Origin of the sequence: Nonomuraea sp. NPDC050783, assembly GCF_040802095.1 — a bacterium.
Taxonomy (GTDB): domain Bacteria; phylum Actinomycetota; class Actinomycetes; order Streptosporangiales; family Streptosporangiaceae; genus Nonomuraea.
In genome coordinates this window covers 587733-643856 of the sequence record NZ_JBFAHK010000003.1, presented here as the reverse complement: position 1 = coordinate 643856, position 56124 = coordinate 587733, and the positions used below count along the sequence as shown (strand labels likewise).

Sequence of the window (56124 nt, the reverse complement as noted above, 5' to 3'; positions counted from 1 at the left end):
CCCCACCAGCGCTCCCACCGGTGTTCAGCCGCCGGGCACGGGGAACACGCAGCCCGGCACGGGGAACACTCAGCCGGGCACCGGCAGCACGCAGCCCGGCACGGGGAACACGCAGCCCGGCACGGGGAACACGCAGCCCGGCACCGGGAACACGCCGCCCGGCACGGGCACGACGAACACCCAGCCGGGCACCACCAACCCCGCCTCCGGCACCGGCCGCAGCGGCACCGACCCCCGCTACGGCTCCTGCAAGGAGGCCGTCGCGCACGGCTACGGCCCGTACTCGCGCGGCGTCCACGAGGAATACTCCTGGTACACCGACACCGACGGCAACGGCGTCGCCTGCAACAGCGGCGACATGAGCTGACGCACCGGCCGCCCGCCCGCTCACCCGAACAGCTGCTCCAGCCAGTCGATCCCGAAGTACGCCAGGAACACCAGCGACACCACCCACAGCAGCCACGGGATCTCGGCGAACCTCCCGCGGGCCGCCTTGATCAGCGTGTAGACGATCACCCCGGCCCCCACGCCGTTGGTGATCGAGTACGTGAACGGCATCAGCGCGATCGTCAGGAACGCCGGCACCGCCAGCTCGGGATCGTCCCAGGGCACGTTCTTGCACTGCGTCATCATCAGCGCCCCGACCAGCACCAGCGCGGGCGCGGCGGCCGCGGCGGGCACCACGGCGGCCAGCGGCGTGAACAGCAGCGTCAGCGCCAGCAGCGCCCCGGTCACCACGCTGGCCAGGCCGGTGCGCGCGCCCTCGCCAACGCCCGCCGCCGACTCCACGAACACGGTGTTCGCCGAGGCGCTGACCGAGCCGCCCACCATGCCGGCCACGCCGTCCACGGTCAGGACGCGGCCCAGCCGCGGCACCCGCCCGTCGCGGTCCACCAGCCCGGCCTCGTCGCTGACGCCGATGATGGTGCCCATCGCGTCGAAGAACCCCGACAGCACCAGCGTGAACAGCACCACGGCCGCCGTCAGCGCCCCCGCCCGGGCGAACCCGCCGAACAGGTCGAACTGCCCGACCAGCCCGAAGTCGGGCGCGGCGATCAGCGACTCGGGCATCCGCGGCGCCACCACGCCCCACGACCGGGGATCGACCGTGGCCACCGAGTTCACCAGCACCGACAGGGCGGCGGTCACCGCGATGCTGATGAGGATGGCGGCCGGGGTGCGGCGCGCGTACAGCAGGATCATCAGCAGCAGGCCGAAGCAGAACATCGTGACCGGCCAGCCCGTCAGGTGCCCGGTGGCGCCGAGCTGCACGGGCGTGCCCGAGCCCGCCGCCACGAATCCCGCGTCCACCAGCCCGATGAGCGCGATGAACAGCCCGATGCCGACGCTGATGGCGTGCTTGAGCGCCAGCGGGATGGCGTTCATGATCAGCATGCGCAGGCCGGTGACGGCCAGCAGGATGATCACGAGACCTTCGAGCACCACCAGGCCCATCGCCTGGGCCCACGTCATGTGCGGGGCGGCCTGGTAGGCCACCACCGCGTTCAGCCCCAGCCCGGCGGCCAGGGCGAGGGGCGCGTTGCCGACGAACGCCATGAGCAGCGTCGAGACCGCCGCCGCCAGCGCGGTCGAGGTGGTCAGCTCGGCGATGGACAGGCGGGCCCCGGTGACGTCCTTCGCCCCGCCCAGGATGATCGGGTTGAGCAGGATGATGTACGCCATCGCCACGAAGGTGGTGAGCCCGCCACGCACCTCCCGGCCGACGGTCGTCCCGCGCCGGGTCAGCTCGAAGAGCCGGTCGAGCACCTCGTCCCCCTTCATGATCAGGGGGAGTGCCGGTTGCCTACCCGGCGTGGGACATGATCACGCTTTCTCGTGCCGCCCGTGGCCGACGAGCCCGATGAACTCCTCCAGGCCGATCGTGCCGTCGCCGTCGCGGTCGGCGGACTTGATGAACGCCTCGATCTCGCTCTCGGACACGCCCTGGCCGCCCAGCGCCTCGTTGGCGCGGCGGATCTCCTCGGCGGTCAGCAGGCCGTCGCCGTCGGTGTCGAAGCGGCGGAACTCCGCCTCGGCCGCCTCGCGTCCGCTGGTCATCAGGTACCTCCCCGTTGTTTCGCCCGTCACTCGGGCAAGGCGATATCTTCCGGCCTGATCGGAACGCGCGTCAACTTGAGCCCGGTCGCGGCCCGCACCGCCGCCGCGATCGCCGGGGTCGAGGACAGCGTCGGCGGCTCGCCCGCGCCGCGCAGCCCGTACGGGGCCGCCGGATCCGGATTTTCCAGGATCTTCAGCCGCATGGGCGGCATGTCGAGGATCGTGGGGATGAGGTAGTCGGTGAACGACGGGTTGACCACCTTGCCGTCGAGGACCCGCACCTCCTCCATCAGCGCCAGCCCCAGACCCTGCGCGGTGCCGCCGTGGATCTGGCCCTCCAGCGCCAGCGGGTTGAGCACCCGGCCGACGTCCTGCACCGCCGCCAGCTCCACCACCTTGACCAGGCCCAGCTCCACGTCCACGTCCACCACGGCCCGGTGCACGCACAGCGCGAGCTGGGTGTGCGAGTCGCCCTGCCCGGTCACCGGGTCCATCGGGAACGTCGGCCGGTGCCGGTACTCGCGCGTCTCCTCGATCGGCCCGAACCGCTCCAGCGCCTCCCGCGCCGGCAGCCCGCCGAAGCGCGCGCGCACCGCCTCGCAGGCGGCCTTCACCGCGCCGCCGGTCACGTACGACTGCCGCGACGCCGACGACGACCCCGCCGAGCCCACCGAGGTGTCGGCCGTGGCCACGGTGACCTCGTCGATGCCCAGCTCGGTGCGGGCGATCTGGGCCTGGACCGTCACCAGCCCCTGCCCCACCTCGGCGGCGGCGGTGTGCACGGTGACGTGCGGCTCGCCGTTGACCAGCTCGGCCCGCACCCGGGCGGTGGAGTAGTCGTCGAAGCCCTCGGAGAAGCAGATGTTCTTGATGCCGACGCCGTAGCCGACGCCGCGCCGCACCGACTCGCCATGCGTGGTCTGCGAGACCCCGCCGGGCAACGCCCGCAGGTCGTCCCCGGCCGCCCCGGCGGGCAGCGGCATGGCCGCCAGCTCGCGCAGCATGTCCGCCAGCGGGGCGGGGGAGTCGATGAGCTGGCCGGTGATCAGCCGCGAGCCCTGGGAGACCGCGTTGCGCGCCCGGATCTCCACCGGCGACAACCCGCACGCCTCGGCCAGCAGGTCCATCTGCGACTCGTAGGCGTAGCACGCCTGCACTGCGCCGAAGCCGCGCATCGCCCCGCACGGCGGGTTGTTGGTGTAGACGCCGGTCGCCACGACGTCCACGTTCGGCACCTCGTACGGGCCCACCCCCAGCGAGGCCGCGTTGCCCACCACGGCGGGCGAGGAGGAGCAGTACGCGCCCCCGTCCAGCAGGATGTCGGCCTTGACGTAGACGAGCCTGCCGTCGCGGGTGGCGCCGTGCTCGTACCGCATGCGGGCCGGATGCCGGTGCACGTGCCCGAAGAACGACTCCTCGCGGCCGTAGCTCATCTTGACCGGGCGGCCCAGCCGCAGCGCCAGCATGCAGGCGTGCACCTGCATCGACAGGTCCTCGCGGGCGCCGAACGCGCCGCCCACGCCGGACAGCGTCAGCCGCACCTTCTCCGGCGGCAGGCCCAGGCAGGGGGCGAGCTGGTCGCGGTCCACGTGCAGCCACTGGGTGGCGATGTACAGGTCCACGCCGCCGTCCTCGGCCGGCACCGCCAGGCCCGCCTCCGGTCCCAGGAACGCCTGGTCCTGCATGCCGACCTCGTACTCGCCGGTGACCACGACCTCGGCCTCGAACGTGCTCCCCACGCGGACCGGCTGGCGGCGCACCACCTCGACCGCGTCGCGCGGGTCGGTGACCGGCTCGCGCACCTCGTAGCCGACCACGATCGCGGCGACCGCCCGGCGGGCCGTCTCCGGATGGTCGGCCGCCACCAGCGCCACCGGCTCGCCCTGGTGGCGCACCTGGTCGATGGCGAGCACCGGCTGGTCCTTGTGCTCCAGGCCGTAGAACTTCTCGCCGGGGACGTCCTCGTGGGTCAGCACGGCGTACACGCCGGGGATGCGCAGCGCGGGCCCGATGTCGATCGAGCGGATCCACGCCGACGGGTGCGGGCTGCGCAGCGTCGCGCCCCACGCCATGCCGTCGATCCACAGGTCGGAGGCGTAGGCGAACTCGCCGGTCACCTTCAGCGTGGCGTCCGGGCGGCGGGCGCTCTCGCCCACGCCGTTCGACGTCGTGTACGCCGTGCCCGCCGTCCCCGTGCCCGCCGTCCCCGTGCCCGCCGTCCCCGTGCCCGCCGTCCGTGTGTCCGCCGTCCCCGTGTCCGTCATCCTCCGAGTGAAGCACCGGCCCCCGGCCGCGTCCTATGCACGGCGGTGAAATCCCGGTCAAAGCCTGTGACGCGGGGCTTGTATATTCCTCCAAGTGCGCATCCGCGACCTGCTGGACCTCGCCGAGCCGCGGTTGCGGCTGCTGACCGGCGACCCCGACCGGGAGTTCGGCACGGTCCACATCACCGACCTGCCCGAGCCGGGCCGCTACCTGTCGGGCGGCGAGCTGGTGCTGACCGGGCTCATGTGGCGGCACGGCCCCGAGGACTCCACCCGGTTCGTGGCCGCGCTGGCCGAGGCCGGGGTCGCCGCCGTCGGCGCGGGCGCCGCGCTGCTCGGGCACGTGCCCGGCGACCTCGTGGCCGCCTGCGCGGCCGCCGGCCTGCCGCTGGTGGAGGTGCCGACCGAGGTCTCCTTCCGCACGCTCACCGAGCTGGCCGCGCCCCGCCTGTCCGGCGAGGCGCGCGCCGCGCTCGGCCGGCACCGCAGGCTCGTCGCGGCCGTCGCCGAGGGCGCCGGGCTGCGCGAGCTGTTCGAGGCGGCCGCCGCCGAGCTGGGCGTCACCGGCGCCGTCCTGACCGCGTCCGGGCAGGTCCTCGTGGGGACGGCGGCCGAGCCCGAGCGGCTGGCGCGGGCGTACCTGGCCGCGCCGCGGCTGCCCGCCCGCGCCGGCGGCAGCACGCTGTTCGCCGTGGGGCGCGGGCACCGGGCGGCCGGCTGGGTGCTGGCCTGCGACGGCGACCTGCTCGGCCGCGCCGACCTGGGCTACGAGCTGGCCGCCTGCGTCGGGCTGGAGCGCGTCCGCAGGGAGGAGGGCCGCCGGGTGGAGCGGCGGCTGGCCGAGCAGCTCGTGGTGGCCGCGCTGGCCGAGGCGGACCCGGCCGAGCTCAACGCCCGGCTGCGCACCTGCGGGGTCGGCGCGGCCGAGCCGTACGCGGTGGTCAGCGCCGCCGCGCCCCGCCCCGGCGCCACCCGTGGCCCCGACCCCGCCACGCTCGGCGGGCAGATCGTGGAGGAGCTGCTCGGCGGCGAGGTCGTCGCCGCGGCCGGGGCCGACGCCGCGCTGGCCGTGGTGCCGCTGCGCGGGACCGGTGCGGACGAGCTGGCCGCCCGGCTGCGTGCCGGGGCCGAGGTGCTGTCCGCGCTGCCCGGCACCCGCCTCTGCGCCGGGCTGAGCGGCGCGCTCACCGGGGCCGCGGCGCTGAAGGGCGGCGTGGAGGAGGCCGGGCACGCCCGGCGGCTGGCCGAGGCGCGCGGCGGCGGCGTGGTGACCAGCGACGAGATCTACACCCACGCGCTGCTGCTGGCCACGGTGCCGGGGGACGTGCGCCGCTCGTTCGCCGACCGGCTGCTGTCGCCGCTGCTCGACTACGACCGCCGCCACCAGTCGGAGCTGGTGCGCACGCTCGGCGTCTTCCTCGACTGCGCCGGCTCCTGGAACGCCTGCGCCGAGCGGCTCCACGTCCACGTCAACACCGTCCGCTACCGGGTACGCCGGATCGAGGAGCTGACCGGCAGGAACCTGGCGACGATGGCCGATCGGGTGGACTTCTTCCTGGCCCTGCGCGACACCGGCCCGCCCCGGTAGCCCGCTCACGCCTCCCGGCACGCCGCCAGCACCGCGGCCCGCTCCTCCACCAGCCGCCGGTTCCAGCGGGAGTTGTCCAGCCCGGCGTCCGCCTCCTCGGCCAGCGTCACGCACTCCAGCGCCCGGGCCGGCTCGCCCAGCAGCCGGTACGTGCGCGACAGGTCGAGCAGCGCGCGCAGCACGCCGATCCGGTAGCCGCTCGCCCTGCACAGCTCCAGCGACCGCCGCAGCTCGACCTCGGCGCCCCGCGGGTCGCCCAGCGCCAGCAGGGTCTCGCCCAGGCCGAAGCGCATCTGCCCCTCCTGCATGACGTCCCCGGCCGCCGCGGCGTCGGCCACCGCCCTGCTCAGCGGCTCGCGCGCCAGCTCGGGCCGCCCCGCGCCGAGGTGCGCGTGGCCGAGCATGGTCAGCGCGTAGCGCACGCCCACCCGGGCGCCGATCCGGGTGGCCGCTTCGAGCTGGCGCTCCGCCCAGGGGATCGCCTCCTCGAAACGCTCGCCGATGATGTAGGTGTTGGCGAGGTTGCCCAGCGTGCTCATCTCGGTGAAGGCGATACCGAGCCGCCGGGCCAGCGCCAGCTCGGCCTGGAAGTGCGCGGCGGCCTCGTCCGTGCGGCCCATCGAGGACAGCGCGCCGGCGATGTGCCCGTGGGCCAGCATGGCGCTCGGCTCGTCGCCCAGCCGCTCGCTGACCTGGAGCGCCAGCGTGTTCAGGGCGTGGATCTCCCCGAGGCGGTGGTCGCGCGAGAGCGACCAGTACAGGCCGAAGGCGAGGTTGACGCCCAGCCGGGCCAGCTCGGGAACGGGCGAGGCGAGCGCCTGGCGCGCGGCGGCCGTCAGCACCGGCTCCTCCTCCCGCAGCCACGCCCCGGCCTCCGCCGGGCCGGCCAGAGAGTGCGGCTCCGTCCCGACCGGGGACGCCGGCTGCGTGCGGTGCGGATCGACCAGCTCGTTGGCGTGGCGGGCGGAGGCGGCGTAGTACGACAACACGCGCACCAGCGCCTCATCCGCCTCCCGCGGCCGCAGCTCGCCCGCGAACAGCCGGACGAGGTCGTGCGGCTGGTAGCGGCCGGGACCCGAGGATTCGAGCAGGTGGGCGTCCACCAGCCGCTCCAGGGCCGCGTCCGCCTGCGGCACGGGCACGCCGAGCAGCCTGGCCGCCGCCTGGGCGGTCACGTCCGGCACGTGCAGCGCCCCGAGGAGCGCCAGGGCGCGCGCCGCCAGCCGGTCCACCGGGCGGGCGCCGCGCTCCAGCGCCGTGTGGCTGGAGGCCAGGCTGGAGCGGACGGCCAGGTCGCCCGCGGACAGCTCGTTCAGCCGCCGCCGCTCGTCGCCCAGCCGGTCCGCCAGCGCCGCCACGCTCCAGCCGGGGCGGCCGGCCAGGCGCGCCCCGGCGATGCGCAGGGCCAGCGGCAGGCCGTCGCACAGGCGGATCAGCCTGGCGGTGGCGTCCTCGTCAGCGGAGATGCGCGGCGCGCCGGCCAGCCCCGCCAGCATCGCGGCGGCCTGCGGGCCGGGCAGGCGGCCGAGCTCCACCTGGAACGCGTCCTCGCCCCACGCCATGCTCTCCCTGCTGGTCACCAGCAGCGAGCTGCCGAACGGCACCCCGAGAAGGGGGCGGACCTGGGCCAGGTCGGCCGCGTCGTCCAGCACCGTCAGCACCGGGCGGCCGTGCAGGCGGCTGCGCCAGACGGCGGCGGCCTCGTCCAGGTCGGCGGGGACGGCCTGGGCCGGCACGCCCAGGCCGCGCAGGAAGCGGCCGATCAGGTCGAGCGGCGACAGGGCAGGCAGGTCGGGGGTGGCGCCGCGGCAGTTCACGTAGAGCCGGCCGCCGGGGTAGCGGGCGGCGGCCAGGTGGGCGGCGTGGGCGGCGAGGGCGGACTTGCCGACGCCCGGCGGGCCGGTGACGACCACCAGCGGGGCCGGCCGGGAGCCGTCCTGGGGAGCCAGCCGCGCCACCAGGAGCTCCAGCTCCCGCTCCCGCCCGACGAACCCGTCCAGGGGCCGGGGAAGCTGGTGCGGAACGCCCTCCTCGCCGCCCCAGCCCCCGTCGGCGGGGGTGGCGGCGGTTGCGTGGGTGCCGGCGGCCGGGGCGCCGACAGGGGTGGCGGCCACTTGGGCCCCGGCGGCTTGGGTGCCGGTGGCCGGGGTGCCGGTGGTGTGGGGGCCGGTGGCGTGAGGGCCGGTGGTCTGGAGGTCGGTGGTCTGGAGGTCGGTGGTCTGGAATCCGGTGGCTGGGGTGTCGGTGGTCTGGCTGTCGGCGTGCAGGATCATGGCGTGGCAGCGGCGCAGGCCCTCACCCGGCGACAGCCCCAGCTCCTCGGCGAGCACCGCCCGCCCCTCCGCGTAGACCTCCAGGGCCTCCGCGCGCCGCCCCGAGCGGAACAGCGCCGTCATGAGCAGCTCCCGCGCCCGCTCGCGCAGCGGCTGCCGCCGCACGAGGTCGCGCAGCTCGTCGGCGGCCTCCGGATGCCGCCCCAGCTCCATCAGGCACTCCGCGCGCCCCTCCAGGGCCGCGAGGCGTAAGTCCGACAGCCGGGCGCGCTCGGACTCGGCGAACGGCCCCGGCAGGCCGCTCAGCGCCGTGCCCCGCCACATGCCCAGGGCCTGCTCGAACAGCCGCAGCGCCAGCCGGCCCTCGCCGCCCTCGCGCGCCCGGCGGGCCTCGGCGAGCCGCCCGGCGAAGGCCAGCGCGTCGATCCGCGAGGGCTCCAGGCACAGGACGTAGCCGGCGGAGGTGCCGGCGATCAGCCGCGACGGCGCGCGGCGCCCGCGGCCCGGCTCGAAGGCGCGCCGCAGCCCGGCGATGTAGGTGTAGACGCTCTGCTCGGCCGTGCGCGGCGGGTCGTCCCCCCAGACGCCGGAGACGAGCCGCCCCATCGGAACGGGGCGCGAGACGGAGGCGGCCAGGATGGCGAGCGCGGCCCGCTGCCGGCCGGGACCGAGGTCCACGGCGCGGGAACCGTCGGCGGCGGTCACCTCGCCCAGCAGCCGAATGACGATCCCCTCGCTCACGTCCGTCCTCCGCGGTGTGCCGGCAGCCGTCAGTCAGGCAGCGTAATCCTCCGGCGTCCGCGGTGCGGAAGGCGAGATGTAGACCGAATGTAGAGGCTCCCCGCTAGGCTGGGGGAACCTCTGGCAGGAGGGGACGCCACGACGTGGCGCCTTCCCTTCGGGAGGCCCGGCCTGCCCGGCACGGTGCGGTCTTCGTGTCCGGGAGGGCTCGCGCGCCCCCTCATGCCGGGCCTCAGGTCAGCAGCAGTGGATCTCCGAAGCGATCGAGCTGACGGAAGAGGTCGCGCCAGGGGCAGACGTCTCGGCACTTGCGGCCGTAACATTGCTTCCGATGGTTACCGCGGTCAGGATCGCGGCAGCCAGGGCGGACAGGGCAATGCGCATACGCATGGGGGTTCTCCCTCGCCTATGTAGTTGCTCGGACTTATCTTCTCAGGGAGCGACGGCTGTGACCACATCTGACCTGGTCGGACTCCGTATTAAGACGGTTAGGCGACAACGCGGCCTGTCACAGGCCCAGCTGGCGCATCCCGAGTTGTCGGACAGTTACGTCTCGTTGATCGAGAGTGGCAAGCGTACCCCGACACCCGCCGTCCTGGAGCTACTGGCCCAGAAACTGGACTGCTCGCTTTCCTATCTGATCAACGGCGTGACCGCCGAGCAGATGGAGGACATCGAGCTGGCCCTGGGTTACGCGCGGCTGGCGCTCGAGAACGGCGAGGTCGTCGAAGCCCGCAACCGCTTCGCGGAGCTGCTGGTCAACAACAACCTGACAGGGTTGACAGCTCTACGTCAAGAGACCGAGTTCGGTCTCGCGCTGGCCAACGAGGCCTGCGGCGACCTCGCCGAGGCCACCTCCATCCTGCTCAGGCTGCGGGAGGAGGAGCTGCCCCCCGACCGGCGCATCGAGGTCGCGATGGTGCTGTGCCGCGTCTACCGCGAGAGCGAGCGGCTCACCGAGGCCGTCGAGGTCGGCGAGCGGATGCTCATGGGCAACGCCCGCCTGCCGTGGACCGACGCGCTGGTGGAGCTGGCCGCCACCCTGCTGGCGGCCTACATGGAGCGCGGCGACCTGCTGCGCGCCCGCCAGTTCGCGGCCGAGCTGCTCAACGCCGCCGACGCGCTCGGCACGCCGCGCTCGATCGTGGCCGCCAACTGGAACGCCTCCAACGTGGCCTACACCACCGGCCACGTCGAGGAGTCGCTGGCCTTCGCCGAGCGGGCGCTGGCGGTGCAGCTGGAGAACGGCCAGCCGCGCAACATCGCCCGCATGCGCCTGGCCTACCTGCGCAAGCGGCTCAAGGCCCGGCCGGCGGAGATCGAGTCCGTGCGCGATGCGCTGCGCGCGGCGGTCGCCGAGTTCGAGCAGACCTCGACCAGCACCATCGACCGCGGCCACCTCAACGTCGACCTGGCGCTCACCGAGTTCCTGAGCGGCGACTACGACAAGGCCGCCGAGCACGCCAGGCTCGGCCGCGACCTGGTCCCCGAGTTCGGGCACGTGCTGGGCGCCGAGGCCAACCTCCTGCTCGGCCGCATCCACGGCGCGGTGGGCCGCTCCGAGGAGGCCGCCGAGTACGTCGCGTCCGTGCGCGACTGGCTGGCGCCGCTGCCCGACTCCCGCCGCTCCGCCTCCACGTGGTACGCCACCGCCGAGACCATGGAGCAGCTGGGCGACACCGAGGGGGCGGTGGAGTCCTACCGCCGGGCGCTGGCCTGCGTGGGGCTGTAGCGGGGTCCGGACCGGGCGATGGCGTCGGTAGCCTTGGGGGTGCCATGAAGACATCCCCGTTCGCGGCCCTCACCGCGATACTCGCCGCCCTGCTCGCGTCCGGCCTGCTCGTGGTCGGCGCCGCCGGCCCCGCGCTGGCGCACGACTCGCTCAAGAGCAGCTCCCCGGCCAAGGGAGCCGAGGTCGAGTCCCTCGACGAGGTGCGGCTGGAGTTCTCCGCCAGGCCGCGCCTGCCGTACGTCATCGTGCGCGGGGCCGACGGGGCCGAGCACCAGCTCGGCGAGCCGCAGACGAACGGCCCGGTGGTCACCCAGGCGGTCAGGACGCCGCTGCCCGCCGGCAGGTACACCATCGCCTACCGGATCGTGTCCTCCGACGGGCATCCGGTGGAGGGCGAGATCCCGTTCACGGTGAAGGGCTCCCCGGCGGCGGCGGGGGCGTCGCCTCCGGCGACCTCGGCATCCTCTCCGGCGGCCTCGGCGTCCTCTCCGGCGGCCTCGACGGCGGGCGCGGAGCCCTCGGGCTCCGGGCAGGCGGCGCCCGCGGCGTCCGCCCCCGCCCCGGCCACCCCGGCGGCCGCGCGCGACGGCGGCGCCACGTTCCCCGTCTGGCTGATCATCGTGATCGGCGCGCTCGTCGGCATCGGCATCGGCTTCCTGCTCAGCGCGCGGAAGAGCAAGCGATGAGCAGGCCGGCGAGCGGGGCGACCGGCGGGGCGACCGGCGGGGCCACGAGCGAGGCGACCGGGCGGGCGGCGGGCAGGACGGCGGGCAGGGCGGCGCGGCTCGCGCTCGCGGGTGTGGCGGCCGCGGTCGCCGCCCTCGTCATCGGCATGATCGTCGGCGGCACGGCCTTCCCCAGGATCATCCCGGGCCTGCCCGACTCCGGCGCGGTGGTCCGCTGGGGGCTGCCGGTCTCCAAGCTGCTCATGGACGTCACCGGGCTGCTCACCGTGGGCCTGCTGCTCATGGCCACCGCGCTGCTGCCCAGCGACAAGGGCATGCTCGGCGGCGCCGCCCTCCAATACGTCAAGGCCGCCTCCTGGACGGCGCTGTCCTGGGCCGGCGCGGCGTTCCTGACCGTCGTCTTCGGCGCCGCCGAGGCCATGGGCCGCACCCTGCCCCAGGCGCTCGACGGCGCCCTGCTCAGCAGCTACGCCACCCAGACCACGCAGGGCGTCGCGCTCACCCTCGTGGTGTTGTTCGCCGTGGCCATCGCGCTGTTCTCGCGCGGCGCGATCACCTCAGGGGCCGCGGCGGGCCTGCTGGCGCTCGCGCTGGTGACGATGCTGCCGCCGCCGCTGACCGGCCACACCTCCTCCTCGCCCAACCACGACCTGGCCACCTCCTCGGTCGCGCTGCACCTGCTGGCGCTGGCCCTGTGGGTGGGCGGCCTGCTCGTGCTGGCCGCCCACGCCCTGCGCCGCGGGGCGCAGCTCGACCTGGCCGCCGGCCGCTTCTCCCGGATGGCCCTGTGGTGCTACGCCGGGGTCGGGCTGTCCGGCGTGTTCGCCCTGGTCGCCCGGCTGGGCTCGGTCTCCGACCTGTGGACCGACGAGTACGGCGTCCTCGCCGTCGCCAAGATCGTCGCGTTCGTCCTGCTCGGCTACGTCGGCTACTGGCACCGGCAGCGCACCCTCGCCCGGCTGCGCGACGGCGAGCCCGGCGCCTTCGTCCGGCTGGCCGGCGGCGAGACGCTGCTCATGCTCGCCACCGTCGGCCTGGCCGTGGCGCTGTCGCGCACCCCGCCGCCCGACTTCAGCGTCCCCGCCGACCGCGCCTACGACCTGCTCGGCTTCCCGCTCCCGCCGCCGGTCACGCTGGGCAACATCTTCGCGCTGTGGTGGCTGGACCTGTTCTTCGCGCTGGTCGCCGCCGCGCTCGCCGGCCTGTACGCGGCCGGCGTCGTCCGGCTGCGGCGGCGCGGCGACGCCTGGCCCTGGGGGCGCACGGCCTCCTGGTTCGCCGGGGTGGCGCTGCTGGTGTTCGCCACGCAGAGCGGGCTGGCCAGGTACGCCAAGGTCATGTTCGACATGCACATGATCGAGCACATGACGCTGTCGATGGTCGTGCCCATCTTCCTCGTCCTCGGCGGGCCGGTCACGCTCGCCCTGCGCGCGCTGCGGCCCGCCGCCAGGAAGGGCGACCGGGGGCCGCGCGAGTGGATCACCACGATCCTGCACAGCCGGTTCACCAGGGTCGTCACGCATCCCGTCGTCGCCACGGCCATCTTCATCGCCTCGACGTACGCGCTCTACTTCACGCCGCTGTTCGAGTCGGCGATGACCGAGCACCTCGGCCACATCTGGATGACCGTGCACTTCCTCCTCAGCGGATGCCTGTTCTTCTGGGTGATCATCGGCGTCGACCCCGGCCCCCACCGGCTGCCGCACGTGGGCCGGCTGCTCATGTTGTTCGTCACCATGCCGTTCCACGCCTTCTTCGGCATCGCGCTGATGATGACCGGCTCGGTCATCGCCTCCGGCTGGTACGAGCAGCTCGGCCGCACCTGGGGCGACACCCTGCTGCAGACCCAGCAGGACGGCGGGGCCATCGCCTGGGGCTTCGGCGAGATCCCGACGCTCATCGTGCTGCTGGCCATCGCCTTCCAGTGGTACCGGGACGACGACCGGCAGGCGCGCCGGGCCGACCGCCACGCCGACCGGCCCGGCGGCCCGGGGGACTCCGAGCTGGACTCCTACAACGCCTATCTCGCCCGTCTCAACAAGGCTGACAAGGGCGAAGAGGGCATAGCGTAGCCGTTCCGTTATGCCCTGCTATCCTCCGATCACAGCTCCCTCGACCGGCAGGTAGCCTTTCTTCCAGGGGAGATGGGCATAACCCCGATGAGCCGGGGGCGCAGCCTTGAGGGGGGATGCGCGGCCGAGCGAACGCCGGGGTGGGGGCCGGCGCGGGGTGCCGAGGAAGGCGAGAACCATTGTCGGAAGAGACGCGGATGCGCGGGGGGCAGAGCCTGGCCGAGGCGCTGGAGAGCTACCTCGCCGAATGGGCCGAGCACGCGGGGATCACCGTCGAGACCTGGGCGTTGCCGGCCACCGACGTGCCCGCCCGGGTGTCCGCGGGCGTCATGGCCGCCATGCGCGAGGCCCTGGACAACGTCGAGCGGCACAGCGGCGCGCGGACCGTCTCCATCGCCGTGACGGCCGGGCGCAGCGGCCTGCGCCTGACGGTCAGCGACGACGGCCGGGGCTTCACCGCCGTCGGCGCCGGGCACGGCATCGCCCGGATGCGGGCGGCGTTCGCCGAGGTCGGAGGCAGCCTGTCGGTCAACAGCGTGCCCGGCGAGGGCACCACGATCACCGGTGTGGTGCCCTCGGGCCGATGAGCCGGCCGCTCAGGGCAGGGTGAGGATCTCGCTGCCGCTCTCGGTGACCACGATCGTGTGCTCGAACTGGGCCGTACGCTTGCGGTCCTTGGTGACAGCGGTCCACTTGTCGGGCCAGATCTCGTACTCGATGGTGCCGAGCGTCAGCATCGGCTCGATGGTGAACGTCATGCCGGGCACCAGCTCCACCCGCAGCGACGGGTCGTCGTAGTGCGGGACCATGAGGCCGGAGTGGAAGCTCGTGCCGATGCCGTGGCCGGTGAAGTCGCGCACCACGCCGTAGCCGAACCGCTTGGCGTAGGCCTCGATGACGCGGCCCACGACGTTGAGCTGGCGGCCGGGGGCGACGGCCTTGATGGCGCGCATCATCGCCTCGCGGGTGCGCTCGACCAGCAGGCGCGACTCCTCGTCCACCTCGCCGACCAGGAACGTCGCGTCGGTGTCGCCGTGGACGCCGCCGATGTAGGCGGTGATGTCGACGTTGACGATGTCGCCGTCGCGCAGCGGGGTGTCGTCGGGGATGCCGTGGCAGATGACCTCGTTGATCGAGGTGCACAGCGACTTCGGATAGCCCTTGTAGCCCAGCGTGCTGGGATAGGCGCCGTGGTCGATGAGGAACTCGTGGCCGATCCTGTCGAGCTCGTCGGTGGTGACGCCCGGCCGGACGTGCTTGCCGACCTCTTCGAGCGCCTGGGCGGCGATCCGGCCGGCCACCCGCATGCGCTCGATCATCTCAGGGCTCTTCACGTCGGACTCGCCGGTCCTGGGGCGCTTCTTGCCGACGTACTCCGGCCGCTCGATGTGGGCGGGGACCTTTCGCATGGGCGAAACTCGCCCTGGCTGGAGCAGTGTCGTCATGAACTATGAGTCTACGGGGCAGAATTGACCTCGTGACCGAAGGCCAGTGGTGGTTCTGTCTCAAGCACATGCGGGTCGAGCCCGACCAGGGCTGCCCCAACAAGGACCGGATGGGTCCCTACGCCTCGCAGGAGGAGGCGGCCGGGGCGCTGCAACGCGCCGCCGACCGCAACAAGGCGTGGGACGAAGCCGACCAGGACGACGACTGAGGGACGGCTGAAGAGGGCTTCTCTCGTTCCGCCCGCCCGCGCGGGGCGGTCAGGGCCGCCATCACCCCCGATGGCGGCGCCTGCCGGCCCGGCGGAGCGGCGGGTCACGACCGTGACACAACGATGACACGGCGCTGACGAGCCGGGGACACGACCGTCCGACAGTGGTGGAGGCCCGCTGCCCCTCCCTTCGCGGCGGGCTCTGCCGTGGAGAGAGGCTGGTCGATCGTGTCCCAACGCGTACGCGTGGCGGTGCTGGCGGGCGGGCCGTCCGCCGAGCACGAGGTGTCGTTGCAGTCGGCACAGGCCGTGCTCGACGCCCTGCCGAGGAAGCTGTACGAGCCCGTCCCCGTCATCATCGACCGCCAGGGCAGGTGGCCGGTGGAGCTGCGGCGCGGCCTGGCGGACGTGGTGTTCCCCGTGCTGCACGGCCCGTTCGGCGAGGACGGCGTGATCCAGGGGCACCTGGAGACGCTGGGCATCCCGTACGTCGGCTGCGGCGTCCTGGCCTCGGCCGTGGGCATGGACAAGGTCGCCATGCGGCGCGCGTTCCTCGCGGAGGACATCCCGGTCACCCCGCACGTGTGGTTCACCGCGCACGAGTGGCGCGCCACCACCGACCACTGGAGCCTGGTCAAGACCCTCGACTGGCCGATGTACGTCAAACCGGCCGGCCTGGGCTCCTCCATCGGCATCTCCCGCGCCACCTCCGTGGAGGAGCTGCGCGCGGGCGTGGAGCTGGCGCTGACCTACGACAGGACGGTCGTCGTCGAGCAGGGCGTCAGCGCGCGCGAGCTGATCTGCGGCGTGCTCGGCGACCACGACACGCCGGACGCCTCGGTGCCCGGCGAGCTGATCGTCCACGGCGACTGGCTCGACTACGAGGCCAAATACCTCAGCCAGGCCGAGATCGCCACCATCCCCGCAACGCTGCCCGACCGGGTGGCCGAGGACGTGCGCGAGCTGTCCCTGCGTGCCTTCCGCGCGATCGGCGGCTACGGCCTGGCCCGGGTCGACTTCCTCCAGGAGCGGGAGACGGGCCGCCTGTACGTGCTGGAGATCAACACCATGCCCGGCTTCACCGCGCGCTCCGTCTACGCCAGGGCCTGGGCCGCGAGCGGCGTCCCGTACCCGGAGCTGCTGCGCCGCCTCATCGACCTCGCGTTCGCGAGGAGCGGCTCGTGATCCCCATGACCCTGGGCGAGATCGCCCGGGTGACCGGCGCGGCCCCGCACGGGGTGCGGGACCCGGAGGCGCTGGTGACGGCGCCCGCGGCGGTCGACTCGCGCGAGGTGGCGCCCGGCGGCCTGTTCGTCGCGACGGCCGGCGCCCGCGTGGACGGCCACGACTACGCGTCCGCCGCCGTCGCGGGCGGCGCGGTCGCCGTGCTGGCCACGCGGCCCGTGGGCGTGCCCGCCCTGGTGACCGATGACGTCCAGCGCGCGCTCGGCCTGCTGGCCGGGCACCTGCTCGGCCGCATCGGTCCCACCGTGATCGGCCTGACCGGCTCCGTGGGCAAGACCACCACCAAGGACCTGCTGGCGCAGGTGCTCGAACGGCACGCCGCCACGATCGCCACCGACCGGTCGTTCAACAACGAGCTGGGGCTGCCGCTCACCGTGCTGCGGGCCGACGCCGGCACCCGGTACCTGGTGCTGGAGATGGGGGCGGGCAGGAAGGGCGACCTGACGTACCTGACCGGGATCGCGCCGCCGCACGCCGGGCTGGTGCTCAACGTCGGCACCGCGCACCTGGAGCGCATGGGGAGCGGGCTCGCCGACGTGGCCGAGGCCAAGGGCGAGCTGGTCGAGGCGTTGCCGGTGGACGGGTTCGCGCTGCTCAACGCCGACGACCCGTACGTGCTGGGCATGGCCGGCCGCACCAGGGCCGAGGTCCTGCTGTACGGGCGGTCGCCGCGGGCGCGGGTACGCGCCGAGGACGTGCGGCTGGACGGCCGGGCGCGGGCGTCGTTCGTGCTGGTGACGCCCGCCGGCCGCGCCCGGGTCGAGCTGGACCTCGTGGGCGAGCACCAGGTGGGCAACGCCCTCGGCGCGGCCGCCGCCGCCACCGCGCTCGGCCTGGGCGCGGAGGAGATCGCGGCCGGGCTGACCGCCGCCCGGCGGCGCTCGGGAGGCCGGCTGGAGATCGTCGAGCGGCCCGACGGCGTCACCGTCGTGGACGACGCCTACAACGCCAACCCCGAGTCCATGCGGGCCGGGCTGCGGGCGGTGCGGGCTCTGGCCGGCGACCGCCGTACGGTCGCCGTGCTCGGCGGGATGGGCCAGCAGGCGGACGCCTCCCGCGCCCGGCACGCCGAGATCGGCCGGCTCGTCGCCGATCTCCGCTTCGACGTGCTGATCGCGGTCGGGCCGGGCGACCCGCGCGCGATGGCGGAGGCGGCCAGGTCCGCGGGCGTGACCGTCCACGCCGTCGAGGACGTGGCCGGGGCCGTCGAGGTGGCCGGCGCCCTGCTCCGGCCGGGCGACGTGGTGTTCGTCAAGGCCAGCAGCGAGTTCGGGCTCGGCGCCTGCGCCCGGGCCCTGTCCATCTGAAACGGGGGTGCCATGCGTGCTATCGGTCTCATCGGCGGGCTCAGCTGGGAGTCGACGGTGATCTACTACCAGGTCGTCAACCAGCGGGTCCGCGAGCGGCTGGGCGGCAGCCATTCCGCCAACAGCCTCATCTGGTCGGTCGACTACACCACGGTCGAGGACCTCGCCTTCGCCGGCCGCTGGGACGAGGTGGCCGCGCTGCTGTCCGGCGCCGGCAGGAAGTTGCAGGACCTCGGCGCGGAGGTCCTGCTCGTCTGCAGCAACACCTTCAGCCGGGTGAGCGACGACGTGGCGCGGGCCGTGAGCGTGCCCGTGCTGCACATCGCCGACACCGTGGGCGCGGCCGTCCGCGCCAGGGGGCTGCGCAGGGTCGGCCTGCTGGGCACCCGTTTCACCATGGAGCAGCCCTTCTACCGGGACCGGCTGGCCGCCCACGGCTTCGACGTGGTGGTGCCGGGGCGCGAGCAGCGGGAGCTGGTCCATCGCGTGATCTTCGACGAGCTGGTGCGCGGGGTGCTCAGCGACTCCTCCAGGGACGTGTACGCCCGCATCATCGCCGATCTCGCCGCCGACGGGGCCGAGGCCGTCATCCTCGGCTGCACGGAGATCGAGCTGCTGATCAGCGAGAAGGACACCGCCGTCCCGCTGCTGCCGAGCGCGCGGCTGCACGCGGAGGCGGCGGCGGACTTCGTGCTGACGCCCTGCCCCTGAGGGGGTGGCGCTCAGCCGACCACCGCGTACGCCCGTACGGGGAAGGTCCCCATACCGGCGATCATGGGTGGCGTGGCGTGCAGGCGGAAGCCCTCCTCGGGCAGGGCCGCCAGGTTCGTCAGGTGCTCCAGCAGCGGGATCCCCGCCCGCAGCAGGACCGTGTGGGCGGGGCGCTCGCCGCGCGGCGGCGTGTCGTCGATGTTGAGCGAGTCGATCCCGACCAGCGCCGCGCCCTGCTCGGCCAGCCAGGCGGCCGACTCGGGCGCCAGGTAGGGATGGCCGTCGAAGTAGGCGTCGGTGCCGAAGTGGCGGTCCCAGCCGGTGTGGACGAGCACGGCCCGGCCGCGCACGTCCAGGTCCCGGTCGAGGACGACCTCGCGGCCTGGCCCCTGCGCGCGCACCACCAGGCCGGGCAGGTCGGCGAGCCGGTCCACCGGCACCCCGGCCAGGTCCGGGCCGTCGGGGTAGCGGTGGAAGGGGGTGTCCAGGTACGTGCCGGTGTTGGCGGCCAGGGTGATCGTGCCGATGTGGAACTCGGTCCCCGGGGCGTACACCTCGCGCGAGCCCTCCCTGCTGAGATGCACGCCGATCCGCGGGGCGGGGATGCCGGGGTAGGTCACCAGCCCGTCGTGGATGCGGTGGCTGAGGTCGATGATCATGCGCGTGCTCCCGTTCTGCCGAGCTTGACGATGGCGGCCACGCCGATCGCGGCCCATATCAGGTTGAGACCGGCCGAGGGCCAGGCGGCGCTCCAGGCGCTGTTGACCATCAGCCCGACCGAGCCGAAGAGGTTCATGAGCTGGTACGCCATCCCGTCACCGGCGATGCGCCCCGACGAGACGAGAGCGTAGGCCGCCAGCAGGACGGCGGCGCCCGCCCAGCCGGCGGCCGTGAGAAGGAGATCCATGGCACAATTGTCCGGACCTCCGGCGGTAAAGCTCAATTAAAGAAATCTGAAGTTCCCCGTAAGCTGAGCTGCATGGAGATCGACCCCCGGCGGCTGCGCGTCCTGCGCGAGGTCGCCCGCCGCGGCGGCGTGATGAGGGCCGCCGAGGCGCTGCACCTGACGCCCTCCGCCGTCTCCCAGCAGCTCGCCCAGCTCGAACGCGAGGTCGGCCTGGCCCTCATCGACCGCTCCCAGCGCAGCGTGTCGCTGACCCCCGCCGGGCGGGTGCTGGCGGGCTACGCCGAGCGGGTGGAGGAGGAGCTGCTGGAGGCCAGGCGCGAGCTCACCCGCTTCACCGAGCGGCTGGCCGGGCCGGTGCACATCGCCGCGTTCCCGACCGTCATCAAGCACATGCTGGTGCCCGCCATGCGCGCGCTCGCCGAGCGTCACCCGCGGATCGTCCCCACCATCCACGAGATCTACGGCCAGCCCGCGCTGCAGGAGCTGCGGCTCGGCGCGGTGGACGTGCTCATCACCGAGCAGGACATGGGGCTGCCCGCGCTGACCCAGCCGTCGCTGAGCACCCGGCTGCTCTACGTGGACGAGTACCGCGTCGTGCTCCCGCCCGACCTGCCCGACCCGCCGCGCACGGTCGCCGACCTGGCCCGGATGCCGTGGGTGGCCGGCGAGCCCGACCAGGCGTGCGGGCAGGCGCTGGAGCGGCTGGCGGGGCTGCACGGGTTCGAGCCGCGCAAGGTGCACGTCATCACCGAGTTCGGGCCGACGCTGGCGCTGGTGGCGGCCGGGCACGGCATCGCCATCGTGCCCGCCCTCGCCCTGCTGGACGTGCCCGAGGGCGAGGTGCGGGTGAGCGAGCTGCGGGACGTGGGGGCGCGGCGGCTGGACGCGGTCACCCGGGTGAGCCGCACCCGGTCGGGGGAGCCGGACCCGGTGCAGGCGGTGGTCATCGCCGCGATCGAGGAGGCCACGGCGGCCCTCCAGGCACCCTTGAGCGGCCGGCTGCGCCCGGCGACCGAGCCGGCGTCGTGACCGGCGTCGTGACCGGCGTCCTGACCGGAGGCGTGAGCGGGGGAGGCGGCGTGAGCGGGGGAGCGGTCAGTCGGGGAGCTGCGGGCCGCTGACCCTCTCCAGCAGGCGGGCCAGGCGGTCCCGCAGGCCGAGGCGCCGCTCCACCTCCCCGGCCGCCGCGCTGACCAGGTGCTGGGCGCCGTCGAAGGTGACGAGCCCGTCCTTCGGCACCTCCAGGGCGTCGTGCGCCAGCCCGGCCAGCTCCCGGTCGCCGCCCCCGGGCGCGTCGAGCAGGGCCAGGATGGTCGCGCCGGTGCGGCGGGCGTCGTCCACCCGCTCCAGCAGCGGCACCGGCGCCTGCCCGTCGGCCAGCACGAACAACGTCTCCCCGCGCGCCGCCCGCTCCAGCCGGTCGAGGCCGACCCGCAGGTGGGCGGGCGCGTCGGCGGGCGGCTCCCAGCGCACCAGCGTGGGCGTGAGCTGCGGCAGGCCCGAGAAGCGCGCCTCGTCGGCGAGGTGCGCGGTCAGGTGCCAGGGCTCGTCGCCGGGGGTGCCGACCAGCAGCAGGCCGCCGGGTGAGCGGGTGGCGCGCAGCGCCCGGCCGAGGTCGCGGGTGCGATCGAGCCAGCTCGTCCTGGCCAGGAGCTCGCGCAGCAGTGCCACCGATCCCGGGTCCATGAAGTCCATCGTGCCGGACGCGGCGACGCGGGGGAGCCGTTTCGGAAGTGAGGGTTTGACACCTGTTTGTGCCGACACGTCATTTCGGGCCTTGACATGGGGTTACTCCCGGGTAACGATCGGCTGGCGGCGCCGCCGTCCCCATCGGCATCCTCAGGGAGAGGGGCGGCACATGACCCCACGTGTGCGCGTCAGCATGCCCGTGATCATGACCGTGATCATGACCGTGATCCTGCCCGTGATCCTGCTGGCCGTGATGTCCCTGGTGGCCGTCCCGGCCCGCGCCGCGGCGCCGGGCGACGTGGTCTCGGCCCGGCCCACCACCGTCTACTACCTGCCGGGACGGCTGCTGGAGGTGCCGGTCGACGCCTGGCACCTGCTCTACACCAGCACCTCCGCCACCGGCGGGCCCAACGAGGTCTCCGGCACCCTGCTCGTGCCGAAGGCCGCCTACCCGCTCGGCGCGCGGCCGATCATCGGGTACGCCGTCGGCACCCACGGCCTCGGCGACCGGTGCGCGCCTTCCGCCGGCATGAGCCAGGGCCGGGAGGCCGAGCTGGCGCTGGTCACCCTGTTCCTGCTCAAGGGGTTCGCGGTCGCGATCACCGACTACGAGGGGCTCGGCACGCCGGGGACCCACACGTACATGGCCGGGATCTCGCAGGGGCACGCCGTGCTCGACTCGGTCAGGGCCGCCATGCGCGTGCCGGGCGCCGGGCTCTCCAGCCGGGCGCCGGTCGGCGTCATGGGCTACTCACAGGGCGGCGCGTCCGCCGGCTGGGCCGCGCAGCTCCAGCCGTCGTACGCGCCCGAGCTGCGGCTCAGGGGCGTGGCCGCGGGCGGGGTGCCCGCCGACCTGTACGCCGTCGCCACGCACCTGGACGGCAGCGCGAACTTCGGGCTGGCCGCGGCCGCCGGCGTCGGGCTGGACGCCGCCTATCCCGAGCTGGACCTGGAGGCCGACCTCAACGACCGGGGCCGGGCGCTGCTGGCCGCGGCCGCCGAGGGCTGCGTGGCCGACCTGGACGCGCTGGCCGGGCTGCGCTTCGCCGACCTCAGCCCGGTGGACCTGCTGGATCAGCCCAAGTGGCGGGCCCGGCTGGCCGAGAACCGCCTCGGGGCCGTCGCGCCGCGGGTGCCGGTCTTCCAGTACCACGCCGACGGCGACCAGATCATCCCCCTGTCCGTCGGGGCCACGCTGCGCTCGCAGTGGTGCCGGGCCGGCGCGAACGTGCGCTGGGCCGTGCTGCCCGCGCCCGACCACGTCACCGGGGCCGTCGAGGGCGGGCCGCTCGCCGCCGAGTGGCTGGCCCTGCGGATCCTCGGCCTGCCGGCGTCCGGCAACTGCTGACCCGGCGGGAGGGCCCGCCGCGTGTCCGGTGCCCGCGCCGCGTCGGCGCGGACGCCGGGCTGGCATGATCGGGGCATGACTGACGTGAACGTGAGCGGGCTCTCCATCGGCATCCTCGGCGGCACCGGCGACCAGGGCAAGGGGCTGGCGCGGCGGTTCGCCCTGGCCGGGCACCCGGTGCTGATCGGCTCGCGCAGCGCGCAGCGCGCCCAGGAGGCCGCCGGCTCCATCGGCGAGGGCGTGCGGGGCGCCGACAACGCCGCCGTCGCGGCCGAGGCCGACCTGGTGATCGTGGCGGTGCCGTACGAGGGGCACAAGGAGCTGCTGGAGTCGTTGCGCTCCGAGCTGGCCGGCAAGATCGTGGTGGACTGCGTGAACCCGCTCGGCTTCGACAAGCAGGGCGCCTACGCGCTGCCCGTCGAGGAGGGCAGCGCCGCCCAGCAGGCCGCGGCGGTGCTGCCGGACAGCCGGGTGGTGGCGGCCTTCCACCACGTGTCGGCCGTCGTGCTGCTGGACCCGGCGGTGGACAAGGTGGACCTGGACGTGCTGGTGCTGGGCGACGACCGCGAGGCGACCGACACCGTGCGGGCGCTGGCGGGGGTGATCCCGGGGGTGCGGGGCGTGTACGGCGGGCGGCTGCGCAACGCTCACCAGGTCGAGGCGTTCACCGCCAACCTCATCTCGATCAACCGCCGCTACAAGGCGCACGCCGGGCTGCGGATCACCGACATCTGACGGCCGGCTCGGCCCTCGGGCTCACAACCAGCCGGCGTCCTCGGCGACGCGGATGGCGTCGATCTTGTTGCGGGCGCCCGTCTTGGTGATCGCGGCCGTCAGGTAGTTGCGCACGGTGCCGGCGGACAGGTGCAGGCGGGCGGCGATGTCCTCGGCGGTCGCGCCGCCGGCGGCCGCCCTGAGCACGGTGGCCTCGCGCGGGGTGAGCGGGCTCTCGCCGTACTCCATGGCCGCCGACACCAGCTCGGCGTCCAGCACCCGCAGGCCCGCCGCGGTCCGGCGGACGGCGTCGGCCAGCCGCTCGCCCGGGGCGTCCTTGACCAGGAACGCCTCGATCCCGGCGGCCAGCGCGCGCCGCACCTGGCCGGGGCGGCCGAGGGCGGTGAGCACGAGGATCCGGCAGGACGGCAGGCGCCCGCGCAGCTCGGCCGCGGCGGTGATGCCGTCGAGCACGGGCAGGTCGATGTCCACGATCGCGACGTCGGGGCGGGCCTCCAGGGCGGCGGGCACGATCTCGTCGCCGCGCGTCACCTCCGCGGCGACCTCGATGTCGGGCTCCAGGCGCAGCAGGGCGGTGAGCGCCGCCCGGATCATGTGCATGTCCTCGGCCAGCAGGACCCTGATCATGCGGGCACCTCCACGGCCGGCAGAACCCTGATCATGCGGGCACCTCCACGGCCGGCAGAACCCTGATCACGCGGGCACCTCCACGGCCAGCAGGAAGCCGCCTCCGGGCGTCGGGGCGGCGGTGCAGGAGCCGCCCGCCTGGGCGGCGCGCTCGGCCAGGCCGGTGAGGCCGCCGCCGGCCGGCCCCGGCTCGGGCGGGGCGCCGTCGTTGGCGACCTCCAGCCGCGCCTTCCCGCCGTGCGCCGAGGTCGTGATCGTGCAGACCGTGGCCCGGCTGTGGCGCAGGACGTTGGTGACCGCCTCGCGCACGGCCCAGGCCAGCGCCTCCTCGGCGGGGCGGGGCAGCCGCACGCCGGCCAGGTGCGCCTGGCAGCTCACGCCGGACGACTCCAGCAGCGCCACCGCCCGGTCCACCTCGCCGGTCAGCGACATGGCCCGGTAGCCCCTGGCGACCCGGCGCACGTCCTGGGCGGCCTCCCTGGCGACCCGTACCAGCTCGCCCACCTCGGTGCGGGCCGAGCCGGGGTCGCGGTCCATGAGGCGGGCGGCCAGGTCGCCCTTGAGCGCGATCGCGGTGAGGCTGCGCCCGAGGCCGTCGTGCAGGTCGCGGGAGATGCGCAGCCGCTCCTTGAGCACGGCGGCGTCGGCCAGCTCGGCCCGCGCCTGCTCCAGCTCCGCGGTGACCCGGACGAACCGGACCAGCGCGTACGTCATCGCGCCCGTCGTCGGCACGGTCACCACGTAGAAGGCGCTGACCACGGCCCCGTCGAGGCCGCCCCACACCCCCACCCCCTCGTACGCCATCATGAGCCCCACCAGCACGCACGCCCACCGCAGGCGCAGGAACACCAGCAGCGTGCCCGCCAGCATCGGCGCCGCCACCGCCGAGAAGCCGCCCGGCAGCAGGAAGTCGGGCAGGTACGTGACCACCGCCTGCAGCACCAGCGTGAGCGGGAAGCCCGGCGGGCGCCCGCCGCGCAGCGCCGCCCGCAGGTTGAGGTGGTGGGTCGCCACGACGGCCAGCACCGCGAGGCCGGCCGTCGCGCCCCAGACCGCGCTGTAGCGGAAGTACAGCAGCGCGATCACGGTGTAGGCGACGGACACGGCGGTCATCAGGCCGATCGCGAGCCGCCGGGCGGAGGTGGAGAGCACAGCCGATTATGTCCCTTTTGTGGAGAGTTCAGGACCGGCGGGGTTCCCAGCGGAACCACAGCCGCAGCGCCACCAGGCCGGCGACGGCCCAGGCCACCAGCACCGGCACCGCCAGAACCGGATCGCCGGTGCGGGCCGCGTCCACGACGACCGAGGTCGGCAGCAGGTCCAGCGCGGGGCGCAGCCACGACGGCAGCGGGATCGGCCCCATCGCGCCCGCCACGACTCCGCAGACGAGGAAGACCGGGGTCGTGTACGCCGCCGCCAGCTCCGCCCGCGGGACCGCGGCCGTGTAGGCGGCCCCGAGCAGCGCCATCACGATCGAGCCCAGCGCGACGACCAGCGCGAACACCAGGACGTTCCGCGGCAGCGGAACGCCGGCCAGCAGCCGCACGGCCACCGCGCAGGCCACGGTCACGGCGAAGGTCTGGGTGGCGTTGGAGGCGATCTGCCCGGCCAGGATCTGCCCGTCGGTCAGCTCGGTCGCCCGCAGCCGCTTGAGCACGAGCTGGTCGCGGCGGGCGGTCAGCGCGACCGTGATGTTCATGAACGCGGTGATCGACAGCAGGATGGCCAGCGTGGCGGGGAACAGCTCGGCCGCGGCGGCCTGGCCGTCGGCCCGTACGTGCCGCATGAGCAGCGGCATCCCGATCGCCAGCCCCACGGGCGTGACCACCGAGGCGAACAGCATGGCCCTGTCCCGCCAGAACAGGCGGGTGCCGAGCCGGTAGGTGGCGGCGAGGCTCATCGGGCGCTCCTTCCGGCCGGAACCGCAGCGCCACCGGACCGGCTGCCTGATCCGCCGCCGGACCCGCCGCCGGACCGTTCGCCGGACCCGCCGCCTGATCCACCGCCGGGGCCACCACCGGACCGGTCGCCGAGGTCGAGGAACAGGTCCTCCAGGGTGGGCGGGCGCACCTCCAGACCCGCCAGCCGCAGCCCCCGCCCGGCGGCCCAGGTCAGCAACGTCTGCGCGGCCAGATCGGGGTCGTCGGCGCGGCAGACCGCCCGGCCGTCCTCGACCGCGACCGGCAGCGGCAGCTCCCCGGGACCCACGCCCGCCGGCATCAGGAACGCCACCCGCCCGGCCCGCCCGGCCAGGGTCTCGGCCATGCCGCCCGAGGCCACCAGCCGCCCCTCGTCCAGGATCGCCACGCCGCCGGCCAGGCGCTGGGCCTCCTCCAGGTAGTGCGTGGTCAGCAGGACCGTGGTGCCCTCCCCGGCCAGGCCGCGCACGACGTCCCAGGTGGCGGCGCGGGCCTCGGGGTCCATGCCGGCGGTCGGCTCGTCGAGGAACAACACCTCGGGCCGGCCCAGCAGCGCCAGCGCCAGGTCCAGCCGCCGCTTCTCGCCCCCGGACAACTGCCGCACCCGCACGCCCGCGCGGGCGCCCAGCCCGGCCAGCTCCAGCACCTCGGCGCGGGGCCGGGGCGCGGTGCTGAAACCGCGCCAGGTGTCGACGGTCGCGGCCACGGTCAGGTCGGGGAAGAACCCGGCCTCCTGCACCATGATGCCGCTGCGCCGGCGCAGGGCCCCGCGGTCGGCGTGCGGGTCGAGGCCGAGCACCCGCACCTCGCCGCCGTCGGCCCGCTGGAAGCCGGCCAGCACCTCGACCGTCGTCGTCTTGCCCGCGCCGTTCCTGCCGAGCAGCGCGAAGACCTCGCCCTCGGCCACCTCGAACGAGATGCCCCGCACCGCCTCGAACCCCTGGTGGCTCTTCCTGAGCCCGCTGACCCTGATCGCTGCTGTCATGGCTCCGACTATCGCCGGGCGGGGCTCCCGGCCGACAGTGAGGAATTCACGACTTGCGCGAGAGCTTGAGCAGCGCCTCCGTGACGCCCTCGGGATCGACGAGCTGGTGCAGGTGCAGGCCGGGCAGCCGGGTCACCGGCCAGCCCCGGCGGGCCGCCTCCTCGGCGACCTTGTCGTACGGCGGCCCGAACCACAGGCACGAGCACCTGACCTCGTCCCACCCGGCGGGCACCGGGACCGCCTGGGTGTAGTAGCCGAGCGGCAGCCGCGGCTGCTCGGCCGTCACCCGCACCCGCGCGGCCGGGTCGGGCAGCATGGCCACTACGTCCTCCTCGTCCCACCAGTCGGTCCAGCGCGGCAGCACGCCGTCGGGGCCGGCCAGGTCGCGCAGGAACGGCAGGAACCCCTCCTCGGCGACCTTGACCAGCCCGTCGGGAGGCGGGATGTGGGCGTCGGCGAACACGCACGCCACCACGCGCTCGCCCAGCCCCTCCTTGACCAGCGGCAGGAAGAACCCGGCGTTGCTGTGCCCCACCAGCACCACGGGGGTGGCGGGCGCGGCGTCCCTGACCGCCGCCACGATCCGCGGCCAGTAGGGCGGCCCGCCCGCCGTGACGCCGGTCAGGTCGGGCACCACGGCGGCGTGCCCGCGACGCTCCAGCGCCTCGGCGACCGGGGCCCAGGTCGAGGGCCCGACGGAGGGGCTGTGCACCAGTACGAAGGTCGTCTCCACGCCTCCCACACTCTCAGACGACCAGGGTGTGCCGGACCGCCGCGCGGCCCGTCCCGTCGAAGGCCGCCCAGGCCAGGGCCAGGTTGTTCACCGCTCGCGAAAGCTCCTCCTCGGGCAGGAGGAAGTGCAGCCGCATGCGGTCGGCGTGCCCGCCGAGGGGGTCGAAGGAGCGGCCGGGCGGCACCGCGACCCCGTGCCGCAGCGCCACCTGGGCGAAGGCGTCCACCTCGCCGCGCGGGATCCGCACCCAGACCGTCTGGCCGCCCAGGGCCGGCTCGAACGTCCACGACGGCAGCCGGGCGCGCAGCTCGGCGCACAGGTGGGCGTGGCGGGCGGCCAGCTCGGGCACCCGCCGCGCGCGTACCTCGTCCAGGCGGCCCAGCAGCTCGGCGGCGGCGAGCTGGCTGATCACCTCGCCCCCCAGGTCGTGCACCGCCCGCAGCCGGGACAGCCGAGACACCAGCGGGGCCGCCGCCCGGATCCAGCCGACCCGCAGCCCGCCCCAGACCAGCTTGCTCAGCGAGCCGATCGTGATCACCTGCTCTCCCCGCCCGAACGACGCCAGCGGCGGCGGCGTCGCGCCCGCCGTGTCCCCGGAGAAGCACAGCTCGGCGCAGACCTCGTCGTCGACGAGCGGCACGTCGTGCTCGGCGGCCAGCTCGGCCAGCCGCCGGCGCCCGGGGTTCGGCATGATCGCGCCGTCCGGGTTGCGCGCGGTGGGGACGAAGTAGGCCAGCGCCGGACGCTCCCGCAGGGCCGCCCGCAGCCCCTCCGGCGTCACCGGCCGGACCACGGCCGCCGCGTGCCGGAACACCTCCAGCGCCCCCGGGTACGTCGGCGACTCCGTCAGCACCGTGTCGCCGGGCGCCACCAGCAGCCCGGCGAGCAGGGTGAGCGCCTGCTGGGCGCCCGTCGTCACCATGATCTCCTCGGGCGCGGTACGCAGGCCGCGGGCCGTGTAGTAGCCGGCCAGGGCGGCGCGCAGGGCGGGGACCCCGGCCGGCTGGTAGCCGATGTCGCGCAGGCCGGCCAGGCTCCACGCGGCCCGCGCGTACGCCTCGGCCAGCAGCGGCGGCGGCTCGTCCGGCGCGGCGCAGGTCAGCAGCGCGACCCCGTCCGGCGGGTGCAGGATGTGCAGCAGCAGCGGGTTGGCCGGCACGCCGTCGGTGGTCCTGGTGGCCGGCAGGTCCAGCGCGGCCACCCGGGTGCCGCTGCCCTGGCGGCGGAGCACCCGGCCCTCCTGCCGCAGCAGGTCGTACGCCGCCACCACCGTGCCCCGGCCCACCGCCAGCCGCCTGGCCAGCACCCGGTCGGGGGGCAGCGGCTCGCCCGGCGGCAGCACGCCGTCGTCGATCAGGGCCCGCAGCCGGGCGGCCAGCAGCAGGTGGAGCGGGCCGCGTCCGGACGCCCACCGGCCGAGCAGATCGACGAGGTCGTCGAGATTGGCCCTATTCATGGACCAATTCTGGCTGATTGGCTCTCACGCCGGGCCGCTATGCGGGAGATCCTTGCGGTATGACCGATTACCGCCCCGAGACGAGAACCGTCCACGTCCCGCAGGTGCCCGTCGAGGGCAGCCACCCGATCACCGTGCCGATCTACCAGACCTCCGGCTTCGTCTTCGACGACCCGGCCGTCATGGCCGACGCGATGGGAAGCCCGTCCGGGCCGTTCGTCTACGGGCGCTACACCAACCCCACCGTCCGCTCCCTGGAGCTGGCCGTCGCGGGGCTGGAGGGCGGCGCCGCCGCGATCGCCACCGGCTCCGGCATGGGCGCCATCAACACCGTCCTGCTCGGCCTGCTCAAGCCCGGCGACCACCTCATCGCCCAGCGCTCCCTGTACGGGGGGACGGCCGCCATGATCAGCGACCTGGTGGGCAGGTTCGGCATCGACGTCACCTACGTGCCGGAGAACGACCCCGCCGCCCTGCGCGCCGCCCGGCGGCCCGAGACGAAGCTCGTCTACCTGGAGACGATCAGCAACCCCATGACGCTCGTGGCCGACCTGCCCGCCATGTGCGCGGCCGCCCGCGAGCTGGGCCTGCTGACCGTCGTGGACAACACCTTCGCCACCGCCCTGCTGTGCCGGCCCATCGAGCACGGGGCCGACATCGTCGTCCACTCCACCACCAAGTACCTGTCCGGGCACACCGACGTCGTGGGCGGCCTGGCCGTCTTCGCCGACACCGGGCTGTACGAGCGGGTGTGGCACTTCGCGATCGAGCTGGGGGCCGCCGCCGACCCGTTCGCGGCGTGGCTGGTGCTGCGCGGCCTGCAGACCCTCGCCCTGCGCATGGAGCGGCACTGCGCCAACGCCGAGTACCTGGCCACCCGGCTGGCCGGGCACCCGGCCGTGACCGCCGTCCACTGGCCGGGGCTGCCGTCGCACCCGTCGTACGAGCTGGCGCGCAAGCTGCTGCCCGGCTTCGGCGGGGTCTTCTCGTTCGACCTGGCCGGCGGGCGGGCCGCGGGGGAGCACTTCATGAAGTCGGTACGGCTCGCGCTGCTGGCCCCCTCGCTCGGCGGGGTCGAGACGCTCGTCCTGCACCCGGCGACCACCTCGCACCGCTCGCTCACCGCCGAGGAGCTGGCGGCGAACGGCATCGGCGAGGGCACCGTCCGCATCGCGGTCGGCATCGAGCACCCGGAGGACCTCTGGGCCGACGTCTCCCAGGCGCTCGCGTAGCCTTCGGGCGTACACCGAGTGATTCCTGGGGGAAGTCATGACCGCCGTCACCCGCGAGGACGTCGTCGCCGCCGCCGGGCGGATCTCCGGGCTCGTGCTGCGCACGCCCGTGCTGGAGGTCGCGCCCGGCCTGTTCCTGAAGCTGGAGCTGTTGCAGCACTCCGGGTCGTTCAAGGTGCGCGGGGCGTTCAACCGGATCCTGTCGGCGGGGACGCTGCCGGACGCCGGGGTGATCGCGGCCAGCGGCGGCAACCACGGGCTGGCGGTCGCGTACGCGGCCAGGCAGCTCGGCGTGCGGGCCGAGATCTTCGTTCCGGAGGTGACCAGCCCCGTCAAGGTGACGGGGCTGGCGGCGCTGGGCGCGCACATCACCCAGACCGGGGCCATCTACGCCGAGGCGGCGGAGGCGGCGGCCAAGCGGGCCGCCGAGACGGGCGCGCTGGCCGTCCACGCCTACGACCAGCCCGAGGTGATCGCCGGGCAGGGGACGACCGGCCTGGAGATCATGGAGCAGACCGGGGGCGTGGACACCGTCCTGGTGGCGGTGGGCGGCGGTGGCTTCGCCGCCGGGATCACCCTCGGGACCGCCGGCTCCGGCGGGAGTGACGGCGGGGGCGAGGGCGACGGCGGGAGTGACGGCGGGCCGCGGATCGTGGCCGTCGAGCCCGAGCGCATCCCCACGCTGCACGCCGCCCTGCGGGAGGGGCGGCCGGTGCAGGTGGGGGTGAGCGGGGTGGGCGCCGACGCCCTGGGCGCGAGCCGGCTCGGCGGGCTGGCCTACGACGTCCTGTCGGGGCCGCGGGTGCTCAGCGTGCTGGTGCCGGACGAGGCCATCGTGGCGGCGCGGCAGGTGTTGTGGGAGCGGCACCGGGTGGTGGCCGAGCACGCGGGGGCGGCGGCGTACGCGGCGCTGCTGTCGGGGGCGTACGAGCGGGGGGAGGGGGAACGCGTGGCGGTCGTGGTCTGCGGCTCCAACACCGACCCCGCCACCCTCACCGCTCCCTGACCCCCCGCCCGGCCGGCGGTCAGTGGTAGGCGTGCTCCGGGGCGGGGAAGGCGCCGGAGGTGACGTCGGCGGCGAAGGCGCGGACCGCGCGGTCCAGGTCGGTGGCCAGGTCGCCGTAGCGCTTGACGAACTTGGCCGGCCGCGGCGTCAGCCCCATCAGGTCCTGCCACACCAGCACCTGCGCGTCCGTCGAGGCCCCCGCCCCGATGCCGATCGTCGGGATCGCCAGGGACGTCGTGACCCGCTCGGCCAGCTCGGCCGGCACGCACTCCAGCACCACGGAGAACGCCCCGGCCCGCTCCAGGTCCTTGGCGTCGGCCATGAGCTCGTCGCCCGACTGGCCCCGCCCCTGCACCCGGTAGCCGCCGAGCGCGTTGACCGACTGCGGGGTCAGCCCGAGGTGCGCCATCACCGGCACCCCCGCCGACACCAGCGCCTCGACCTGCGGCAGGACGCGCCGGCCGCCCTCCAGCTTGACCGCGTGCGCGCCCGCCTCCTTCATGAAGCGGGCGGCCGACTCCAGCGCCTGCTGCGGCGAGCCCTGGTATGACCCGAACGGCAGGTCGGCGACGACCAGCGCCCGCGAGGAGCCGCGCACGACGGCCGCGGTGAGCGGCAGCAGGTCGTCGACCGTGACCGGCAGCGTGCTGTCGTAGCCGTAGACGACCATCGCGGCGGAGTCGCCCACCAGCAGGACGGGGATGCCGGCCGCGTCGAACACCCGCGCCGTCATCGCGTCGTAGGCGGTGACCATGGGCCACCGCTCTCCGCGCTCCTTGGCGGCGGCGAGGTCGCGGACGGTGACGCGGCGCCCGGTGGCGCCGCCGTACAGGGTCGTCGCGGGGGTTGCGGAAGAGGACATGGATCAACCCTCCAGAAACGTCTCGAGGCGCCCCAGTGGCGTCCCCGGACCTCCTCCGATGATGGCACGCGGGACGCCCTGGAAGGAAAACCCGGTGGCGAAAGTGTCAGTGCCTGTTGCCACAATCAGGGTGGAGGTAACGAACACCATGGCTCTCGACCCTTACCGACGCCTGCTCAAAATCCCGGGCGTCCCCACACTGCTGCTGGTGGGGCTGCTGGCCCGGGTGCCGGCCACGGCCACGGGCATGGCGCTGACCCTGCACGTGGCCGAGGTGCTGCAGCTCGGCTACGCCAGGGCCGGGATGGTCACCATGGCGAGCACGATCGGCATGGCCATCGGCTCGCCGCTGTCGGGAAGGCTCGTCGATCGTCACGGGGTGCGTCCCGTGCTCGTCGTCACCACCGTGGCGCAGGCGGCGTTCTGGGCGTGCGCGTGGGCGCTGCCGTTCCCCGCGCTCGTGGCGGCGGCCGCGCTGGCCGGGCTGCTGGGGCTGCCGGTGTTCAGCGTGACCCGCCAGTGCCTGGCCGCCATGGTGCCCGTCGAGCAGCGGCGCACCGGTTTCTCGCTCGACTCCATGCTGGTCGAGCTGTCCTACATGACCGGCCCCGCGCTGGCCGTGGCGGGCATCACGACGCTGGGCAGCGGCGTGACGATGACGGTCATCGGGGTCGGCATGACGGCGGCGGGGGTCGGCCTGCTGGTGCTCAACCCGCCCACCCGCTCGGTGGCCGAGGAGGAGGAGCACGCCGAGGGGGCCGCGAAGGTGCCGCTGCGGGCGTGGTTCACGCCCGCGTTCGGGGCGCTCATGGGCACGGTGGCGGCGGCCACGTTCGTGCTCACCGCGACGGAGCTGTCGCTGGTCGCCACCATGACCGACGCGGGCCAGACCGCGTGGGTGGGCCTGGCGGTGGGCATCTGGTGCGTCTACTCGCTGGTCGGGGGCTTCGTGTACGGCGGCATGTCGCGCGGCCTGTCGCCCCTGGTGCTGATCGGCGGGATGGGCCTGCTGACGGTGCCGGTGGGGCTGGCCGGCGGCGACTGGCGCTGGCTCATCCTGGCCCTGCTCCCGGCCGGCCTGCTGTGCGCGCCGTCCCTGTCGTCCACGGTCGACGTCCTGAGCGGATGGGTGCCGGCGAGGGCCAGGGGCGAGGCGATGGGCTTCCACGGCACCGCGCTGCTCATCGGGGGCGCGGCCGCCGCGCCGATCGCGGGGGCCGTCATCGACGGGGTGGGGCCGTCGTGGGCGTTCGTGGTGGCGGGGCTGGCCGGGGTGGTCATCGTGCTGGTGGCGCTGCCGATGTGGCGCCGCCGTCCCGTGCCGGCGGCCGCCGTCGCGGTCCCCGCCGGGGAAGAGGTGGCCGCTCCCGCGCCCTGACCTGGCCGGGGCGGGTCGCTCCCCGGTCGCGCGGCCGGGGCCGGTTGTTCACGTGGAATTTACGAAACGGCACCGTTGCGTATCGGAATAGCTTGCGATACGCTGTCGTTGCGAAACTCAATCGTATCGAAATTAAGGACCTTCTATGGACCCGAACTCCGGGCACCCACGCCGATGGCCGATTCTCGGCGTGCTGGTGTTCAGCCTGCTGGCGGTCGTGCTCGACAACACGATCCTCAACGTGGCGATGAAGACCATCTCCGATCCCACAGCCGGTTTGGGCGCGACGCAGAGCGAGCTGGAATGGGCGATCAACTCCTACACGCTGGTGTTCGCCGGATTGTTGTTCACCTTCGGCGTGATCGGTGATCGCACCGGCCGCAAGCGCATGCTGGCCATCGGCATGGCGCTGTTCGGCCTGGCCTCGCTCGCCAGCGCCTACGCCCAGGACCCGATGCAGCTCATCCTGGCCAGGGCGGCGATGGGCATCGGCGGCGCGGCCATCATGCCGGCCACCCTCGCCATCATCTCCAACGTCTTCCCGCCCGCCGAGCGCGGCCGGGCGATCGGCGTGTGGGCCGGCGGCGTGGGGCTCGCGGTGGCGATCGGCCCGATCACCGGCGGCCTGCTGATCGAGCACTTCTGGTGGGGATCGGTCTTCCTCATCAACGTGCCGATCGTGATCATCGGCATCGTCCTCATCGCGACCGTCGTGCCCGAGTCGAAGGACCCGAAGCCGTCCAAGCTGGACCCGGTCGGCGTGGTGCTGTCGATCATCGGCCTGGTGTCCCTTGTGTACGGCATCATCCGCGGCGGCTACCTCGGCACCGTGGCCAGCGCCGAGGTGCTGGTGCCGACCCTCGTCGGCGTGGCGGTGCTGGGCGTGTTCGTGTGGTGGGAGCGGCGCATCGACCACCCGGTCTTCGACGTGCGCAACTTCACCAACGTCCGGTTCAGCTCGGCCATCGGCATGATGGGCATCGTGTTCTTCGCGATGATGGGCGGGATGTTCTTCCTGACCTTCTACCTGCAGGTCGTGCTGGGCTACAGCGCGCTGCAGGCGGGGGCGCTGATGATCCCGTTCGCCGCCGCGCAGCTCATCTTCGCGCCGCTCAGCCAGCGGGTGAACGAGCGCTTCGGCGCCAAGCTGGCGGCCACCGTCAGCATGATCGTGGTGACCCTGGCGCTGGTCAGCTACGGCCTCATGACCGCGGACACGCCGATCGTGCTCATCGAGATCGTCTTCTTCGTCCAGGGCGCCGCGATGGCCAACATCATGCCGCCCGCCACGACCGCGATCATGGAGGCGCTGCCCCGCGAGAAGGCCGGCGTCGGCTCGGCCATGAGCAACACCGTCCGCCAGGTGGCCGGCGCGCTCGGCGTGGCCGTGCTCGGGTCGGTGCTGTCGTCGAGCTACCGTGGTCAGATGGAGCCCGTGCTCGCCGGCCTGCCGGCCGACGTCCAGCACACCGCCGGCGAGTCCATCATGGCCACGATGGGCGTCGCCCAGGCGCTCGGCGAGCGCGGCCAGGCCCTCGTCCAGCCGGCGTTCACGGCGTTCATCGACGGCATGCACATCACCGCCCTGGTCTCGGCGGCGATCACGCTGATCGGCGTCGCCGTGGTGGCCCGCTGGATGCCGGGCAAGCCGAGGCCGGTCCAGCAGGTGGAGCAGAAGGAACCAGCGGTAGTGTGAGGCCGCGATGACGATCCAGGAATCAGGCGCGGCCCGCCCGGCGGGCCGCCCGCGCAGCGAGAAGGCCGAGAAGGCGATCATCGAGGCGACCCTCGACCTGATCGCCGAGGGCATGGGCGTCTCCGAGCTGTCCATCGAGGCGATCGCGTCGAGGGCGGGGGTCGGCAAGACGACGATCTACCGGCGCTGGTCCAGCAAGGAAGACCTCGTCGTCGACGCCCTGGCCACGCTCAAGGCGCCGCTGCCGCCGCTCGCCGGCACCTCCGTCCGCGACGACCTCATCACCCTGCTCGACGCCATGCGGATCGAGGCCGGGCAGCGGCGCGGCCGGTGCGTCATGAACGTCGCCATGAGCGAGGCCGACCGGCATCCGCGCCTGATGGAGCGCTTCGTCAAGCGGGCCCTGGAGCCGCGGCGGCGGGCGTTGCAGGAGGTCATCGAGCGTGGCATCGCCTCGGGCGAGCTGCGCGCCGACCTGGACGTCTCCATGGGCATGGCCATCCTGTCCGGAGCCATGATGTGGCACACGAAGTGGGGGCCGCCCGGTGACCTGCCGGAGGACCTCGCCGAGCGGGTCGTGGACGCGGCCCTCACCGGCCTGGTCCCCTGACCCGCCGTCCCTCCATCCGGAAGGCAACCGGCAGCCGGTGAGCCGGCGCGGGGGCGGGCGCCGGGACGACCGGCGGGTCAGGGCGTGGTGAGGTCGGCAGGTCAGGGCGTCGTGATGTCGGCAGGTCAGGGCGTCGTGATGTCGGCGGGAAGCAGCTGCTCGGTCAGCAGGCGTCGCACCCGGTCCGGCCGGCCGGCCACCCAGGGCCGCAGCAGTTCCCACCCGTGGAAGTACCCGAAGAGGTACGGGCTCATCGGCGACGGTTCGAGCTGGGGCAGCACCAGCGTCACCTCGTCCTCGTCGTAGAGCGCCCACCTCGCCAGGTAGGCGCGCAGCTCGGCCGCGCTCCGGCCCTCGTCCGCCAGGAGCGCCGCGTTGCCCCACACGCCCCACAGCACGGTCCTCGCGTGATGGATCGCCGCGAAGTCGCCCGCGTCCCCGCCGCCGTCCCCGCCGCCCCGCCCGCCGCCCCGCCCGCCGCGCCGCCCGCGGGCCTCGGGCAGGACGTGCCGTTCCAGCCACTCCTGCGCCTCCTCGCCAGGGAACAGGATCTCCTCGCCCAGCAGGCCGAGCCCCTCGCTCAGCACGAACGACGGCGACACCATGAACCGCACCCGCTGGTTCTCCCGATCCGCCTCCGGGAGATGGAGCTCCTTGAGCATCGACTCCGCGATGTGCCCCGGATGTCCCTCGTGCGCCACCAGGTACAGCAGGTCGGCCAGGTTGAAGGGGATCGCCCTGTTGATGTGGATCGTGGACCTGAGCCCGCCCTCGTAGGCTCCGGCGCCGTGGAACGGCACGCCCTCCACCAGCCGGCAGTCCACGACCTCCTCCTCGGGCAGCGGCACGATCCGGGCGGACGTACGCGCCCGCGTCTCGGCCACCGCCGGCGACACCAGCGCGGGAAGCCGCTCGATCCGCTCCAGGGTGTGCGCCGCCTGCCAGGCGTGCAGCCGCTCCGCCAGCGGGCCGCGTCCCTTGGGCAGGGCGGCGTCCAGCTCCGCGTGCGCCTCCTCGAACACCTCCTCCGGCACCCGCCGCGGCTCCAGGCCCAGGCACTCGCGCGCGTACTCGGCCAGCGGCGACCGGTCGCCGCCCAGCCGCCGGGCGAACGCGCGCATCGCCCGTACCTGGGCGGCCAGATAGGGCGTCGGGGCGCTGTCCAGCAGCCGCGCGGCCTCGTCGGCCAGCTCGCCGGGCGCGGGCGGCGGCTCCCGGGCGACGCGCGCCCGGCGGTCCTCGGGTCCGGAGTAGATGAGCGCGGTGCCGCCGGCCAGCCGGTCGAGGCGCAGCGCCAGCATCGCGTAGTCCTGCTGCCAGTCGTCCATGATTCCTCCTCGCGGCGTAAGCTAGCCGTACGGTTTTCCGTACAGTGCACGGCCGGTGGAGGAGGGCGGGATGCCCGAGTCGATCTGGTTCCGCGACGACGCGCGCCCACGCCGGCCCCGCCTGTCCCGCGAACGCATCGTCGAGGCCGCCGTCGCTCTCCTCGACGCCGAGGGCGTGGCGGGCTTCTCCATGCGCGCCCTCGCCGCCCGCCTGCACGCCGGCACGATGTCGCTGTACGAGTACGTCACCAGCAAGGAGGACGTCCTCGACCTGGCCCTGGACGAGGTGTTCAGCGAGATCGAGCCCGAAACGCCCCCCGAAACCCCACCGGGGCCGGGCCCCGGAACCACACACGGACCGGATCCCGGAACTCCACCCGGACCGGATCCGGGGGCCGCACGCGGGCCGGATCCCGGGACTCCGCTTGGGCCGGATCCCCGGACCCCATCCGGATCGGGCCTCAGGATTCCACCGGGATCGGGCCTCAGGATCCCATCTGGGCCGGATCCTGGGACCCCACCCGGGCCGGATCTCGGGACCCCATCCGGGTCGGATCTTGGAACCCCACGCGAGATGGAGCCCGGAGCCGGGCCCGAGGTGGGCTCCGGTATCGCATCCGAGGTGGGAGCCGGAGGCACAGACGCGGACGGAGGCGGAGGCGGGGCCGGGGGAGTGCCCGGCTGGCGGGCCGTGGTCGTATGGCGGCTCAGCCGCAGCCGTGCGATGATGCGCCGCCATCCGTGGGTGCCCGCGCTCACCGCCACCCGCCCGCTGCTGGGCCCGAACGCCCTGGCCGGCTCCCGCCTCTTCTACGCCACCCTCGCCGGCGCCGGGCTCGGCGGCCCCACCCTCGCGGCCGCAGTCGGCACCCTGTCCTCCTACGTCAACGGCTTCGTCGCCGCGGAGAACACCTGGTGGGCCACCGTCCGTACCGCGAAGGCCGACGCCGAGCTGCGCGAACGCGTCGCCCGCCACCTCGATCGCGAGGCCGCCGACCTGTCCCGCCACGCCCTCGTCGAGGACAGCGACTTCGACCGCAGCTTCCTCCTCGGCCTGGACCTCATCCTCGACGGCATCGAATCCCGCCTGCGACCGGCCGCCGGAAGCCGTTGACACCGAGGCAGCCCACCTCGCGCCAGGGCGGAAGTTGAGACGGCCAGGCAGGCGAGCAGGGGGGACGGGGCGAGGCGGGGCGGGGCCGGTGAAAGGAACTGGGGCGATGACGGGAGCCGGCAAGGCCCAGGAAAGCGCGACACAACGGGCCGACCGGCTCGGCCGGATCGGCTGGTTCGGCCAGATCGGGCGGGCCTGACGGATCGGGCGGGCTCGGTGGATGGGTGGGGTCAGTGGATCGGGTCGGCTTGGTGGACGGGTGGGCCAGTGGACCAGATGGGCTCGGCGAACGGGATGGGCTCGGCGAACGGGGTGGACCGGGTGGACCCGATGGACCGGGTGGACCCACAGATCAGGTGGCCCGATGGACCAGGTAGACCAGGTAGACCCGACGGATCGGGTGGCCCGACGGATCGGGTGGCCCGACGGATCGGGTGACCCGATGGACCAGGTAGACCAGGTAGACCCGACGGATCGGGTGGCCCGACGGATCGGGTGGCCTGATGGATGGGGTGGCCCGACGGGTCGGGTGAGCCGGGTGGCTCGATGGGCCGGGTGGCTCAATGGGCCGGGTGGCTCGATGGGCCGGGTGGCTCGATGGGCCGGGTGGGTCGGTGGTCGGATGAGGGAAGGCAAGGGGGCGCGGTCGATGGTTGGTCGCGGTGAGGGGGATGGGCTGTTGGAGGCGGCGCGTGGTGGTGATCGGGAGGCGTTCGGGCGGCTGGTCGGGCCCTTCCGGGAGGAGCTGCGCGCTCACTGCCGGCGGATGCTGGGTTCCGATCACGACGCCGAGGACGCCGTCCAGGACACCCTCGACCGCGCCTGGCGCGGCATCGCGCGCTTCGAGGACCGCGGCTCGAACGTCCGCCCCTGGCTGTACAGGATCGCGACCAACCGGGCACTGACCCTCATCGAACGGCGCGCCCGCCGCGAGCTGCCCACGGATCTGAGCCCTCACGCCGCTCCGGCGGCCGAGGCGGCGTGGCCGGAGCCGTACCCCGGCCGGTTGTCCGGGCTGCGCGCGGAGCCGGGCCCCGAGGCGCGGGCGGTGGCCAGGGAGAGCGTGGAGCTGGCGTTCGTGGCGGCCCTGCGGCACCTGTCGCCCCGCCAGCGGGCGGCGTTGCTGATGCGCGACGTCCTGGGCTACACGGCCGCCGAGACCGCCGACCGGCTCGGGACCACGGTCGCCGCGGTCAACAGCGCCCTCCAGCGCGCCCGCGGCACCCTGGCCGCCCTGCCCACCCCGGACGCGCAACACCCACCCACCCCGGACGAACGGCACACGCCCGGCGCAGACGAACGGCACACGCCCGGCGCAGACGAACGGCACGCACCTCCCGTGGACGAACGGCACACGCCCAGCACAGACGAACGGCACGCACCTCCCGTGGACGGACAGCATGCGCCCGCTGCGGACGCGCGGCACGCGTCGGCGGTGGACGGACGGCGCGCGTCCGCCGGGTCCGGGGAGCAGCGCGAGCTGGCGCGCCGTTATGCCGCCGCCTGGGAGGCCGGTGACGTGGACGCCATCGTGGCGATGCTGACCGAGGACGCCAGGTACTCGATGCCGCCGCTGGCCGCCCGGTACCGGGGCCGTGCCGCCATCCGCGCCTTCCTGCTGGAGGGCCCGCTGGCCGCGTCCCGCCGCTGGCGTTTCCTGCCGGTGCGGGCCGGCGGCGGGCCGGCGTTCGGCACGTACCTGTGGGACGGCGAGCAGGCGGCCTACCTCCCGGCCGGCCTGGACGTGCTGACCGTCCGCGACGGCGGGGGGATCGCCGAGGTCGTCTCGTTCCTGGAGGCGGATTTCGCCGCTTTCGGGCTGCCGCCGCGACTGCCGCGATGAGTTCCGGCCCCGGGCCGGGTTGTAGTTCCGACGGAACGACCGACCCGCCAGGAAAGGACCTTGATCGATGGCAACGGACGAAGAGCGGGAGATCCGCGCGCTCGTCGAGCGCTGGGCGGCGGCGGTGCACGCTGGTGACCTGGACGCCGTCACCGCCGACCACGCCGGCGACATCGTCATGTACGACGTGCCGCCGCCGTACGAGGGCGTGCGCGGGCTCGACGCCTACCGGGCGGCCTGGCCGGGCTTCTTCGCCTGGCAGGCGGGAGGGGCCTCGTTCGAGATCGAGAGCCTGGACGTCACCGCCGGGCACGACGTCGCCTACGCCCACGCGCTGCTGCGCTGCGGCACCCCCGGCGAGCTCGCCGCCGAACCCGGCCGCCTGCTGCGGCTCACGCTCGGCCTGCGCAAGGAGGGCGGGCGCTGGGTCGTCGCGCACGAGCACCACTCGTTCCCGCTGGCCGACCCGGCCGCCGGGGAGGAGGCGGTGCGGCGGGTCCACCGCCGCTGGTCCGCCGGCACCGCCGCCAAGGACCTGGACGCCCTGATGGCCGCCATCGCCGACGACGTCGTCTCCTACGAGCACGAGGCGCCCCTGGAGCACGTGGGCGTGGACGCGGTCCGCGAGGTGTGCGAGCGCGGCCTCGCCGCGGCCGGTGACCTCGACGTCGCCCTGGACGTTCCGGACCTGCGGATCCTGGTCCGCGAGGACCTGGCCGTGGCGTGGGGGCTCAACCGGGTGCGGGTGACCGGGGAGGGCGGGCCGGGGGCGGAGAGCTGGTCGCGGGGGACGCGGGTGTTCGAGCGGCGGGACGGGGAGTGGCTGATGGTCCACCAGCACCTGTCGTTCCCCCTGGACCGGGAGACCGGCCGGCCCAGGACGGATCTGACCCCACCCGGCCGGCCTGGGTAAGCGCCCACTCGGCGCGCGGCGGTGTCAGGGGTGGCGGACGCCGGTGCCGCGCGCGGTGGTGGCTGGAGTGGGGACGCCGGTGCCGCGGACGCCGGTGTCGCGGGCGGTGCCGACCTGCGCCAGTATGCCGTCCAGCTCCCGCTGGGACGCCTGTAGCCGTTCGATCGTCTCGGCGAGGCGCCGCCGCTCCCGCCGCAGGTGACCGAGCATGCCGGGGCAGGCCGCGGGCACCATCCGCCCGCCTTCGTCGTCGTGGACGCAGTGCAGCAGCCGGGCGATGACCGCCGTGGGCAGGCCGGCGGCCAGCAGGGCCCGGATGTGGCGGACGGTGGCGACGTCCGAGTCCGGGTATTCCCGGTAGCCGTTGGGCAGCCGCACCGGCCGCAGCAGCCCCTGCTCCTCGTAGTAGCGCAGCAACCGCCTGCTCACCCCGGTCTCGCGGGCCAGATCGCCGATCCTCATGAGCTCCCTTGACCTTCACATCGATGTGACGCCTTACCGTCGCGTCCGTCGGATGACAACGAACACGAAGGAGCGGATGATGCCGGGAGCGGTGATCGTCGGAGCGGGGCCGGGGATCGGCAGGTCGGTGGCGCGCAGGTTCGCGGGCGAGGGCATGCCCGTGGCCCTGGTCTCGCGTACCGGCCGGACCCTGGACGTGGAGGGGGCGCGCGGCTACCGGGCCGACTGCGCCGACGAGGACGCGCTGCGCGCCGCCCTCGACGCGGCCCGCGCCGACCAGGGCGTGCCGGACGTGGTGGTCTACAACGCCGCGATCATCCGGCCCGACACGGCGGGCGAGGCCACAGTGCGCGCCCACCTCGACGCGTGGGCGGTGAACGTCGTCGGCGCGCTCGTCACCGCCGCCCACGTCGCGCCCGCGATGGCCGGGCGCGGCGGCGGGACGTTCCTCGTCACCGGCGGCATGCCGGAGCCCAGGCGGGAGTACGTCAGCCTGTCTCTCGGCAAGAGCGGCGTGCGGACGCTGGTGGCGCTGCTCGACCAGGAGTACGGCCCGTCGGGGGTGCACGTGGCCTCCGTCACCGTGGCGGGCCCGGTCGCTCCTGGCACCCCCTTCGACCCGGACGTCATCGCCGAGCACTACTGGCACCTGCACACCCAGCCCCGGGACCGCTGGGAGCACGAGATCCTGCACACCGGCCAGGACGCCGCCTGACGCCCCGCCCGGCCCGGCCCCGCCCCGGCCCCGTCCCGAGCGCGCGGCCGGAGCCGTCATGGAGGAGGGGCGGTCAGGGTGAAAGGGGCGGTGGCGGCGACCCGGCCGTTGAGGATGACGTCGAGCTCGCGCGGGCCCGGGGGCTCCTCGCGGGTCGTCACCGGGCGGAAGGAGTGGGTCTTGCGCAGGGTGAAGGCGGCGCCGGGCCCGCCGGCCTCCCGCTGGCCCAGGTGGAACACGCGGCGCGAGCCCGGGCGGCGCACGGCGTACTTGAGGAGCAGCGGGCCGGCGGCGCCCGAGGTGACCGTGACGGTGAAGGCCAGCGCGCCCCCGACGGCCACGGCGCCGGACTCCAGGGCCAGCGACGTCACCTCGCCGCTGCCCGGGGTGGCGCCGACCAGGGCGAGCGCTTCGGGGTGACCGGCCCGCAGGAGGCCGCGCACCGCGTGCCGCAGCACCTTCTCCACGTGTGAGCCGCCGTCCGCGCGCCAACGCGCCAGCAGCTCCAGCGCCACCTCGGGATGGTCCTTGGCCAGGTCGTTGACGTGGTTGGCGACCGAGCGGCGGACGTACGCGCTGGGGTCGTCGCGCAGCCGGTCGAGCAGCGGCAGCGTCGGCCCGGGCGCCATGAGCCAGCCCACCCGGGTGGCCCAGGGCAGGCGCGGCCGGGTGCCCTCGGAGGCCAGCCGCCGCAGGTGCTCGTCGGGGGACTCCGCCCAGCCGTACATGATCTTGATGGCGTCGTCGCGGTAGCGCTCCAGGTAGGGGCGGACGGCGAACTCGCCCGTCGCGTACGGGGTGAGCACGGCCAGCGTCGCCATCGCCTCCTCCAGGTGGCCGAGCCCGTGGACGGCCGTGTGGTCGGTGGCCGGCCAGCCGCTCCACAGGTCGAGCGGCGCCGGCGCGACGCACTCGCGCACGATCGCGGCCACCCGCGGATAGGGCAGCGGCATCGCCTCGTGCAGGGCGGTGGCGACATGCCTGACCCGGCCCTTGAGCTCCAGGCCGTCGAGCCCGGCGAGGGCGCGGGCCACGAACCGCTCGCGGGGGAACGGCGCCCACGCGGCGGCCAGGCCGTCGGCCAGCGCCGAGACGGACCGGAGGTTGATCATGTCCTTGAGAGGTCGCGCCACGCGGACACTGTGCCAGCCGCCACCGACAGAATCACGACCGCGGGGCAGGGGGCGGGGGCAGGGGGCAGGGGCGGGTCGTCAGGCGGTGGTGATGAGGCGGATCAGGTCCTCGCGGAAGCGGTCGTAGTCCTCGACGGCGCCGAGCAGGTCGCCGGAGTCGCGTTCCTTCTCGCGGGCCAGGGCCAGCACCGCGTGCCCGGACTCGGTGAGCTCGGCGAGCACGCGGCGGCGGTCGCGGGCGTCGGCGTGCCTGGCGACGTAGCCGGAGCGGCGCAGGTGGTCGAGGGTGCGGCTCATCGTCTGGTCGGTGACCCGGCAGGCGGTCGCCAGCTCGCGCTGGGTGAGCGGGCCGGAGGTGAGGTGGTGCAGCGCGATCAGGCCGGCGTGGCTGAGCTGGTGGGCGGCGAGGAAGTCGTGGAAACGCCGCTCGACCAGCCGGGCGGCCACCGACAGCAGGCGGCCGACGGGCCAGGAGCGGATGTCCGCGCGCACGTCGTCGGCGCTCTCGGGCACGTAGCGCTCGTGGTCGGCGCTGTCGGGCGCATGGTACGCGTCTTCGGTGCTCTCCGGCGCCCGGCGCGCGTCGTGGTGCGCGGGTCGTTCCGCCGTGGGCTGTCGCTCCTCCGCCACCCGCTCATTCTTCCAGACGGGCGGGCTCGCGCGATCTCGCCGGCCGGGCGGCGCGCAGGCCGAGCCAGAGCAGCAGGGCGAGCACGCCGACCAGCAGGTACTCGATCGCCGGGATGCGCACCACGGCCGACACCCCGGCCGGGTCGCCGCGCAGGGCGTACACGGCCAGGGCGCCGCCCGCGTACGCCAGCCCGAAGGCCCACCGCACGCCCCGCCCGAGCCCCAGCCCGTGCATCTGGGTGACGACGAAGACCCCGAGGAAGCCGAACAGGAACATCGGCCACATCCCGTCCGGGCCGCTGTTCATGACGGCCACGAGCGTGCCGTGCACCGCCACGGCCAGTTCCAGCGTGACCGTCCACCAGCGGTTGGTGTGCGCCCGGGTCAGGAAGAGGCTGCCCTGCAGGAGCAGCAGGAACATGTACAGGAACCCGATCAGGTGCCCGCCGGTGCTCTCCATCGGGTGGTACCAGAACGTGTAGACCGCCGCCCAGCTGAACAGGTAGCCGTGGTAGCGGCGGGCGAAGGCGACGACCTCCCGCCGGACGGGCGCCGGGCGGCCGAAGAACAGCCCGCGCCGCCGGTTCTCCATGAGGAGCACCGCCACCAGCAGCAGGACGACCGAGCCCTGGGAGCTGAAGATGGACACGTCCTGGGCCAGGCCGTCGTAGAAGAGCTGGGTCTGCAGCAGGTGCAGGGCGACGAAGCCGGTGTTGACGGCCAGCGCGACGACGTTGACGCGGTGCAGGCCGGAGGTGCGGCGGCCGACGCGGGTCCGGGCGCGGTGGATGAGCCACCAGAACGCGATCTGGTGCGCGGCGTAGCACGCCCAGGCTGAGGCGCGGGTCCAGACGGTGGGCTCGGGCAGCTTCCAGTAGTACCAGGAGGCGCCCTGGTCGGGGAGCAGGGCGACGCCGTGCAGCCGCCGGCCGAGGAGCCAGACCAGCGCCGTCAGCGCGGCACTGGCGAGGACTCCGGCGGCCAGCACGCGTCCGGCCCGCACTTCCTTCAGCATGCTGAACATTATGCGGAATGCTCAGCACGCTGAACAATCTCAGGAGGTGGTCTCCCGCCACCGGTTGGTGATCGGCAGGCGGCGGTCCCGGCCGAAGTTCTTCGGCGTGATCTTCGGGCCCGGCGGGTACTGACGCCGCTTGTACTCGGCCACGTCCACCAGCCGGATCACCCGCGTCACCAGCTCGGGGTCGTGCCCGGCCGCGATGAGCTCCTGCGAGCCCATGTCCTTCTCCACGTAGTCGTCCAGGAGCCGGTCCAGCACCTCGTACGGCGGCAGCGAGTCGGTGTCGCGCTGGTCCGGCCGCAGCTCGGCGCTGGGCTCCTTGGTGATGGAGTTCTCCGGGATCGGCCGCTCGGCCTCCAGCAGGAAGCCTTCGCAGGTGTGGGCGTTGCGCCAGCGGGACAGCTCCCACACCATCGTCTTCGGCACGTCCTTGATGGGCGCGAAGCCGCCCGCGGAGTCGCCGTAGAGGGTGGAGTAGCCGGTGGCCAGCTCGCTCTTGTTGCCGGTGGTGAGCACCAGGTGGCCGTTCTGGTTGGACAGCCCCATGAGGATCATGCCGCGCGCCCTGGCCTGGAGGTTCTCGGCGGCCAGGCCGGACAGCTCGATCTCCTTCTCGAACGCGGTGACGATGTCGGCGATCGGCGCCACCTGCGAGCACACGCCCTGCCGCCGCACCAGCTCCTCGGCGTCCGACAGCGAGTGGTCGGAGGAGTAGCGGGAGGGCATCAGCACCACGTTGACCCGCTCGGGGCCGACGGCGTCGGCGGCGATCGTGGCGGTCAGCGCCGAGTCGATGCCGCCGGACAGGCCCAGGATGACCGAGCGGAAGCCGTTCTTGGCGACGTAGTCGCGCACCGCGAGCACCAGCGCCGAGTAGACCTCGGCGTGCAGGTCGAGGCGCTCGGCGACGGGCGCGGGCTCGGCCGGGTAGGGCGCCAGGGGCTTCTCCGACAGCACCAGGCGGTCGACGGTGATCGTCGTGCCGTCGTTGGCGTCGTAGGGGAACTCGCCGGGCGCGGCGTCGGAGAGCGGCAGGCCGTCGAGGTCCACCACCAGCAGCTCCTCGCGGAACTGCCCGGCCCGCGCGACCAGCTCGCCCGCGCCGTCCACGACGATCGAGTCGCCGTCGAAGACCAGCTCGTCCTGCCCGCCGACCTGGTTGACGTAGGCCAGCGCGCAGCCGGCCTCGCGGGCCCGCCGCGTGCACAGCTCCAGGCGGACGTCGTCCTTCTCCTTCTCGTACGGCGAGGCGTTCGGCACCACCAGCAGCCCGGCCCCCGCCTGCCCGACGACGGACACGGGGCCGCCCTCCTGCCAGAGGTCCTCGCAGACGGCGATGGCCACGTCCACCCCGTGCAGCCGGAAGATCGGCAGCCGGTCGCCGCGCACGAAGTAGCGGTACTCGTCGAACACCCCGTAGTTGGGCAGGTGGTGCTTGGCCGTGCGGGCGACCACCTCGCCCCCGTGCAGCAGCGCGGCGGCGTCCAGCGGGGCGCCCTTCGGCTGGCCCACGCGGGGGGCGAGGCCGGCGCGGTCGACGTAGCCGACCACGACGGGCAGCTCGCCCAGGCCCTCGGCCGCCAGGCGCCGTGCCACCTCTTCCAACGTCCGGATGCTGGCGTCCACGAAGGACGTGCGCAGCACCAGGTCCTCGACGGGGTAGCCGGTGAGGAACATCTCGGTGAAGACGACCAGATGGGCGCCGCGGTCGGCGGCGTCGCGCGTCCACGCGACCAGCCGGTCCGCGTTGCCGCTCAGGTCGCCTACGGTCGGGTTCGTCTGTGCCAAGGCAATGCGCAGTTGTGCCACGCGACCAGCCTAGTACCCCCCTTTTAATGTCAAAGTGACGAAAAGGGGGCTTTCTCGCCGGGCGTCACCAGGCCGGACTCGTAGGCCGCCATGACGAGCTGCGCCCGGTCGAACAGCCCCAGGTGCTCCAGCAGCGACTTCACCAGCAGCCCGACCTCCTCCTCCGGCAGCGACAGCGTCTGCCCGATCTGCCGGTTGGTCAGCCCCCTGGCGACGAGCTTCAGCACGTCGAGCCGGTCGTCGGGGAGCCCGGCCAGCGCCGGGGGCGAGGCCGGGTCGGTGCGCCCGGCGAACGCCGAGATCAGCCGGGTCGTCATCGCCGGGTCGATGAGCGCGTCCCCGGCCGCCGCCGCCCTGATCGCCGCCAGGAACTGCTCCGGGGCCGCCGTCTTCAGCAGGAACCCGCTGACCCCGGCCCGCAGCGCCGCGTACAGGTTCTCGTCGCTGCCGAACGTGGTCATCATCACCACCCGCGGCGGCTGCTCACCGGCCAGGATGCGGCGGGCCGCGGCCAGGCCGTCCAGGCGCGGCATCTGGATGTCGAGCAGCACCACGTCGGGCCGGGTCGCCTGGACAGCCGCGATGGCCTCCTCGCCGTTGCTCGCCTCGCCGGCCAGCGTCACGCCGGGATCGCTGCCGATCATGGCCTTCACCCCGGCCCGCACCAGCGCCTGGTCGTCGGCCACCAGCACGCGCAGCACGCCGCCGCCGCCCGGCCCGGCCCCCTCGGCGGGCGCGCCAGGGGAGGCGAGCGCCGGCACGGCGGGGGGCTCGGGCGCGGGCGGCTCCTCCAGCCGCTGCGCCAGCATGTCGGCCTCCAGCCGCTTGAGCCCGGCCGTCAGGTCCAGCCCCAGCTCGTCGCGCCACACCGCGCGCGCCCTGCGCAGCGCCGCCAGCGCGTCGCCCTGGCGGCCCATCCGGTACAGGGCCACGGCCAGCAGCCGCCAGGCCTCCTCGCGCAGCGGGTGCTCGGCCGCGTGCGCCTCCAGGTCGGCCACCAGCGAGGTGGCCCGGCCCAGCGTCAGCCCGGCGTCGGCGCGCCGCTCCACGGCGATCAGGCGCAGCTCCTCCAGCCGGCCCGCCTCCGTCACGGCCCAGCTCAGATCGGCGAACTCGGCCAGCGCCGGCCCGCGCCACAGCCCGAGCGCGCTCTCCATGGCCGCCCACACCTGGCCGGGCGGGCCCTCGGACTTGACCAGGCTCTCGAAGCGCCAGGCGTCCACCTGCCCGGTCTCGGCCCGCAGGGCGTAGCCGGGCGGCGCGGACACCAGCACCTCCGCCTCCTCGCGCGGCGCGCGGCCGGGCTCCAGCGCGCGCCGCAGGCGGGAGACGTAGCCCTGGATGGTGGAAAGGGCCTGGGCGGGCGGATTGCCCGGCCACAGCTCGTCGATGAGGGTGTTCACGGGGACGGCGCGGCCCCCGGCGACGAGCAGGCGCGCGAGCACCGCCCGCTGCCGCTGGCCGCCGAGGTCGAGAGGAGCGCCGTCGGCCCAGGCTTGGAACGGTCCCAGCGCAGTGAAAGTCAGCATGTCAGGCGTAACTGTAGAGGGAGAACGGGATCCGGCATATGGCGAATTGTCACAGGGGAAGATCGGCGTGGACAACGGTGCCTCCTCCTTCGGCCTCCTGGACGACGCAGGTGCCGCCCAGCTCGGCGGCCCGCTCCCGCATCGAGAGCAGGCCCACGCCGGGACGCGCGCCGGGCGGCAGCCCCACGCCGTCGTCGGTGACGGTGACGCGCAGCAGCCGCTCCTCGCGGCGCAGCGCGACGCGCACGCGGGTGGCCCGCGCGTGCTTGCGGGTGTTGGTCAGCGCCTCCTGCACGATCCGGTACGCCGCCACCTCGGCCGCGGCCGGCAGCCCGGCCAGCTCGCCCGAGGTCTCGACCGGCGCCCCGGCCAGCTCCTCCACCGCGCCCGCCAGGCCCAGCTCGTCCAGGGCGGGCGGGCGCAGCCCGTAGACCAGCTCCCTGATGTCGGCGCTGACGGACTCCATGCCGGCCCGCAGGTCGGCGAGCAGGCGCTCGGCGGCGTCGGGGGAGGTGCGGGCGGCCAGGCGGGCGGCGTTGATCGACATGGCCATGCCCGTCAGCGACTGGCCGAGCCCGTCGTGCAGGTCGCGGCGCAGCCGCCGGCGCTCCTCCTCGCGGGCGGTCAGGATGCGCTCGCGCGAGCGTTGCAGCGCCGCCGTCAGCCGCACGGCGTGGGCCGCGTCGGCGATGTACGGGGTCAGCGTCGCGATCACCCGCTCGTCGTGCGCCGCGGGGAACCTGCGCCGGTCGGTCGGCCCGATGAGCAGCCGCCCCACCGGCTCCCCGTGCCACACGAGGGGGACCGTCCTGGCCGGCGGAGGGGCACCGGCGGGGGAGCGCCCGGCGGCCACCGCTCCCGAGGCGGTGGTGACGCCGTCCACCTCCACGGCCGCGCCGGTCACCGACAGGCCCTCGCGCAGCACGTCCAGGGTGGCCCGCAGGCCGTGCAGGGGGTCGGCGTGCTGCAACCGGTGCCGCAGCCGGGCGGCCAGCGACTCCGGCACGCCGGTGCTGCCGTACAGGAGCCGGTCCACGCCGCGTTGCAGGCCCCGGCGCATGGACGGGAAGAACGCGCCGGCGAAGACCGCCGCCGCCACGCCCGCCACCCGGTCCACCTCGGACAGGAACACGCCGGCCGCCGCGCCCGCGGCGACGTACACGCCGGCGACCACGATCACCAGCCCGGTGCCGACCAGCGCCCGGCTGATCAGCGTGTCGATGCCGAACAGCCGGTAGCGCAGCACCGCCACCGCGATCGCCGCGGGCACCAGCGGCACGGCCAGGGTCGCCAGCCACCGGACGTCGCCGCCGGCGATCCACGGCACCAGCAGGCCGGGCAGCGCCACCAGCAGCCACAGCAGCTGGCGCCGCTCGACCGGGCCGCCCCGTGCGAAGCGCGCCACCAGGGAGGCGAACGCCAGCGCCACCGCGACGCCCACCGCCCAGTGCCCGGCCCGCCCGTACGCCGGCCCGGCCCACTCCAGCGCCGTCCCGGCCAGCGCCAGCCACACCACCGGCAGCCAGCGCCGCGACGGCAGCGAGCCGGTCGGGTACAGCAGCGGCAGCAGCACGCCGAGGGTCAGCTCCAGCACCTGCCGCGACAGGACGACGACCGCCGGCTCGCCGGCGGCGCCGCCGTACAGCTCGTGCAGGTTGGCGGCCAGGATGCCGGTGGCGGCGCTCAGCCCGCCGGCGCACAGCAGCCACCCGATGACCAGGCGCGGCCTGCTGTGGACGAGGATCGCGCCGAAGACCGGGAAGGCCGTGCCCGCCATGTCCTCGGGCGCGAACGGCAGCGGCGTGTACGACGGCCGCGGCAGTTGCGCCGTGACCCAGATGTCGGTCAGCTCCAGGACGACGGCGAGCGTGGCGACGCCGATCGCCGTCCCTCGCGCCCATCTCGCGCGGCGCATCCCACCGCCCTTTCCACCCCTCCGGTGTGGTGGAAATTATCGGCGGTCTGCCAACAACCGATCAAAATTTTCTCAACGGCCTCCTCTAGCCGGCCTGACGGCGGCGGCGGATCGCCGGGCCGAGCGCGAGCATGCCGAGCGCCGACACCAGGCCGATGCCGCCGATCGTGAACCACAGGGCCCGCGCGCCCAGCTCCAGCAGTGGCCCGCCGAGCAGCGGGGCCAGCACCGCCGCCGCCGACCAGGCCAGCCCGAACAGCCCCGCGTACCGCCCCCGCAGGTGCGCGGGCGCCAGCCCGGCCACGATGGTCCCGGCGATGCCCGCCGTGACGATCTCGCCTGCCGTCCACACCGCGATCGTGGCCGCCAGCGCAGGCGTGCTCCCGGCGAACGCGGTCAGCGCGAACCCGGCCCCCATCACCGCCAGGCCGAGGGCGAACGTGCGCGCCGGGTCGCGCCGCCCGAGCCACCCGGACACCAGCGGCTGCACGACCACGATCAGCACCCCGTTGAGCGCCATGGCCAGCCCGTACTGCGCCGCCGTCAGCCCCGCCACCTTGGTCATGGCCACCGGCAGCATGGTCATCGTCTGGCTGTAGACCAGCGCGTTGCCCAGCACGACCAGCGTGAACGCCACCATCACCCGGTCGCGCAGCACCACCAGGAACCCGCCGGACGCCTCCCCGGTCCCCTCGGGCCGCGTCTCCGGGACCGCCCGCCACACCAGCACCGCGAAGACCACGGCCGACAGCGCGTCGATCCAGAACAACCACAGGAACCCGAGCCCCGCCAGCCAGCCGCCCGCCGTCATGCCCACCGAGTAGCCGAGGTTGATCCCCCAGAACAGCAGCCCGTACGCGCGCGGCCGCTCCGCGGGCGGGACCAGGTCGGCGACCAGCGCGCTGGACGCGGGCCGGTAGAGGTCCACGACCACCCCGAGCGCGAGCATCGAGGCCAGGATGGCCGGCAGCGAGGTGCTGTAGCCGAGCGCGAGCATGGCGGCGGCCGTGGCCAGCATGCCGCCCGACAGCGTGGCCCGCCGCCCGATGCGGTCGGCCAGCGTCCCGGCGAGCGGCTGCGACAGCAGCGACCCCGCGCCGAAGACGGCCATCACCAGGCCCGCGGCGGTCACCGACAGGCCGCGGCTCTGGGTGAGGTAGACGCCGGTGAAGGGCATGACCATGGTGCCCAGGCGGTTGACCAGGGTGCCGCCCCACAGGGCCCAGAACGGGCGGGGCAGCCCGCCGACCTGCGCCCGCAGGAACGACACCGGCTTCTCGGCAGTTGCGCTCTTCACGCGTCAGAGCGTGCGCCGCCGGGGCTGGCGGGAGCGAACGATTTAGCCCAGACTTAAAAGATGTCCATAACGTGGGTGATGAAACCGGAGGACGTGGCCCGCATCCGGTTCGCGTTCTCCCCGATGTGGGAGCTGGTGGCCAGCCTGCGGACCCTGCGGCAGCCCGCCCGCCAGTCGATCCACCTGCCCTGGATCAAGGCCGTGCGGCCCCGGCTGGCCGGGCTCGACCTGGCCGAGCTGCTGGCGCTGGTGCCGCCGAGCGGCTACCTGGCCGACTTCCTCACCCCGCCGCCCGACACGCCGCTGCCCGACTTCGCCGCCGAGCTGGAGCGGGTCAGGCGCACCGAGCCCGGGCTGGCCCGCGCCGAGGCCGCGCGGGTACGCGGCACCGACCCGGCCGTGCTGGAGCGCTTCGCCGCCGACCCCGCGGCGGGCGTGGCCCGGGTGGCCGACGCGCTGGAGGCGTACTGGGAGGCGTGCTTCGCCGAGTTCTGGCCGCGCGTGTACGCCCTGCTCGAACGGGACGTGCTGCGCCGCTCCCGTCAGCTCGCCCAGGGCGGGGCCAGCGAGTTGTTCGCCGGCCTCGACCCGGCGGTCACCTGGACGGGGGAGCGGCTGCTGGTGGAGCGGCCCTGGTGCGACGTGAAGGGGCTGAACGGCGACGGGCTGGTGCTGGTGCCCAGCGCCTTCCACTGGCCGTCGGTGGCCGTGATGTCGGCGCCGTACCAGCCGATGCTCGTCTACCCCGTGCTGGGCGTCGGCACCCTGTGGGAGCAGGGGCCGCCGCCCGCGCCCGGCGCGCTGGCCGCGCTCATCGGCCGCAGCAGGGCGCGGATCCTGCTCGCGCTGGCCGAGCCCGCCACCACCTCGGCCCTGGCCGCCCGCATGGCGCTCACGCCGGGCGCGGTCAGCCAGCACCTCGGCGTGCTCAGCGGCGGCGGGCTCGCCGTGGGCATGCGGGTCGGCAAGCAGGTCCTCTACCGCCGCACCCTCGCCGGGGACATGCTGGCCGGGCAGACGTGAGCGCCCGCCCGGCCGGTCAGGCGTAGCGGGCCGACTCCAGCAGCCAGTCCAGGTGGGCGCGCGGCGCCGCGAGGTAGGCGCAGGCCACCTTGCTCACGTCCCTGGCCTCCTTGGGCTCCAGGTCGTGCAGCGGCAGTTGCCGGGCGGCCTTGTGCATGTCCTCGCAGCGCCGCGCGATGCGCTCCAGCACCCAGGCCGTCGCCTCCCGCTCGCCCAGCCCGAGCTGGCGCATCGCGAGCACCACCAGGTTGTGCACGTCGCCGCGCTCCTTCGGGCGGGAGGCCACGTCGTTGGACCAGGCGATGACGTCGCTGCAGGCGTCCACGAGCCGCAGCCACGGCTCCGAGTCGTGGATCCAGGCCGGCACCTCCACCCGCAGGCACGGCTCCACCAGGTCGTACAGGTAGGGCCCCACCGTGCCCCTGCGCAGCGCCGGGTACTCCTCCAGCGTCGGCATCCGGCCCGCCGCCCGGTTGTCGGCCTCGGTGCGGCAGGCGTCGTGCTGGCGTTGCAGGCCCACCGCGAACCTGGCCCGCCACTGGTCGCTCATCCGCGCGCTGGTCACCCTCCACAGGTCCGCGAAGGCGGCCTCCAGTGGATGCCGCGCCGAGCCCTTCAGCAGGCCCTGGAAGACCTCCAGCCGGCACTCGCCCTCGTCCAGCTCGTCGTCCAGGTGGAACAGCCAGGTCAGCCACTGCGCGAACAGCGCCGCCGCGGCCGCGTCGAACTCGGCGAAGGCCCGGCCCGCCATCCGGTGGAAGCCGACGCCGGGATCGGCGGGCAGGCCCGTGCGCCTGGCCCAGTCGGTGACCGCGGCCTCGATCGCGTAGACGGCCGGGTGCATGCGGCAGGGCTCGGCCATCGCGGGCACCCGCTCGGTCAGCGGCATCAGCGCCAGCGCCACCGGGCCGCCCCTGCGCGGCAGCGGCATCATCGACGACAGGACCGAGCGCAGCGCGGTGCGCACCGTGGCGAACATCGTGGTGGTCATGGCGGTGTTCCTGGCCGTGCCTCCACTCGTGCCTCCACTCGTGCCCTCACTCGTGCCCCCGCCCGTGCCCCCGGCCGGGTGCCCGGTCGTGCTCCCTGTCGTGCTCCCTGTCGTGTTCCCGGCGGCGTTGCCGGTGGCGTCCACGGTGCCGCTCACAGCGGACCGAACAGCCAGTTGCCCGCGGCGTTCGGGTCGGCGCTGCGGTAGTAGTCGGAGGTGGCCGCCACCAGCTCGGCCACGGTCAGCGTGCCCCGGCCCTCCCGGTCCAGCCGGTCGAAGGCCTCGTCCACGTCGTCGTAGGCCACGCCGAACGCGCTCAGCATGGTGCGGAACTCGCCGGGACGGATCTCGCCGTCCCGGTCGCCGTCGCACAGCTCCGCCACCGCGACGGCCGCCGGCCGGAACACCGGCTCGTAGTGGTCGCCGGTGACGAACGCGGACAGCATGGCCGAGCGGAAGTCCGGCCGGGAAATGCCGGAGTCACCGTCGCGATCCAGCGTCCGCGCCAGCGTGGACCAGATGCCGTCAAAGCTCTCCACGAGGCTCGCCCCGGTGACCGAGGTGGGGGACTCCCCGAAACCCACCAGGATGCGCGCGCCTAGGCCCAGCAGGTCCTCGCGTTCGACGACGCCGTTGCGGTTCGCGTCGATGTGGTCGAACGCTCGATCGAGCTTGTGACTGAGCAGGTCGATAGCCACCTTGCCTCCCCCGAGACTGACTGCGTTGATCACAGTAGGACGGGTCGGGGGCTTTGTCAGCGAGGCTCGCACCGGCTTGTTCGCCACCTCTTCACCACCACCCCCCGTAACCTGTGCGAAACACGGGCACGGCATCCTGGTACGAGACCCGTACTGCCTTCACGAGGGGATGCCTTGGACCGCCAGCAGGAGTTCGTGCTCCGCACGCTAGAGGAACGCGACATCCGGTTCATCCGGCTCTGGTTCACCGACGTTCTCGGCTTCCTCAAGTCCGTCGCCATCGCGCCCGCCGAGCTGGAGGGCGCCTTCGCGGAGGGCATCGGGTTCGACGGCTCGGCCATCGAGGGGTTCGCCCGCGTCTACGAGTCCGACATGCTCGCCAAGCCCGACCCCTCGACGTTCCAGATCCTGCCGTGGCGCAGCGAGACGCCGGGCGCGGCCCGCATCTTCTGCGACATCCTGATGCCCGACGGCTCGCCCTCGCACGCCGACCCGCGCTGGGTGCTCAAGCGCACGCTCGCCAAGTGCGCCGACATGGGCTTCACGTTCTACACCCACCCGGAGATCGAGTTCTTCCTGCTGAAGCACCGGCCCGAGCCCGGCCGGCGGCCCGAGCCGATCGACTCCGGCGGCTACTTCGACCACACGCCCCACAGCTCCGGCCACGACTTCCGGCGCCAGGCGATCATGATGCTGGAGTCGATGGGCATCTCGGTGGAGTTCAGCCACCACGAGGGCGCGCCCGGCCAGCAGGAGATCGACCTGCGTTACGCCGACGCCCTCACCACGGCCGACAACATCATGACCTTCCGCCTGGTCATGAAGGAGGTCGCGCTGGAGCAGGGCATCTGGGCCTCGTTCATGCCCAAGCCGTTCACCGAGCACCCGGGCTCCGGCATGCACACGCACATGTCGCTGTTCGAGGGCGACCGCAACGCCTTCTATGAGGCCGGCTCCGACTACCGCCTGTCCAAGGTCGGCCGGTCGTTCATCGCCGGGCTGCTGCGGCACGCCGCCGAGATCACCGCCATCACCAACCAGTGGGTCAACTCCTACAAGCGGCTGTGGGGCGGCGCGGAGGCCATCGCGGGCCAGGGCGGCGAGGCGCCCTCGTACGTGTGCTGGGGCCACAACAACCGCTCGGCGCTGGTCCGGGTGCCGATGTACAAGCCGCACAAGGGCGGCTCCACCCGCATCGAGTTCCGCTCGCTCGACTCCGCCTGCAACCCCTACCTCGCCTTCGCGCTCATCCTGGCGGCCGGGCTGAAGGGCATCGAGGAGGGCTACGAGCTGCCGCCCGCCGCCGAGGACAACGTCTGGACCCTCACCAGCGCCGAGCGCCGCGCCCTGGGCATCCAGCCGCTGCCGGGCTCGCTCAACGACGCCATCGAGGTCATGGAGCGCAGCGAGCTGGTGGCCGAGACGCTCGGCGAGCACGTCTTCGACTTCTTCCTGCGCAACAAGCGCAGCGAGTGGCGCGAGTACCGCCGCCACGTCACCGAGTTCGAGCTGGGGCGCTACCTGCCCGTGCTGTGATCCGGCGCGGCCGGCGACGCCTCGCGCGGGCGCTCCCGGCCCGCCGGGCCGTCCGCGGGCTCGAAGCCGGGCTCGAAGCCGGGCTCGAAGCCGGGCTCGAAGACGATGGCCTCCAGCAGGCTCGCCGTCTCCCGGTCGATGACGTGGGCGGCGGCGGCCGGCGCCGTGTCGCCGTTCTTGACCCGCGCCGTCAGCGCCTCCCACCTGCGCCGGTGCCGGGCGAACGTGGGCGCCGCCACCACCCTGCCGCGCTCGTGCTGGCCCGCCAGCGCCAGCTCCGGCGGCGTGTCCAGCAGGAGCAGGTGCAGCCGCGCCCCGTGCCTGCGGGCCAGCCAGTCGAAGCCGCGCAGCACCGACGGCGCGCAGCCCCGGTTGTGCGCCACGACCGACCGGCCGCCCGACAGCGCCCGGCCGATGCGGGTCAGGTGCGTGGCGAAGACGACGGCGCGGCGCACCGGGCGCGGCGCCCAGCCGAGCCGGCCCGCCCAGCGCCGCTTGGACTGGTAGGTGTCGATGACCACGACCGCGTCCCGGGCGACGGGGGCGCTCTCCGTGCCGTGCAGCGCGTACAGGCGGCGCAGCAGGGTCGTCTTGCCCGCCCCGGGCAGCCCGGTCAGGATGACCAGGGACCCGGCCGGGTAACGCACCGTACC

At 74.3% G+C, this 56124-nt stretch carries 51 protein-coding genes (1 of these 51 cut by a window edge); 24 read left to right on the top strand and 27 right to left on the bottom strand.

The window, feature by feature from the left end; all coding sequences use genetic code 11:
- Window positions 1-367: the final stretch of an excalibur calcium-binding domain-containing protein gene (locus tag AB0H75_RS11120; RefSeq protein WP_367794032.1), read on the top strand. Its footprint begins 644 nt before the window's first position; only the last 367 of its 1011 coding nucleotides appear in the window; its start codon lies off the left edge, out of view; the stop codon is at window positions 365-367.
- 20 nt (window positions 368-387) lie between these two features.
- On the opposite strand, the gene AB0H75_RS11115 is transcribed toward AB0H75_RS11120, so the two are convergent.
- The 3 genes from AB0H75_RS11115 to AB0H75_RS11105 are packed head-to-tail and all read right to left on the bottom strand — an operon-like array spanning window position 388 to window position 4322.
- Complete coding sequence (locus tag AB0H75_RS11115) at window positions 388-1782, bottom strand: NCS2 family permease (RefSeq protein ID WP_367794029.1); 1395 nt, start codon at window positions 1780-1782, stop codon at window positions 388-390.
- Window positions 1783-1824: 42 nt separating this feature from the next.
- A complete protein-coding gene (locus tag AB0H75_RS11110; protein ID WP_367794027.1) occupies window positions 1825-2058 on the bottom strand; it encodes an EF-hand domain-containing protein in 234 nt (77 codons plus the stop codon).
- Window positions 2059-2084: 26 nt separating this feature from the next.
- Entirely contained in the window at window positions 2085-4322 is a 2238-nt protein-coding gene (locus tag AB0H75_RS11105) for a molybdopterin cofactor-binding domain-containing protein (protein WP_367794025.1), read from the bottom strand.
- A gap of 94 nt (window positions 4323-4416) precedes the next feature.
- On the opposite strand from AB0H75_RS11105, the gene AB0H75_RS11100 reads away from it, so the two are divergent.
- Entirely contained in the window at window positions 4417-5910 is a 1494-nt protein-coding gene (locus AB0H75_RS11100) for a helix-turn-helix domain-containing protein (RefSeq protein WP_367794022.1), read from the top strand.
- A 5-nt stretch (window positions 5911-5915) separates the two neighbouring features.
- Here the strand turns inward: AB0H75_RS11100 and AB0H75_RS11095 are convergent, their stop codons facing one another.
- Window positions 5916-8924 carry a BTAD domain-containing putative transcriptional regulator gene (locus AB0H75_RS11095; protein WP_367794019.1) on the bottom strand — a complete coding sequence of 1003 codons (3009 nt, stop codon included), beginning with the start codon at window positions 8922-8924 and terminating at the stop codon, window positions 5916-5918.
- Between the two features lie 388 nt (window positions 8925-9312).
- Between AB0H75_RS11095 and AB0H75_RS11090 the strand changes: the two genes are divergently transcribed.
- From AB0H75_RS11090 to AB0H75_RS11075, 4 genes are all read left to right on the top strand, one after another.
- Complete coding sequence (locus AB0H75_RS11090) at window positions 9313-10656, top strand: helix-turn-helix domain-containing protein (protein WP_367794234.1); 1344 nt, start codon at window positions 9313-9315, stop codon at window positions 10654-10656.
- Between the two features lie 44 nt (window positions 10657-10700).
- The gene (locus tag AB0H75_RS11085) at window positions 10701-11342 is read left to right on the top strand and encodes a copper resistance protein CopC (protein ID WP_367794016.1); all 642 of its coding nucleotides are present in this window, start codon (window positions 10701-10703) and stop codon (window positions 11340-11342) included.
- Window positions 11339-13414 carry a cytochrome c oxidase assembly protein gene (locus AB0H75_RS11080; protein ID WP_367794013.1) on the top strand — a complete coding sequence of 692 codons (2076 nt, stop codon included), beginning with the start codon at window positions 11339-11341 and terminating at the stop codon, window positions 13412-13414. Before AB0H75_RS11085 ends, AB0H75_RS11080 begins: the two co-directional genes overlap by 4 nt.
- A 197-nt stretch (window positions 13415-13611) precedes the next feature.
- Window positions 13612-14001 (top strand): sensor histidine kinase, encoded by a 390-nt coding sequence (locus tag AB0H75_RS11075; protein WP_367794011.1) that lies wholly within the window; start codon window positions 13612-13614, stop codon window positions 13999-14001.
- 9 nt (window positions 14002-14010) lie between these two features.
- Here AB0H75_RS11075 and map read toward each other — a convergent pair whose 3' ends face one another.
- Window positions 14011-14859 (bottom strand): type I methionyl aminopeptidase, encoded by an 849-nt coding sequence (gene map / locus AB0H75_RS11070; RefSeq protein ID WP_367794008.1) that lies wholly within the window; start codon window positions 14857-14859, stop codon window positions 14011-14013.
- A 5-nt stretch (window positions 14860-14864) separates the two neighbouring features.
- On the opposite strand from map, the gene AB0H75_RS11065 reads away from it, so the two are divergent.
- The 4 genes from AB0H75_RS11065 to AB0H75_RS11050 all read left to right on the top strand — a co-directional run bounded on the left by AB0H75_RS11065 (window position 14865) and on the right by AB0H75_RS11050 (window position 18331).
- Complete coding sequence (locus AB0H75_RS11065) at window positions 14865-15068, top strand: hypothetical protein (protein ID WP_367794005.1); 204 nt, start codon at window positions 14865-14867, stop codon at window positions 15066-15068.
- A gap of 228 nt (window positions 15069-15296) precedes the next feature.
- The gene (locus tag AB0H75_RS11060) at window positions 15297-16253 is read left to right on the top strand and encodes a D-alanine--D-alanine ligase family protein (protein WP_367794002.1); all 957 of its coding nucleotides are present in this window, start codon (window positions 15297-15299) and stop codon (window positions 16251-16253) included.
- Window positions 16254-16258: 5 nt separating this feature from the next.
- On the top strand, window positions 16259-17620 hold the full coding sequence (gene murF / locus AB0H75_RS11055) for a UDP-N-acetylmuramoyl-tripeptide--D-alanyl-D-alanine ligase (RefSeq protein ID WP_367794231.1): 1362 nt from the start codon (window positions 16259-16261) through the stop codon (window positions 17618-17620).
- Window positions 17621-17632: 12 nt separating this feature from the next.
- Window positions 17633-18331 (top strand): aspartate/glutamate racemase family protein, encoded by a 699-nt coding sequence (locus tag AB0H75_RS11050; RefSeq protein WP_367793999.1) that lies wholly within the window; start codon window positions 17633-17635, stop codon window positions 18329-18331.
- 11 nt (window positions 18332-18342) lie between these two features.
- Here the strand turns inward: AB0H75_RS11050 and AB0H75_RS11045 are convergent, their stop codons facing one another.
- Both AB0H75_RS11045 and AB0H75_RS11040 read right to left on the bottom strand, forming a co-directional pair.
- Window positions 18343-18990 carry a cyclase family protein gene (locus AB0H75_RS11045; RefSeq protein ID WP_367793996.1) on the bottom strand — a complete coding sequence of 216 codons (648 nt, stop codon included), beginning with the start codon at window positions 18988-18990 and terminating at the stop codon, window positions 18343-18345.
- On the bottom strand, window positions 18987-19238 hold the full coding sequence (locus AB0H75_RS11040) for a hypothetical protein (RefSeq protein ID WP_367793993.1): 252 nt from the start codon (window positions 19236-19238) through the stop codon (window positions 18987-18989). The genes AB0H75_RS11045 and AB0H75_RS11040 overlap by 4 nt, the downstream gene beginning before the upstream one ends.
- Window positions 19239-19310: 72 nt before the next feature.
- Between AB0H75_RS11040 and AB0H75_RS11035 the strand changes: the two genes are divergently transcribed.
- Window positions 19311-20267, top strand: coding sequence for a LysR family transcriptional regulator (locus tag AB0H75_RS11035; RefSeq protein WP_367793989.1), 957 nt, complete (start codon window positions 19311-19313; stop codon window positions 20265-20267).
- Between the two features lie 66 nt (window positions 20268-20333).
- On the opposite strand, the gene AB0H75_RS11030 is transcribed toward AB0H75_RS11035, so the two are convergent.
- Complete coding sequence (locus AB0H75_RS11030; RefSeq protein ID WP_367793986.1) at window positions 20334-20924, bottom strand: hypothetical protein; 591 nt, start codon at window positions 20922-20924, stop codon at window positions 20334-20336.
- Between the two features lie 172 nt (window positions 20925-21096).
- On the opposite strand from AB0H75_RS11030, the gene AB0H75_RS11025 reads away from it, so the two are divergent.
- Both AB0H75_RS11025 and npdG read left to right on the top strand, forming a co-directional pair.
- Window positions 21097-22275: a lipase family protein gene (locus tag AB0H75_RS11025; protein WP_367793983.1), complete on the top strand. Its 1179-nt coding sequence runs from the start codon at window positions 21097-21099 to the stop codon at window positions 22273-22275.
- A 75-nt stretch (window positions 22276-22350) separates the two neighbouring features.
- On the top strand, window positions 22351-23010 hold the full coding sequence (gene npdG / locus AB0H75_RS11020; protein ID WP_367793981.1) for an NADPH-dependent F420 reductase: 660 nt from the start codon (window positions 22351-22353) through the stop codon (window positions 23008-23010).
- Window positions 23011-23031: 21 nt separating this feature from the next.
- On the opposite strand, the gene AB0H75_RS11015 is transcribed toward npdG, so the two are convergent.
- From AB0H75_RS11015 to AB0H75_RS10990, 6 genes are all read right to left on the bottom strand, one after another.
- Window positions 23032-23637 (bottom strand): DNA-binding response regulator, encoded by a 606-nt coding sequence (locus tag AB0H75_RS11015; RefSeq protein ID WP_367793978.1) that lies wholly within the window; start codon window positions 23635-23637, stop codon window positions 23032-23034.
- Between the two features lie 66 nt (window positions 23638-23703).
- A complete protein-coding gene (locus AB0H75_RS11010) occupies window positions 23704-24789 on the bottom strand; it encodes a sensor histidine kinase (protein ID WP_367793975.1) in 1086 nt (361 codons plus the stop codon).
- Between the two features lie 28 nt (window positions 24790-24817).
- Complete coding sequence (locus AB0H75_RS11005) at window positions 24818-25537, bottom strand: ABC transporter permease (RefSeq protein WP_367793972.1); 720 nt, start codon at window positions 25535-25537, stop codon at window positions 24818-24820.
- The gene (locus tag AB0H75_RS11000) at window positions 25534-26541 is read right to left on the bottom strand and encodes an ATP-binding cassette domain-containing protein (protein ID WP_367793969.1); all 1008 of its coding nucleotides are present in this window, start codon (window positions 26539-26541) and stop codon (window positions 25534-25536) included. The genes AB0H75_RS11005 and AB0H75_RS11000 overlap by 4 nt, the downstream gene beginning before the upstream one ends.
- A gap of 46 nt (window positions 26542-26587) precedes the next feature.
- Complete coding sequence (locus tag AB0H75_RS10995; protein ID WP_367793966.1) at window positions 26588-27274, bottom strand: alpha/beta hydrolase; 687 nt, start codon at window positions 27272-27274, stop codon at window positions 26588-26590.
- A 13-nt stretch (window positions 27275-27287) separates the two neighbouring features.
- Window positions 27288-28730: a PLP-dependent aminotransferase family protein gene (locus tag AB0H75_RS10990; RefSeq protein ID WP_367793963.1), complete on the bottom strand. Its 1443-nt coding sequence runs from the start codon at window positions 28728-28730 to the stop codon at window positions 27288-27290.
- Window positions 28731-28789: 59 nt separating this feature from the next.
- On the opposite strand from AB0H75_RS10990, the gene AB0H75_RS10985 reads away from it, so the two are divergent.
- On the top strand, window positions 28790-29962 hold the full coding sequence (locus tag AB0H75_RS10985; RefSeq protein ID WP_367793960.1) for a PLP-dependent aspartate aminotransferase family protein: 1173 nt from the start codon (window positions 28790-28792) through the stop codon (window positions 29960-29962).
- Between the two features lie 37 nt (window positions 29963-29999).
- Window positions 30000-30968 (top strand): serine/threonine dehydratase, encoded by a 969-nt coding sequence (locus tag AB0H75_RS10980; protein ID WP_367793957.1) that lies wholly within the window; start codon window positions 30000-30002, stop codon window positions 30966-30968.
- A 19-nt stretch (window positions 30969-30987) separates the two neighbouring features.
- Here the strand turns inward: AB0H75_RS10980 and panB are convergent, their stop codons facing one another.
- The gene (gene panB / locus AB0H75_RS10975) at window positions 30988-31830 is read right to left on the bottom strand and encodes a 3-methyl-2-oxobutanoate hydroxymethyltransferase (protein ID WP_367793955.1); all 843 of its coding nucleotides are present in this window, start codon (window positions 31828-31830) and stop codon (window positions 30988-30990) included.
- A gap of 148 nt (window positions 31831-31978) precedes the next feature.
- Between panB and AB0H75_RS10970 the strand changes: the two genes are divergently transcribed.
- The 3 genes from AB0H75_RS10970 (at window position 31979) to AB0H75_RS10960 (ending at window position 35514) form a co-directional block, all read left to right on the top strand.
- Window positions 31979-33208: an MFS transporter gene (locus AB0H75_RS10970; protein WP_367793952.1), complete on the top strand. Its 1230-nt coding sequence runs from the start codon at window positions 31979-31981 to the stop codon at window positions 33206-33208.
- A 145-nt stretch (window positions 33209-33353) separates the two neighbouring features.
- Window positions 33354-34904, top strand: a complete 1551-nt coding sequence (locus AB0H75_RS10965) for an MFS transporter (protein ID WP_367793949.1) — start codon at window positions 33354-33356, stop codon at window positions 34902-34904.
- A 7-nt stretch (window positions 34905-34911) separates the two neighbouring features.
- Window positions 34912-35514, top strand: coding sequence for a TetR/AcrR family transcriptional regulator (locus tag AB0H75_RS10960; protein WP_367793946.1), 603 nt, complete (start codon window positions 34912-34914; stop codon window positions 35512-35514).
- A 125-nt stretch (window positions 35515-35639) separates the two neighbouring features.
- Here AB0H75_RS10960 and AB0H75_RS10955 read toward each other — a convergent pair whose 3' ends face one another.
- Complete coding sequence (locus AB0H75_RS10955) at window positions 35640-36842, bottom strand: hypothetical protein (protein ID WP_367793943.1); 1203 nt, start codon at window positions 36840-36842, stop codon at window positions 35640-35642.
- Window positions 36843-36912: 70 nt separating this feature from the next.
- Between AB0H75_RS10955 and AB0H75_RS10950 the strand changes: the two genes are divergently transcribed.
- From AB0H75_RS10950 to AB0H75_RS10940, 3 genes are all read left to right on the top strand, one after another.
- Entirely contained in the window at window positions 36913-37956 is a 1044-nt protein-coding gene (locus AB0H75_RS10950) for a TetR/AcrR family transcriptional regulator (protein ID WP_367793940.1), read from the top strand.
- A gap of 220 nt (window positions 37957-38176) precedes the next feature.
- Window positions 38177-39799: an RNA polymerase subunit sigma-70 gene (locus tag AB0H75_RS10945; RefSeq protein WP_367793937.1), complete on the top strand. Its 1623-nt coding sequence runs from the start codon at window positions 38177-38179 to the stop codon at window positions 39797-39799.
- Window positions 39800-39866: 67 nt separating this feature from the next.
- On the top strand, window positions 39867-40712 hold the full coding sequence (locus tag AB0H75_RS10940; RefSeq protein ID WP_367793934.1) for an SgcJ/EcaC family oxidoreductase: 846 nt from the start codon (window positions 39867-39869) through the stop codon (window positions 40710-40712).
- A gap of 24 nt (window positions 40713-40736) precedes the next feature.
- Here the strand turns inward: AB0H75_RS10940 and AB0H75_RS10935 are convergent, their stop codons facing one another.
- The gene (locus AB0H75_RS10935; RefSeq protein ID WP_367793931.1) at window positions 40737-41174 is read right to left on the bottom strand and encodes a MerR family transcriptional regulator; all 438 of its coding nucleotides are present in this window, start codon (window positions 41172-41174) and stop codon (window positions 40737-40739) included.
- 52 nt (window positions 41175-41226) lie between these two features.
- Here AB0H75_RS10935 and AB0H75_RS10930 point away from each other — a divergent pair, with 52 nt between their 5' ends.
- On the top strand, window positions 41227-41889 hold the full coding sequence (locus AB0H75_RS10930; RefSeq protein ID WP_367793928.1) for an SDR family NAD(P)-dependent oxidoreductase: 663 nt from the start codon (window positions 41227-41229) through the stop codon (window positions 41887-41889).
- Between the two features lie 56 nt (window positions 41890-41945).
- Here the strand turns inward: AB0H75_RS10930 and AB0H75_RS10925 are convergent, their stop codons facing one another.
- The 7 genes from AB0H75_RS10925 to AB0H75_RS10895 form a co-directional block, all read right to left on the bottom strand.
- Entirely contained in the window at window positions 41946-43022 is a 1077-nt protein-coding gene (locus tag AB0H75_RS10925; protein ID WP_367793925.1) for a DNA alkylation repair protein, read from the bottom strand.
- A 78-nt stretch (window positions 43023-43100) separates the two neighbouring features.
- A complete protein-coding gene (locus AB0H75_RS10920) occupies window positions 43101-43652 on the bottom strand; it encodes a MarR family winged helix-turn-helix transcriptional regulator (RefSeq protein WP_367793922.1) in 552 nt (183 codons plus the stop codon).
- Between the two features lie 4 nt (window positions 43653-43656).
- Window positions 43657-44667 carry a hypothetical protein gene (locus AB0H75_RS10915; protein WP_367793920.1) on the bottom strand — a complete coding sequence of 337 codons (1011 nt, stop codon included), beginning with the start codon at window positions 44665-44667 and terminating at the stop codon, window positions 43657-43659.
- Between the two features lie 39 nt (window positions 44668-44706).
- Window positions 44707-46482, bottom strand: coding sequence for an NAD+ synthase (locus tag AB0H75_RS10910; protein WP_367793918.1), 1776 nt, complete (start codon window positions 46480-46482; stop codon window positions 44707-44709).
- 29 nt (window positions 46483-46511) lie between these two features.
- Window positions 46512-48011, bottom strand: coding sequence for a BTAD domain-containing putative transcriptional regulator (locus AB0H75_RS10905; RefSeq protein ID WP_367793915.1), 1500 nt, complete (start codon window positions 48009-48011; stop codon window positions 46512-46514).
- A gap of 49 nt (window positions 48012-48060) precedes the next feature.
- Window positions 48061-49926 (bottom strand): histidine kinase, encoded by a 1866-nt coding sequence (locus AB0H75_RS10900; protein ID WP_367793912.1) that lies wholly within the window; start codon window positions 49924-49926, stop codon window positions 48061-48063.
- 85 nt (window positions 49927-50011) lie between these two features.
- Window positions 50012-51223, bottom strand: coding sequence for an MDR family MFS transporter (locus AB0H75_RS10895; RefSeq protein ID WP_367793909.1), 1212 nt, complete (start codon window positions 51221-51223; stop codon window positions 50012-50014).
- A 60-nt stretch (window positions 51224-51283) separates the two neighbouring features.
- Here AB0H75_RS10895 and AB0H75_RS10890 point away from each other — a divergent pair, with 60 nt between their 5' ends.
- The gene (locus tag AB0H75_RS10890) at window positions 51284-52246 is read left to right on the top strand and encodes a DUF5937 family protein (protein ID WP_367793906.1); all 963 of its coding nucleotides are present in this window, start codon (window positions 51284-51286) and stop codon (window positions 52244-52246) included.
- A gap of 16 nt (window positions 52247-52262) precedes the next feature.
- Here the strand turns inward: AB0H75_RS10890 and AB0H75_RS10885 are convergent, their stop codons facing one another.
- Window positions 52263-53237 (bottom strand): terpene synthase family protein, encoded by a 975-nt coding sequence (locus tag AB0H75_RS10885; protein WP_367793903.1) that lies wholly within the window; start codon window positions 53235-53237, stop codon window positions 52263-52265.
- A 152-nt stretch (window positions 53238-53389) separates the two neighbouring features.
- On the bottom strand, window positions 53390-53935 hold the full coding sequence (locus AB0H75_RS10880) for an EF-hand domain-containing protein (protein WP_367793901.1): 546 nt from the start codon (window positions 53933-53935) through the stop codon (window positions 53390-53392).
- Window positions 53936-54109: 174 nt separating this feature from the next.
- Here AB0H75_RS10880 and AB0H75_RS10875 point away from each other — a divergent pair, with 174 nt between their 5' ends.
- Window positions 54110-55471 (top strand): glutamine synthetase family protein, encoded by a 1362-nt coding sequence (locus tag AB0H75_RS10875; RefSeq protein WP_367793898.1) that lies wholly within the window; start codon window positions 54110-54112, stop codon window positions 55469-55471.
- Here AB0H75_RS10875 and AB0H75_RS10870 read toward each other — a convergent pair.
- Window positions 55453-56118, bottom strand: coding sequence for an AAA family ATPase (locus AB0H75_RS10870; protein WP_367793896.1), 666 nt, complete (start codon window positions 56116-56118; stop codon window positions 55453-55455). The two genes, AB0H75_RS10875 and AB0H75_RS10870, sit on opposite strands and share 19 nt — an antisense overlap.
- Between the last annotated feature and the right edge of the window lie 6 nt (window positions 56119-56124).

Coding starts and splice junctions, on each gene's coding strand:
- AB0H75_RS11115 (WP_367794029.1), bottom strand. CDS start 1,782: ATGAAGGGGGACGAGGTGCTCGACCGGCTCTTCGAGCTGACCCGGCGC.
- AB0H75_RS11110 (WP_367794027.1), bottom strand. CDS start 2,058: ATGACCAGCGGACGCGAGGCGGCCGAGGCGGAGTTCCGCCGCTTCGAC.
- AB0H75_RS11105 (WP_367794025.1), bottom strand. CDS start 4,322: ATGACGGACACGGGGACGGCGGACACACGGACGGCGGGCACGGGGACG.
- AB0H75_RS11090 (WP_367794234.1), top strand. CDS start 9,313: ATGGGGGTTCTCCCTCGCCTATGTAGTTGCTCGGACTTATCTTCTCAG.
- AB0H75_RS11085 (WP_367794016.1), top strand. CDS start 10,701: ATGAAGACATCCCCGTTCGCGGCCCTCACCGCGATACTCGCCGCCCTG.
- AB0H75_RS11080 (WP_367794013.1), top strand. CDS start 11,339: ATGAGCAGGCCGGCGAGCGGGGCGACCGGCGGGGCGACCGGCGGGGCC.
- AB0H75_RS11075 (WP_367794011.1), top strand. CDS start 13,612: ATGCGCGGGGGGCAGAGCCTGGCCGAGGCGCTGGAGAGCTACCTCGCC.
- map (WP_367794008.1), bottom strand. CDS start 14,859: ATGACGACACTGCTCCAGCCAGGGCGAGTTTCGCCCATGCGAAAGGTC.
- AB0H75_RS11065 (WP_367794005.1), top strand. CDS start 14,865: ATGAGTCTACGGGGCAGAATTGACCTCGTGACCGAAGGCCAGTGGTGG.
- murF (WP_367794231.1), top strand. CDS start 16,259: ATGACCCTGGGCGAGATCGCCCGGGTGACCGGCGCGGCCCCGCACGGG.
- AB0H75_RS11050 (WP_367793999.1), top strand. CDS start 17,633: ATGCGTGCTATCGGTCTCATCGGCGGGCTCAGCTGGGAGTCGACGGTG.
- AB0H75_RS11045 (WP_367793996.1), bottom strand. CDS start 18,990: ATGATCATCGACCTCAGCCACCGCATCCACGACGGGCTGGTGACCTAC.
- AB0H75_RS11040 (WP_367793993.1), bottom strand. CDS start 19,238: ATGGATCTCCTTCTCACGGCCGCCGGCTGGGCGGGCGCCGCCGTCCTG.
- AB0H75_RS11035 (WP_367793989.1), top strand. CDS start 19,311: ATGGAGATCGACCCCCGGCGGCTGCGCGTCCTGCGCGAGGTCGCCCGC.
- AB0H75_RS11030 (WP_367793986.1), bottom strand. CDS start 20,924: ATGGACCCGGGATCGGTGGCACTGCTGCGCGAGCTCCTGGCCAGGACG.
- AB0H75_RS11025 (WP_367793983.1), top strand. CDS start 21,097: ATGACCCCACGTGTGCGCGTCAGCATGCCCGTGATCATGACCGTGATC.
- npdG (WP_367793981.1), top strand. CDS start 22,351: ATGACTGACGTGAACGTGAGCGGGCTCTCCATCGGCATCCTCGGCGGC.
- AB0H75_RS11015 (WP_367793978.1), bottom strand. CDS start 23,637: ATGATCAGGGTCCTGCTGGCCGAGGACATGCACATGATCCGGGCGGCG.
- AB0H75_RS11005 (WP_367793972.1), bottom strand. CDS start 25,537: ATGAGCCTCGCCGCCACCTACCGGCTCGGCACCCGCCTGTTCTGGCGG.
- AB0H75_RS11000 (WP_367793969.1), bottom strand. CDS start 26,541: ATGACAGCAGCGATCAGGGTCAGCGGGCTCAGGAAGAGCCACCAGGGG.
- AB0H75_RS10990 (WP_367793963.1), bottom strand. CDS start 28,730: ATGAATAGGGCCAATCTCGACGACCTCGTCGATCTGCTCGGCCGGTGG.
- AB0H75_RS10985 (WP_367793960.1), top strand. CDS start 28,790: ATGACCGATTACCGCCCCGAGACGAGAACCGTCCACGTCCCGCAGGTG.
- AB0H75_RS10980 (WP_367793957.1), top strand. CDS start 30,000: ATGACCGCCGTCACCCGCGAGGACGTCGTCGCCGCCGCCGGGCGGATC.
- panB (WP_367793955.1), bottom strand. CDS start 31,830: ATGTCCTCTTCCGCAACCCCCGCGACGACCCTGTACGGCGGCGCCACC.
- AB0H75_RS10970 (WP_367793952.1), top strand. CDS start 31,979: ATGGCTCTCGACCCTTACCGACGCCTGCTCAAAATCCCGGGCGTCCCC.
- AB0H75_RS10965 (WP_367793949.1), top strand. CDS start 33,354: ATGGACCCGAACTCCGGGCACCCACGCCGATGGCCGATTCTCGGCGTG.
- AB0H75_RS10960 (WP_367793946.1), top strand. CDS start 34,912: ATGACGATCCAGGAATCAGGCGCGGCCCGCCCGGCGGGCCGCCCGCGC.
- AB0H75_RS10955 (WP_367793943.1), bottom strand. CDS start 36,842: ATGGACGACTGGCAGCAGGACTACGCGATGCTGGCGCTGCGCCTCGAC.
- AB0H75_RS10950 (WP_367793940.1), top strand. CDS start 36,913: ATGCCCGAGTCGATCTGGTTCCGCGACGACGCGCGCCCACGCCGGCCC.
- AB0H75_RS10945 (WP_367793937.1), top strand. CDS start 38,177: ATGGGTGGGGTCAGTGGATCGGGTCGGCTTGGTGGACGGGTGGGCCAG.
- AB0H75_RS10940 (WP_367793934.1), top strand. CDS start 39,867: ATGGCAACGGACGAAGAGCGGGAGATCCGCGCGCTCGTCGAGCGCTGG.
- AB0H75_RS10935 (WP_367793931.1), bottom strand. CDS start 41,174: ATGAGGATCGGCGATCTGGCCCGCGAGACCGGGGTGAGCAGGCGGTTG.
- AB0H75_RS10930 (WP_367793928.1), top strand. CDS start 41,227: ATGACAACGAACACGAAGGAGCGGATGATGCCGGGAGCGGTGATCGTC.
- AB0H75_RS10915 (WP_367793920.1), bottom strand. CDS start 44,667: ATGCTGAAGGAAGTGCGGGCCGGACGCGTGCTGGCCGCCGGAGTCCTC.
- AB0H75_RS10905 (WP_367793915.1), bottom strand. CDS start 48,011: ATGCTGACTTTCACTGCGCTGGGACCGTTCCAAGCCTGGGCCGACGGC.
- AB0H75_RS10900 (WP_367793912.1), bottom strand. CDS start 49,926: ATGCGCCGCGCGAGATGGGCGCGAGGGACGGCGATCGGCGTCGCCACG.
- AB0H75_RS10890 (WP_367793906.1), top strand. CDS start 51,284: ATGTCCATAACGTGGGTGATGAAACCGGAGGACGTGGCCCGCATCCGG.
- AB0H75_RS10885 (WP_367793903.1), bottom strand. CDS start 53,237: ATGACCACCACGATGTTCGCCACGGTGCGCACCGCGCTGCGCTCGGTC.